Origin of the sequence: Kribbella sp. NPDC049227 (assembly GCF_043197265.1) — a bacterium.
GTDB lineage: Bacteria > Actinomycetota > Actinomycetes > Propionibacteriales > Kribbellaceae > Kribbella.
This window is the reverse complement of sequence record NZ_JBICST010000005.1, coordinates 756198-796808: the sequence shown is the minus strand read 5'-3', so window position 1 is coordinate 796808 and position 40611 is coordinate 756198. Positions and strand designations below refer to the sequence as shown.

29 protein-coding genes (1 of these 29 cut by a window edge) are annotated in these 40611 nt (G+C 67.1%); 13 read left to right on the top strand and 16 right to left on the bottom strand.

What is annotated here, in order from left to right; all coding sequences use genetic code 11:
• The first annotated feature begins 687 nt into the window (after positions 1-687).
• Positions 688-906 carry a hypothetical protein gene (locus ACGFH6_RS26020; protein WP_393388729.1) on the top strand — a complete coding sequence of 73 codons (219 nt, stop codon included), beginning with the start codon at positions 688-690 and terminating at the stop codon, positions 904-906.
• Positions 907-1580: 674 nt separating this feature from the next.
• Positions 1581-3533 carry a hypothetical protein gene (locus ACGFH6_RS26015; protein ID WP_393388727.1) on the top strand — a complete coding sequence of 651 codons (1953 nt, stop codon included), beginning with the start codon at positions 1581-1583 and terminating at the stop codon, positions 3531-3533.
• Between the two features lie 668 nt (positions 3534-4201).
• Here the strand turns inward: ACGFH6_RS26015 and ACGFH6_RS26010 are convergent.
• From ACGFH6_RS26010 to ACGFH6_RS25990, 5 genes are all read right to left on the bottom strand, one after another.
• A complete protein-coding gene (locus tag ACGFH6_RS26010) occupies positions 4202-5803 on the bottom strand; it encodes a glycoside hydrolase domain-containing protein (protein WP_393388724.1) in 1602 nt (533 codons plus the stop codon).
• A 23-nt stretch (positions 5804-5826) separates the two neighbouring features.
• Positions 5827-7389 carry a peptidoglycan-binding protein gene (locus tag ACGFH6_RS26005; protein ID WP_393388721.1) on the bottom strand — a complete coding sequence of 521 codons (1563 nt, stop codon included), beginning with the start codon at positions 7387-7389 and terminating at the stop codon, positions 5827-5829.
• Positions 7386-8267, bottom strand: a complete 882-nt coding sequence (locus tag ACGFH6_RS26000) for a peptidoglycan-binding protein (RefSeq protein ID WP_393388718.1) — start codon at positions 8265-8267, stop codon at positions 7386-7388. Before ACGFH6_RS26000 ends, ACGFH6_RS26005 begins: the two co-directional genes overlap by 4 nt.
• A 74-nt stretch (positions 8268-8341) precedes the next feature.
• Positions 8342-14458 (bottom strand): RHS repeat-associated core domain-containing protein, encoded by a 6117-nt coding sequence (locus ACGFH6_RS25995; RefSeq protein ID WP_393388716.1) that lies wholly within the window; start codon positions 14456-14458, stop codon positions 8342-8344.
• 123 nt (positions 14459-14581) lie between these two features.
• Positions 14582-17419 (bottom strand): BTAD domain-containing putative transcriptional regulator, encoded by a 2838-nt coding sequence (locus ACGFH6_RS25990; RefSeq protein ID WP_393388713.1) that lies wholly within the window; start codon positions 17417-17419, stop codon positions 14582-14584.
• Between the two features lie 854 nt (positions 17420-18273).
• Between ACGFH6_RS25990 and ACGFH6_RS25985 the strand changes: the two genes are divergently transcribed.
• On the top strand, positions 18274-19233 hold the full coding sequence (locus ACGFH6_RS25985; RefSeq protein WP_393388710.1) for an alpha/beta hydrolase fold domain-containing protein: 960 nt from the start codon (positions 18274-18276) through the stop codon (positions 19231-19233).
• A gap of 246 nt (positions 19234-19479) precedes the next feature.
• On the opposite strand, the gene ACGFH6_RS25980 is transcribed toward ACGFH6_RS25985, so the two are convergent.
• Genes ACGFH6_RS25980 through ACGFH6_RS25950 form a run of 7 tightly spaced genes read right to left on the bottom strand, consistent with a single transcriptional unit; the run spans position 19480 to position 28248 of the window.
• Positions 19480-19689: a hypothetical protein gene (locus ACGFH6_RS25980; protein WP_393388707.1), complete on the bottom strand. Its 210-nt coding sequence runs from the start codon at positions 19687-19689 to the stop codon at positions 19480-19482.
• Positions 19679-20719 (bottom strand): glycoside hydrolase family 43 protein, encoded by a 1041-nt coding sequence (locus ACGFH6_RS25975; RefSeq protein WP_393388705.1) that lies wholly within the window; start codon positions 20717-20719, stop codon positions 19679-19681. The genes ACGFH6_RS25980 and ACGFH6_RS25975 overlap by 11 nt, the downstream gene beginning before the upstream one ends.
• 1 nt (position 20720) lies before the next feature.
• Entirely contained in the window at positions 20721-22133 is a 1413-nt protein-coding gene (locus tag ACGFH6_RS25970; protein ID WP_393388702.1) for an alpha-L-fucosidase, read from the bottom strand.
• 27 nt (positions 22134-22160) lie between these two features.
• Positions 22161-23852, bottom strand: a complete 1692-nt coding sequence (locus ACGFH6_RS25965; RefSeq protein WP_393388699.1) for an ABC transporter substrate-binding protein — start codon at positions 23850-23852, stop codon at positions 22161-22163.
• A 34-nt stretch (positions 23853-23886) separates the two neighbouring features.
• Positions 23887-24864, bottom strand: coding sequence for a carbohydrate ABC transporter permease (locus tag ACGFH6_RS25960; protein WP_393388697.1), 978 nt, complete (start codon positions 24862-24864; stop codon positions 23887-23889).
• Positions 24861-25853, bottom strand: coding sequence for an ABC transporter permease (locus tag ACGFH6_RS25955; protein WP_393388694.1), 993 nt, complete (start codon positions 25851-25853; stop codon positions 24861-24863). The genes ACGFH6_RS25960 and ACGFH6_RS25955 overlap by 4 nt, the downstream gene beginning before the upstream one ends.
• A 25-nt stretch (positions 25854-25878) precedes the next feature.
• Positions 25879-28248: a glycoside hydrolase N-terminal domain-containing protein gene (locus ACGFH6_RS25950; protein ID WP_393388692.1), complete on the bottom strand. Its 2370-nt coding sequence runs from the start codon at positions 28246-28248 to the stop codon at positions 25879-25881.
• 160 nt (positions 28249-28408) lie between these two features.
• Between ACGFH6_RS25950 and ACGFH6_RS25945 the strand changes: the two genes are divergently transcribed.
• The 3 genes from ACGFH6_RS25945 to ACGFH6_RS25935 are packed head-to-tail and all read left to right on the top strand — an operon-like array spanning position 28409 to position 32491.
• On the top strand, positions 28409-29710 hold the full coding sequence (locus tag ACGFH6_RS25945; RefSeq protein WP_393388689.1) for an L-fuconate dehydratase: 1302 nt from the start codon (positions 28409-28411) through the stop codon (positions 29708-29710).
• A complete protein-coding gene (locus ACGFH6_RS25940) occupies positions 29707-30489 on the top strand; it encodes a FadR/GntR family transcriptional regulator (protein WP_393388686.1) in 783 nt (260 codons plus the stop codon). The genes ACGFH6_RS25945 and ACGFH6_RS25940 overlap by 4 nt, the downstream gene beginning before the upstream one ends.
• Complete coding sequence (locus ACGFH6_RS25935; protein WP_393388684.1) at positions 30461-32491, top strand: glycoside hydrolase family 36 protein; 2031 nt, start codon at positions 30461-30463, stop codon at positions 32489-32491. Before ACGFH6_RS25940 ends, ACGFH6_RS25935 begins: the two co-directional genes overlap by 29 nt.
• Positions 32492-32529: 38 nt before the next feature.
• Here the strand turns inward: ACGFH6_RS25935 and ACGFH6_RS25930 are convergent, their stop codons facing one another.
• Both ACGFH6_RS25930 and ACGFH6_RS25925 read right to left on the bottom strand, forming a co-directional pair.
• Positions 32530-33390, bottom strand: a complete 861-nt coding sequence (locus tag ACGFH6_RS25930; RefSeq protein ID WP_393388760.1) for a phytanoyl-CoA dioxygenase family protein — start codon at positions 33388-33390, stop codon at positions 32530-32532.
• 48 nt (positions 33391-33438) lie between these two features.
• Positions 33439-34314 carry a helix-turn-helix transcriptional regulator gene (locus tag ACGFH6_RS25925; protein ID WP_393388682.1) on the bottom strand — a complete coding sequence of 292 codons (876 nt, stop codon included), beginning with the start codon at positions 34312-34314 and terminating at the stop codon, positions 33439-33441.
• A gap of 102 nt (positions 34315-34416) precedes the next feature.
• On the opposite strand from ACGFH6_RS25925, the gene ACGFH6_RS25920 reads away from it, so the two are divergent.
• The 4 genes from ACGFH6_RS25920 to ACGFH6_RS25905 all read left to right on the top strand — a co-directional run bounded on the left by ACGFH6_RS25920 (position 34417) and on the right by ACGFH6_RS25905 (position 37192).
• Entirely contained in the window at positions 34417-35277 is an 861-nt protein-coding gene (locus ACGFH6_RS25920) for an aldo/keto reductase (protein WP_393388679.1), read from the top strand.
• A 159-nt stretch (positions 35278-35436) separates the two neighbouring features.
• On the top strand, positions 35437-35982 hold the full coding sequence (locus tag ACGFH6_RS25915) for a flavodoxin (protein WP_393388676.1): 546 nt from the start codon (positions 35437-35439) through the stop codon (positions 35980-35982).
• A gap of 32 nt (positions 35983-36014) precedes the next feature.
• A complete protein-coding gene (locus tag ACGFH6_RS25910; RefSeq protein ID WP_393388673.1) occupies positions 36015-36845 on the top strand; it encodes an oxidoreductase in 831 nt (276 codons plus the stop codon).
• A 14-nt stretch (positions 36846-36859) separates the two neighbouring features.
• Positions 36860-37192: a carboxymuconolactone decarboxylase family protein gene (locus tag ACGFH6_RS25905; protein ID WP_393388670.1), complete on the top strand. Its 333-nt coding sequence runs from the start codon at positions 36860-36862 to the stop codon at positions 37190-37192.
• 79 nt (positions 37193-37271) lie between these two features.
• On the opposite strand, the gene ACGFH6_RS25900 is transcribed toward ACGFH6_RS25905, so the two are convergent.
• Both ACGFH6_RS25900 and ACGFH6_RS25895 read right to left on the bottom strand, forming a co-directional pair.
• Positions 37272-37592 carry a hypothetical protein gene (locus tag ACGFH6_RS25900; RefSeq protein WP_393388668.1) on the bottom strand — a complete coding sequence of 107 codons (321 nt, stop codon included), beginning with the start codon at positions 37590-37592 and terminating at the stop codon, positions 37272-37274.
• Positions 37553-38116, bottom strand: coding sequence for an SDR family NAD(P)-dependent oxidoreductase (locus tag ACGFH6_RS25895; RefSeq protein WP_393388665.1), 564 nt, complete (start codon positions 38114-38116; stop codon positions 37553-37555). The genes ACGFH6_RS25900 and ACGFH6_RS25895 overlap by 40 nt, the downstream gene beginning before the upstream one ends.
• A 176-nt stretch (positions 38117-38292) precedes the next feature.
• On the opposite strand from ACGFH6_RS25895, the gene ACGFH6_RS25890 reads away from it, so the two are divergent.
• From ACGFH6_RS25890 to pta, 3 genes are all read left to right on the top strand, one after another.
• Positions 38293-39240: a helix-turn-helix transcriptional regulator gene (locus ACGFH6_RS25890; RefSeq protein WP_393388662.1), complete on the top strand. Its 948-nt coding sequence runs from the start codon at positions 38293-38295 to the stop codon at positions 39238-39240.
• A 99-nt stretch (positions 39241-39339) separates the two neighbouring features.
• Complete coding sequence (locus ACGFH6_RS25885) at positions 39340-39933, top strand: CBS domain-containing protein (RefSeq protein WP_393388658.1); 594 nt, start codon at positions 39340-39342, stop codon at positions 39931-39933.
• Positions 39934-39979: 46 nt separating this feature from the next.
• A protein-coding gene (pta, locus tag ACGFH6_RS25880) for a phosphate acetyltransferase (RefSeq protein ID WP_393388655.1) crosses the window boundary here: on the top strand, positions 39980-40611 show its beginning. It continues 1447 nt past the right edge of the window; the window shows 632 of its 2079 coding nt (coding positions 1-632); its start codon is at positions 39980-39982; its stop codon lies off the right edge, out of view.

Sequence of the window (40611 nt, the reverse complement as noted above, 5' to 3'; positions counted from 1 at the left end):
GCCTTGAGCATCGTGGGCATCGCCGCGTTCCTCCTGCTGTTCCTGGGGCGTTCCAGGTACTTGCTCGGCCATGTGCCGGTTCTGATCGCACTCGCGTTGACGGCCCTACCGGCCCGCAAGGGGTTGCCAGCGGCGGCGTTGGCCTGGAGACCATTCACAGGCAGAATGTAAGTAGCATCTGTGCAGTTGCATCTGAGAGAACAACCGTTATCGGTCGCCTATGACACTAAATCAAAGCCATCGCTTTACAAGTGCGAGGGTCGGCCTACGCGGTGTTGTCTGTGGGCGGAAACGTTGGCAATGCGGCTGTCTACACCGCCTGATCTGCCGTGACTTGACTTGCCTTCATTGACAGAGCCATTGACAGACCGCCCGTCCTGCTCGGGGGCCTCGGACCCTCGTGCCGCCTGTGCGCATGTCCATCGCTTCGTGTGCGTTGGCTCCGGCAATCAGCCGGCTCTACTGCTGGCTCACAACGTCAACGCTCCCAGTCCGACCAGCTGCTGAGCGACCGCTGCTGCGCAGCTCGACGTCGATCCTTCTGCCACCGATCCTCATCTTGAGCTCGACATCACCTCAGCGCGTGACCTGGCAGACCTGATCGTCGCCCAAACCCGGCTCCCGCTCGGTACAGCCCTGACCCATGACCAAGCGCCACGCATCCTGCGACCCGCAGATCGCCGACCCGTGGACCTGTACTACTGCTGCGACACGACCAACGAGACGTACTACAGCGAGATGGTCATTGCCGCGCCCGACGAGGCCGAAGCGCGGCGCCTGGCCGACGAACTGGAGAACGACGAAACCCACCTGTGGACCGACCCGGCCTCCGCACAGTTCGACGTCATCGGCCAGGCCGTACCGGACACCGTCGCTGACGTGATCGTGGCCCGCTACCAGTACTGACCCCGACCGCCGGACAGACCGAGGGGCGCGCCTGCCGATTCCAGGCGCGCCCCTCGCAGCAGTGTGTTCGTACGCCGTACCGCGTCTTCGGGCATCGAGCCCTCAACCACGAGCTGCCGCCCGCGAGCTGCCTGACCTGCCCCGGCGCTCGATGACAGGCACGATCCAGCCCGGCTTGCCGCCGCACGATCGAGCCGACCCGGGCCGGCGCTGCACAAGGACGTTTCCTCCCCGCGGCTAGTCTCTGGTCTCGTTCCACTGGACACTGCAGCGTGTTGGGGAGCTGCAGATCTGGATTCGGATTCGGTCGATGCCGCCAGGCAAGTTGGGATTACCGAGGTAGAACTCCATTTGGGCGTAATCATCCGATGTGTAGGTTGTCGTGGAGTCGACCTTCGTCGCACCGGCGAACGCATCCCAATGGACAGCCCGACGCAGTACGGCCGCACCGTTGGTCAAGACGTTCGTCTGATGTAACGCGGGGGGCGCTGGCTCGATAGAACAGCGGGTGCGCATCGGTTCGCCCATTCTGACTGGGGGTTTCCTTGCGTAGCGTCCTTCTGCGATTCGCCGCGCCGATGGTTCTGTCGGCGCTGATTTTGACGGCGGCTGCGCCCGCCATGGCATCGGGTGAACAGGCTGCGGCCGTTCCCTCGGTGCCCGTCGGTGTCCGGGTGAAAGGTACCTTCACCGGCATCGACCTGGCCTGGAGCCTGCCCGCCGACGGAGGGACCGGCCTGACCGGCTTCGTCGTTCATCGCAGCGTGAACGGCACCGAGACCACGTACTCCGTGCCGACGACCAAGCTGAACTGGCAGGACACCGAGCGGCTGCCGGGTGCGATGTACTCCGTGGCTGCGGTGAACGCCGATGGTGAGGGACCGGCCAGCACGCCCGGCCCGGCCGACACCGTGCCGGGCGCACCGGTCTCCGCGCCGGCCGATGCCATCACCGTTGCGCACACCGTGACGACCGACGGCGTCAGCCGCACGTTCCTCGGCCAGATCGCCGTCCAGGGGGCGACCCAGGTCATTCCGCTCGCCACCTCCGGCCCGACGCAGCAGGTCGACAAGGCCATCGCGGCGTCGGCCGACGGACGGCAGGTCGTCTTCTCGCAGGCGCAGGCGAGCCTGTGGACGGTCTCGGCGGTCGTGCCGCACGCGCAGCCGGCCAAGATCCTTGATGGCTCGAGCGGGATCACCGAGAAGTCCTGGTCACCGGACGGCACCCGGATCGCGTTCGAACGCGAACAGAGCGGCACCTCCTGTGTCGACATCATCGGCGCTACCGGCGGCACGCCGATCAGGGTGGGATGCAACCTGGCCGCTCCGTCATGGCTGCCTGACAACCAGACCTTGATCGTCAAGGACCAGGTGACGGGAAAGCTGGAGCGCGTCCAGTCCAAGGCCGGCGGAGCGGTTCTGACCACGTACGCCGGTACGGAGCTCGCACAGCACCCGGTCGCGTCACCGAACGGCCTGTGGATCGCCTACTTCAAGAACACCTCGGTGAACGTGATCCCGGTCGCCGGCGGCAGTCCCGTACCGGCCTACCCATACGGCACCGGTGGGGACTCGATCAGCTGGGCGAACTCCAGCCTCCTGCTCGTCGCCCGCCGGACCGACACCGGGAGCAGCACCCTCCAGCAGATCCCGGTCAACGACGGACGGCCGTACGTGAACGCGGAGCTGTTCGTCCCGCCCGCCGGAGAGACGGTCGAGTCGGCCGTCCGGCAGGGCCCGCGGCTCACGATCCGGCCGACGGCGGCGGTCGTGGGGCCGAACCTGTCGGTGCCGTTCGACACCACCGGATTGGTCTCGCCGTACGTCACCTGCGAGTTCGACGGAGTGAAGACGGCGCCGTGCCCGTCGTCGCCGTTCCAGAAGGCCGGAGTCGCACCCGGCGCGCATGTGTTGAGGATCTGGGGCACCGAGTCTGGTGGACGCGGCACCGAAGCCGTCCGCTGGCTGACGGTCGACTCCACTGCTCCGACCGCTCGGATCACGGGCCCGACCTTCGACGTCACGAAAGCGGCGACAGCCACGGTCACGTACGCCGGCGCGGACGGCACCGGCGTCGCGTCGTACGACGTCCGCTGGCGTATCGCGTCCACAGCCGGAAACTTCGGTGCCTACGCCTCGGTGAAGTCCGGTACGACGGCCACGTCGGTGGCGATCGGTCTTGTGGCCGGCTACGAGTATTGCGTCTCGGTCCGGGCACGTGACGTTGCCGGCAACCTGTCGGCATGGACCGGCGACAAGTGCTTCTCCCGGCCTTCGGACGACCGGCTGATGGGCGCCGCGAAAGGATGGGTGCGGGCCTCCAACCGTGCGTACTACCTCGGTACCGCGACCGCCACCACCGCGAAGGCCATCTCCGTCTCGCGGAGCGTGCAGGCCAAGCGGATGTTCCTGATCGCGACGAAGTGCGTCACCTGCGGCGGACTGAATGTCTACTACAACGGCAAGTACGTCGGCGCCGTGAACCTCTACAAGGCCACCCTTGAGTACCAGGCCGTCATCCCGCTTCCCGTACCCGCAACCTTCCTGACCGGGTCGGTCCTGCTGACCACGCGGGTAGCCGGGAAGGTCTACCAGATCGACGGGCTCGCCGTACGTCGTACCTGACCGTCAGTACCCCTCGATGTGGTCGAGGCTGATGACTGTGCTGCCTGACGACGGGTTCTTGTCGCCGGTGACTCGCACCTTTGAGGGTGGCGCCGGCGGCAAGGGCGGGGGCGATGTACATCAGCTGCTCACCGGTGGTCTTTCCCGATCGGCAGTTCCCCGGTGAGGAGATCCACGACGGGCAGTACATGAGCACGTGGAGGCGCTGCACGGCGCGGCGATCGACGACCTCGAGGCCGACACCCGCCGCCGACTGACCCGCAAGGACCGGACCCTGGCCGGGATCGAGTGCGCCGGATTGCACCACGGTCCGCCGTGCCCTCCGCACCGCCCTCTCCCCCGTCGGCAGCACCGCCCGCCGCGACCTCGGCCTCACCCTCAGGAGGATCCGTCGCGAAGCCCCCCACCCGCAAACAGACCGCCGCAGCCCTCAACTGGCCCCACACCAGACTCGAACTCATCGAAACCGGCCGCAGCATGATCCCGACAGATCGCAACTCGCGCCCGACGGCACATCGACGACGAACGTCCACGCTTCGACGCGACGCCCGAGCGGAGCGGCGAGCTCGCCGACCGTTTCGTCGCCGTCCTGGACAACGGCGATCTCGACGGCCTCGTCGACATGCTCCGCCCCTGGCGGCGAAACGGATCTCTGGCCGTTCCCGGGGCTACGCGACGAGATACTGCCAGGTTGTGGTGTCCACGGTTCCGGTCCTCGGAAGGGCAGAGCGAGCTTGGAAGGCTTCCACGTTGGTGGTCGTGGCCGGGCCGAAGTCCCCGTCGACATCGGTGCGGATGCCATGGGCGGTCAATTGGCTCTGGACGGCCTTGACCGCACTGCCGGTGCTGCCTTGCTGGACCGGGACGACCAACTGCTCCCAGGTCGCTGCTCCGACTCGGCCATCCACAGGCAGACCGTGAGCGGACTGGAACGCCTTGACCGCGGCAAGAGTCGCGGGGCCGAAGTCACCGTCGACGGCCAGGCCGGCCGCCTGCCGGTGGTTCAGCAGGTACTGGACGGTCTTCACCTGCTCTCCGATGCTGCCTGAGACAACGACCGGCCAGCTGGGCGTCGGTGGCGGGGTCACGTCGCCTGCGACCTGTACGTCGAGGTAGTCGCCGTCGATCTCGAGCGTGTAGCCACCATGGGTCTCGCTGACGCCACCGTGGTACTGGTGAGCCCGCTGGTGATCGGCCCAGTGGGTGGGGTCGATGTAGCTGGTGTCAGTGTTCTTCGCATTGTTGTAGCTCGCGAACCAGACCACATCGGGTGAGGTCGGCCCGTACGTGGCGTTGAGATCGCGGACGGCGCTGAGGAGGCTGCCGTACACACCGGACTTGTAGCCCTTGGCATGCAATTCCGCGGTCCAGGCGGAGAGGTAGCTCAGCACGTTGGTCTTGTACGTCGCGCTGTACGCCTCCATGTCGTTGTACAACACGCTGCCCGGCGGGATCCCCAGTGTGGCCGCTCCGTTGACGGCGTCGTCTGCCTCGGACGTCCCCTTGGCGGCGGCAGTGGTCCCCAGGCCGGACGCCTGAGTCCCCACATAGATCGGCAGGAAGTGCCAGCCGCGACCGGCCTGCTCGGTCAGCCAGGCAGGGGTCAAGTTCGGCTGGGCCGAGCAGTACCGGTGGCTGCCACCGAAGTAGATGCCGATCGCACGGTACGCCGTGGTTGCCGTCCACGCTGCCATCAGAGCCGACGACGGTGCGTTGCATGCGTCGAAGCCGTCGCCGGTGTAGTTGGTGTCCGTCGCCGCGATCGATGCGGTAGCCACTCGCGGAGCAGCCGGCATCGCAGCGGCGCGCGCCGAGCCATCCAGCCTCGCGGAGCGCAGTACACCGGCCAGCGTGTCGAAGTCCGAGCCGTATGTCGCGCTCACCGCGACACCCGCTGCCGGTACGGCGAAGCGCACCTCCTGATCGACGGACCGACTCAGGTGCTGCGGTGCCGCCCGCGTCGAGACCAGTACATCTGATGCCACGGCCGATGCGTCGAGCGGTTGGATGACCACGCTCTCGGTCCGGCCGACCGCATGGGCCGGGCACTGCTGGTCGCGGCCCGGCGCGCCGAGGTAAACGGCGTGCAGGTCGCCACGCACGCACGTGGTCGGCCGCTCGGCCAGGTCGATGACCTGCCAGTTCGCCGGAACTGTCAGGTGATAGCCGCGATAGTCCACGTCCCGGGTCGCGGGTGCGGCATCGGCCGGCGCGGTGACCGCCCCGAGCACCAGGACGGTGGCCGCGAGTCCCGCCGTACGGAAAGCCATGTTGTTGCCTTTCACAATCAATGTCACAGGAGGAGGGCCTTCCAGGTGTCCGCATCGACCATGCCGGTCGCAGGCAGCCCGTTTGCCGCCTCGAAGGCCTGCACCTTGGTCCCGGTGGTCTGGTCAAACGCGCCAGTCACCGCGACGGCGAACCCGTGTGCGGTCAGCTCGGCCTGAAGAGCCTTCACCGCGTTGCCGATGTCACCCGGGCGAAGACTCGGTACCAGCGCTCGCCAGGTCACTGCGCTGACGACGCCGTCAGCCGTGATCCCGTGTCCGGCCTGGAACGACTTCACCGCCGCGGTCGTGAGCGGTCCGAAGTCACCGTCGATTTCGAGTCCCGCGTCGAGCAGGTACTGGACGGTCTTCACCCGGTTTCCGGTGTTGCCCTGCTTCACGGTTGGCCAGCCGAGCAGGCTGACGTCCATCGCGTACACGACCCGGTTCCCGGGCACCTCGCTGAGGGACCACAACCCGTTCGTGGCGGGCCAGTATGACAGATCTTCGGGATGGGCCTGCAGCGTGTTGAGGAAAGCGGTCGGACTCTCGCCACGCGTGAAGGTGTACAGCGAGCCGTACGACGAGGAACTGGTGGTGTAGCTGGTCGAGGCGAAGAACCGGCCACGGACCGAGGCCGAACCCTGCATATGCGTGATGCCCGTCTCGTAGGCCTCGGTGGCCGTTCCCCCGAGCTCGAAGGTCGCCGGATTCGCGCTGAACCGGACCACTCGGTGGGTGCCGCTCGTGGCCGTGTTGTACTCGCAGACCACCACGCTGTCCGACGTACCAGTCCGGTCCAGCGAGACGGCGGAATAACGCAGTGCCGGGTAGCCGGTGGTCGATGACGTGTAACGGAAAGCCTCCGGGAGCACGTACTTGTAGCTGTACGCCTGATAGGTACCGTCGGACTGCAGCCCCATCGCGGTCCGGTTCGAGTCGACCCGCCACAGGTGATCAAGGTCGAAGACCCGGAACCCACCCCACGTGTCGGCGACGTACAGGTAGTGGCCATACCAGGTGATACCGCCCGAGTGCAGCGAGATGTTCGCACCGGTGTCGGCGTCGACCGTCGTCTCCGCCCGGAAGTCCGGGTTCCCGCCCGAGTTCGTGTACGGCTCGACCAGGAGGACGACGCGGTACTGCGGAGCACTCGGGTTCGAGTAGTCGACGAACGCGATCCGCGCACCCCGCTCGGTGCCGCCGCCGTTCCAGTACCAGCTGGCCAGGATCGCCTTCCGGTTCTGGTAGCTGCCCGACGGATCGGCGTCGGCGCTGGTCGTGATGCCCTGCGGGTACCAGTCGGACGTGTGCTCGTCGTCGGTCCCCGAGGCCGAGGACCAGCAGAACGACGCGACCCGGCCGGACGCGTGCGAATCACACAACGGCGCAGCCCGGTTGGCGTCGTCGATCACCTGCGGGACCGTGGCCTTCGGCAACTTCTCGTCCAGCGCCGCGATCGTCGGGTTGTACGCCGTCTTGTGCAGCTGGAAGTTCGATGCGGTCAGGCCCGTCGGTGCGGCTGTGGCCGGCGTGGTGGCGATGAGGGCCGCCGCGACCAGAGTCGCGGCGGCCAGCAACTGCTTCATCGCGCGACCGGGCTCGCGTAGCCGACGATGGCGGAGTACGAACGGCTGACCGTCTTCTGCAGCAGCGCGTCGTCGTTCCCGGTCGCCGGGTTCGAGGTGTTGCCGGAGATGTAGGTGACCGAACTGCTCGTCGACGACACCACCAGGCCGACATGCCCGTAGCTGAACACGATCGCGTCACCCGGTTGCGGACTGCCCGTGTGCCACGTGCCGAAGTTCTGGCCGTACGTCTTGAAGCTGCTGTAGTACGAGGTGACGTAGGTCGTCTTGGCGCCGGCCTGCTTCCACACCCACTTGCCGAAGTCGGCGCACCAGGCCTGGGTCTTCCAGCCGTTCGAACAGTGCGCTCCGGTACCGCTCAGGCCGAGCGCGGTCGTGTAGTAGTTGCAGTTGTAGCCGCCGATCTCGCGATTGTGCGCCGAGTTGGCCGCCTCCTGCTGCGCGATCTGCACGATCGCCGCCGCGAGTTCGCCGGGCGGTGGTGGCGTGCAGTCCTTGACCCGGGTGACGCCCATCGCGGTCATCGTGGCCGCGTCGGCCTGCCCGGTCTGGGCCAGGCTGTGCGCTCCCTGCCAGGTCTTGACCGCAGCCTGCGTCGCCGGTCCGAACTCCCCGTCCGGATCGGCGCCGACGACCTGCTGCACCTTCGTCACCTGCGCGTCGAGCTCGTCCGTGGTCATCGGCCCGACCACGCCATCGGGATCCAGACACCGATCGGTCTGGAACCCCTTCACCGCCGCGCTCGTCTTCGGCCCAGTCACCCCGTCGACATCCCCGAACGACAGATACGCCATCCCCGCCAGATCCCACTGCACCTGCGAGGTGGTCACCGCAGCCGCGGGCTGTACCCCCGCGACCAGGAACCCGACCGCCACCATCCCAACCACCAACAAACTCCGAATCCTCACAATGTTCCTTTCGACAAGGGCTCGCTTGTTCTGCAACGTCGGGGTCACCACGCGCGTTGGATGAGGCTGCCGATCGTCCCGGTGGTCGAACCAATTCCTGCCGCGAGGTCCGATGCCGAGAAGGCGACATGAATCCCCCACGCCCTCGACTGAAGCTTGAGCGCGTCGATCACGAACGCGTCGGTCGCAGGCTCACCGGTTGCCCGCAGGACCGCCCGGTCGGCTTTCGCAATCCCGACCAGCTCCTGCGCGGAGTCGAGCGCCTTCCCCGATCCGGCCGCCCCGAGGAACGCAGCCGCCTGGAAGCCCGAGTCGATCGAGTTCTTCCACTCGTGGTTCGCGATGTACACGCCCGCGTCGAACGAACTCACCACGGCACCTGCTCCGGCACAGTACTTCGAGAAGAACGAGCAGACGCCCAACGCCGCTTCGCCCGCCTTCCACCATGGGTTGTTGATCAGGCCCTTCAGGCGCTTGGCAAGGCCCGGCTTCTTCGGGGCTATGGAGTAGTGGGAGCCGCAGTAGTCGTGGGCTGTGTCTACGTGGCAGCCGGGGTGCCAGATCTCGTAGCTGGCGTTGCCGTCGGCGCCGCAGTAGTTGTGGCTGGAGTCGATGTAGCAACCCGGATAGTGGCGTTTGGCCGGGCCTGCGCTGCGGTGGGAGGTCGAGTGGTGGGAGGAGCCGCGGGGTGCGTGGTAATGGCGGGCTCGTTTGGCTTGGGACTTCTCCCAGTTCTTCATGCAGGAGCCCCAGCAGTCGGCCGGCTTCAGGCCGGTCGGGTCGCTGTAGGTGATGGGGTTGTCGGCCGCATACGAGTACGGGTTCGCGGTGTCCGGTTCGGCGTTGTTGTCCAGCGGGTCCGGTGACACGAACTTGGCGATCGTCGGGTCGTAGTACCGGGCTCCGAGCAGGTCGAGGCCGGTGGCCTTGTCCTGGACCTTGCCGAGGAAGCCGCGATCGGTGGGCAGTTGGTTCCCGGCACCGCGCGGGGCGCCGTTCGGAAGGTAGCGCTGGCGGCTGACCGCACCAGCCGCGTTGATGGCGAGCTGAGCGGAGCCCTGCTGGTCGGCAGTGAGCCAGGTCAACCCGGCCGGCGTGCGCTGCGCGACCACGGCTCCACCGGAGTTGTAGTACCGCGTCGCCGTGACCCCACCAGCGCCTGCGACCAGTTCGGTGCCGTCCAGGAACAACGTCGTGCTGCCGGATTCGCTGCGCAGCAAGCGGTCACCGTCGGCGCTGTAGACGAAGTTGGTCGTGCCAGTGCTCGTGGTGAGTGCGGTCAGCTGGTTCTGCGCGTCCCACGTCAACGTGGACGCGGTTCCATCGATCTTCCTGGTCTGAAGGTTGCCGTCGGCATCATAGGTGTAGGTGTTCGTCCCGACCGCACTGACAGCGTGCGGACGGACCGAGCCGGCACCCTGGGCCGGGTAGGTGTAGGTGGTGGTAGCCCCATTGCTACTGGCGGAGGCGATGTTGCCCGAGCCGTCATAGGTGTAGGCCAGGTCGTACGGATCGGGGCCGCCGGTGTCGGCGGCGTTCGGGCAGCTGGTGGTTGTCGTGTACGCGGTCGTCAGCCGGTCGCGGCCGTCGTACCCGAAGCACTGTGACTGGTTGGCGACCCGGTCGGCGATGGTCTTGACGTTGCCGATCTGGTCGTAGGTGTAGCCGTCGTCCTGCACAGTGTTGCCGCTGACAACGGTCTTGATTCCGGACAACCTGTTGGTGGTCGTCTCGTAGCTGTACTGGCGTTGCACGCTGCTGCCGTAGTTGCGGGATGCCAGCTTCAGCGAGTCGGAGTACCCGGTCCCGGTGACGTACGTCGCTGCGCCCGCGAGAGTGCTTGGCAGGCCGAGGCTGGTGTAGGCCTGCGTCACAGTTTCCTTGGGCAGACCGCCTGCCTCGGGGTAGGTGATCGAGGCCTGGTGATCCGCCGCGTCGTACTGGTACGCGAAGTTGTACGCGCCGGCCAGCGAACTCGGCGCTGGGATGGTCACCGACCGCGCGGTCACCCGATAGCGGCTGTCGTAGCCGTTGACCGTGGCGGTGTACCCCTTGCCGTCGGCGGCGTACGACGTGGACGACGAGACCTGGCCCAGCGCCCGGGTGACGCCGTCATCCATCAGTGTGTTGTCGTAGGTCCACGCGGCCAGCTTTTCGCCGGTGTCGACGTCGCCCAGCCAACTGGATGTCTTGCGACCGAGGTCGTCGTACCCGATCGACACCTTCTGGGCCTTGGCGTCCGTGACCGACGCGACCTTGCCGGCCAGGTCGTACGCGGTCGTGCTCTTGCCGCTGTCCGGGTCGTCGGCGGTCAGTCGGTGCCCCAACCAGTCGTAGCTGTAGGTGCTGACGTTGCCGTTGGGGTCCGTGACGGTGGCCAGTTCGTGCGTCGGCGTGTAGGTGTACTCGGTGTCCTGGTGGCGGGTGCTGTCCAGGTAGTTCTGGACCAGGGTGTTCTTGTCGTGAACGTCGGTCCAGGTGACTGTCTGCCCACCGGTCGGCGAGACCTCGACAGTGTGGTCACCGTGGTAGCTGGTAGTGGTGCGCCAAAGCTCCGCACCGGCCGCCTTGGTGACGTCCGCGATCGGCTGCTCCTGGGCGTCGTAGCTGGTCGTGCTGTACTGCGGGATCGCGTTCTCGGCCGGGTTGAGCAGCCCTGATCCGGCGTCTGCGGAGTTGTAGAACGGCTGGGACTCCAGAGTGCTCAGCCCTCGGCTGTCATTCCGGGTGACGGTGACCGCCCGGCCGCCCTGGGGTGCAGGCGTCTGGCTCTCGACCGCACTGCCGAACCCGTCGTCGTACTCGTAGCTGGACAGCCACACCGCACTCGTACCGGTGCCGGACTGCAGTTGCCTGGAGGTGACCAAGGTCGGTCCGGTCGGGGCGGTGATTCCGGTGGCCGGAGTGACGTAGCTGAAGGTCGACGATGCCGTACCACCCGAGCGGGGCTCTGTCGGTCGCCAGACTGCGACGAGCCGGCCGAGTGCGTCGTAATCGGACTCGGTGACCTTGCCGTTGAGGTCCTTCACCTTCACGGCTTGGCCGAACGCCGGGCTGAGCACCGTCACGGTCGACTGGTTCAGCGGGTTGGTGACGGTGACACCGTCGGTCGGGTAGCCGGTGGCCGGGGCGTACGCGCTGGTGCTGACCTTCCCCAGCGGATCGGTCTCGGTCTTCACTCGTCCCTGGTCGTCGTAGGTGTGTTTGACCGTGCTCGCCGTGTTCGCGTCGGTGTACGACCGGACCTCGGTGGCGTTGCCGTCGAACGGCTTGTTGACGGCATCGTCGGTCGAGGCCGCACCGTCGTACAGCGTCACCTTCCGGGCGATCACCGGCCCGGTGCAGGTGCCCTGATGGGTCTCCGCGGTCTCCGGGTAGTCGATCATCCAGCGCCAGTCGTCGGTGTTCCGTGCGTACGACGTGGTCGTGCAGGTGTCGTCGGTGGCGATCGCCGTGTCACCCAGATCGGACTCGGTTGCCTCGAGGCCGTACGCGTCGTACGTGTGCTCGATGTCGGTCGCCTGCCAGGTGCCGTCGTCCCGCCGGTCCCGGGTGTAGTGCTTCTGCTCCCGCACTTGGTACGCGTTGTGTAGTCCCGGACCGTTGGCCGTGATGCCGGTGTCGGTGTAGATCCAGCGCTCAGACGACAGTTCGGTGTACTTGTCGTCGTCGCCGAGTCGGTAGTCCTGGGTCTGCAGCCTCTGCCCGGCGCGACGCTGGTAGTCGTAGAAGACGTTGTTGTCGTAGTCGGTCAGCGTCGTCCCCCGGGCGCTGCCGTCGGCCTTGATGTCCTCGTTCAGACCGCGGTAGTACGTCGTCGTCTTGACCGTCCGCTCGGCCTTGAGCCCCTCGCCCTTGGTCACCCGCACCTGCTGGTAGCCCCTCCAGTCACCCCAGGTCTTCTGCTCGCTGGGCGTGATCATGTCTTCGTCATGCGCCCAGGCGGCATTACCCAGGTACGCGTACGACGTGACCTGGTCCGGCTGTCCACCGACGTGGTCGATGTCGCGTACCTCGACCGCCGAGTACTTGTGGAAGATTCCGAACCCCGCAGCGGCCCCGTCGGGCTTGAACAGCTGCGGATAGCACTCGTCGTCGTTGGTGTCCCAGTGGCCGTCCTTGGTCTTGTACCAGGCGTCCCACCCGGTGGCACCCGAGCCGCCGACGAAGCAGCCGTGGCCCGTGGCGTGGTCGTAGGTGACCTTGGTCTCGCCGCCGAACTCGTTGTGGATGTTCGTGACCCGGCGCATCGAGAGCGGCTTCACCCCCAGGCTCGCGTTCCAGTCCACCCGGTTGTTCAGGTTGTGCCCGTCGAAGTTCGTGACCGGCTCGCGGATCGTCCCACCCTGCAGGCCGATCCGGCGGACGTAGTCGAGCCACAGGGCCGGCTGGGTCCCGTCGTCAGTGGCCGGGAACGCGTACTTGAACTGGTACTTCGTGACTGGGTCGTACCCCGTCCCCGCGGCGTTGCGGACGAACGTCGACACCGAGTCCAGCCAGTCGGTGACGAAGAACGTGGGTGAGTGCTTCGAGCAACCACTCGAACAGATCTGGTCCGTCGGCACGTCGGGGTACGACGACGGCGAACTGGCGATGGTCGGGCAGTCCGCCGGCGGGTTCAGGTCCGGCTCGTCGACCGTCGTGCGCTGCTTGCAGCGGTTGTAGTGGGTGAACGACACGTACGCCGGCGGCTCCGCATCCGGAGTCTCCGTCTTGCCGTACTCGATCTTCGACAGATAGCCGCCGCGGATGTATGACAGGTCGTTGCCGGACGAGGTCCGCCGGTAGGTGTTGGTCTCGGTCGCGTAGTAGAGGACGGTCCAGTTCTCGTTCGGGTCGTGGATGTGGTCGAGGTTCCACCGGTAGGTCTGCTTGCACGACGCCAGGTCCGACTGGTGACAGGGCTCGCCGGAGTCATCGCTGACCACCGGCACGATCCAGTTCGAGTTCGTCTTGGCGTGGGTCGTGCGCTGCTTGTCCTCGCCGTACCCGAAGTAGTAGCGGGAACCGTCGAGCGTCGAGATGATCCAGTACTCGCCGTCGTTGTCGTCGTTCGGACCGCCGGTGACGTGCTCGATCTTGTACGACTCGTCGTCGCGCATCCGGTACGAGCCGTCGGCCGCCTTGATCAGCTCGGTGGTGTGCCCGCCGAAGTTGATGATGTACTCCGCCGCGGCCGGATCACCGGAGTACGGCGACGACCAGCACAGGTCACCCCAGCCGACGTGCCCGTCCTCCGAGCAGGACTTGTAGACCCGCTGGATGTACGGCTCGCTGAGGTCCCAGCCCTGCCCGACCCACGAGGCCTGGTTGTTGCTCTTCGAGCTGCGGCCGTCGACCGAGCCGGAGTTGTAGTTCAGCGACAGGTCCGGCGCCTTGCCGTACGGCGGCGCCGGCAGCTCGAGCGGGTACGAGTAGGTGAAGGCGCCGCCCGCCTCACCGGCCATCCACTTCGCCGAGTCGCTCAGGTCGGTGGCCCGGTAGTCACCGCTCTGCCCGGAGGCCATCGGCGTCACCGCGTACACGACCGGGACACTCGAAGCAGCCACGGTCGCAGTCAACGTCTGTGTGGTGGCGTTGTTGCTGGTGACCACCGGCGTCCCACCGGCACATGCTGCGTTCTCCGGGTGATCGGCGCAGGTGCCAGGGAGCTTCACGACCCGCAGGCGATCGGCGTACGAGCCGCCGTACGCGTCTGCGAAGCGCGAGTAGTTGACGGTCAGCTTGACCGCGTCCGCCGCGCTCTGCCCGTCAGTACGCCGCAGTTCCAGCGCCATCGCGGTCCCGGTGCCGAAGTGCGACGCCGGATCGTGCCCCAGGCTGCGAGCGCGCACCTGCGCCGGGAGGGCCTTGCTGACAGCGGATGCCGCGCCGGCGCCGGCGATGGTCACGGGCAGATCGCCCAGTTGCACCGGATGTCCGTCCGGCACCGAAACAGTCACGTCCGCGGGCTGCGGCCAGTTGGTCGTCGTACTTGCCGCTGCCGTCTTGTCGGGGTCGGGCGTGTGGGCCACCGCGGGTGCGCCACGGCCCGGAACCGATGGTTCCTTGACCACGGCCGCTGCCGGCGGGGCCGGTGGACCCGCTTGTGCCGGCAGGGCCGACAGTGTGCTGGCGACCAGCGCGGCACTGAGGAGCGAAAGCAGAGTTCTCGGCACCATCGAGGGTTCTCCTGGCAGACGTCGGGCGGAGCGGGCAGGACTCTTCCTCCCCGCTCGGGCAGCCTGACGGAGCGGTGTTGCCAAGACGTTGCCACGACCGTGCCACGCGGACTCGGGGCACTATCAGCTGTTGAGGCGGATGATCTCGGGGGTGTCGGGAACGGGCTGGCCGAGGAGCACCTCGGCCTGCGCGGGACGCAGTACGTCGAGGTCGCGCAGGATGGTGATCGACTCGTGCCAGTGGACCCGGGCGCGGTCGTCGTCGCCGAGCGCGTGGTACGCCTGACCGATCCCCCACAGCTGCTCGGACTCGTTGTAGCGGTCGCCCCAGTCCCGGAACAGCGGCAGCGCGGCGCGGTGGCAGTCGATGGCCCGTGACGGCTGCCTCGACCGGAGATAGGCCCACCCGAGGTTCGCCAGCGCCAGGGCCTCGCCGGTCCGGTCGCCGAGGTCGCGGTGCCTCGCGATGCTCTGCTGCCCACAGACGATCGCCTCGTCGCAGCAACCGGCCGACTGCAGCGCCAACCCGAGGTGGTTCAGCGCAGAGGCCTCCCCCGGCACGTGACCTATCCGGAGGTTGATCGCCAGCCCTTCCCGCAGACAGGCAACGGCCTCGTCGAGCTGCCCGAGCTGCCGGTAGGTGATACCGAGCCCGGTCAAGCATCCCGCCTCGCCGATGTGATTGCCGGTCTCGCGCCAGAGCTCCAGTGCTCTCTTGGTATGCCGCACCGCCTCGGCGAGGCGACCGACCTGCCCGCAGAGCACACCGAGGTCTTCCAGCGTCTGTGCTTCACCTTCCTGATCTCCGCTGCGGCCTGCGGCGTCGGCGGCCAGCTCGTTGAGCGTGATCCGCTCGCGGGAGTGGCCGCGGTTCGCCAGTGGCCGGTACAGCGCATGCACCAGCCGGACTGCCTGATGCGGCGCATTACCCGGCAACTCCAGTGCTCGCCGGATGGTGGCGACCAGATCGGCCAGGTTGACCTCGGTCCACGCGATCGCCTCCGTCGGCGTCCGTAGCTCCACCTGGCCGGCGACGAGGGTTCGTGCGACCCGGCGTGACTCGGTGGGATGCACCAGAAGCGTCGCCTGCGTCGCCCAGGTGAGGTAGGACGCGAGCAGACGTCGTACTGCGGCGTGACGCGCCTGCTCGGATTCGTCGGTCTGCGCGCGGTCGCGGGCGTAGGCCAGGACCAAGTCGTGCATGCGGTAGCGGCCGGGTTCTACCTCGTACAGCAGGTACTCGTCGAGCAATGCCTCCAAGTGGGCGTCCGCCTCAGCTACCGATCGTCCGGACAGGGCAGCGGCCGTCTGTGGTGTGAGCTGGTCGCCAGGGTTCAGTCCCAGCCGTCGGAAGACTCGTTGTCGCTGCGGCGGCAGAGCGTCGTACGACAGGTTGAACGACGCCTCCTGTGAGACATCGGCCGACAACCGCCGAGCCAGGTCGCCCAGTGTCCAGGTCGGGTGCCCGCGGAGGCGGCGCGCGGCGAGCGTGATGGCCATGGGCAGATGGCCACACAGACTCGCGATCCGCGCGGCATCGGCCTCATGCCCGGCCACGCGTTCAGGGCCGGCGATCCGGGCCAGCAACGCGATTGCCTCGGCCCGTGTGAAAACGTCCAGCGGAATCGGTTGGACCCCGTCGAGTCCGGACAGCCGACGGCGACTGGTGATCAGTACCAGGGACGGTCCGCTCCCAGGCAGCAGCGGGCGTACCTGCTCCTCGAATGCCGCGTTGTCCAGCAGCACCAGAGCCCGTCGACCTGCCAGGTGGCTGCGGTAGAGCGCGGCACGTGCTTCCAGGTCCTCAGGGACCTCCCAGCCCGGTACGCCGAGTTGGCGAAGAAAGCCACCGAGGACTGTCCCGGGATCGGCCGGCGTCCGTTGCGGATCGAAGCCGTGCAGGTCCGCCCACAACCGAACCTCGTCGAACCAGCCACGGCGTACCAGGTCGTGCGCGGCGTGGATCGCGAACCGGGTCTTGCCGACACCCGCCATCCCTTCGATCGCGCAGACCACCGGTTGGCTCCCCCGGCCCTGTGCGGCAGGCGCCGCCAGCGCGGTCAGCGTGGCCTGCTCGCCGTCCCGGCCGGTGAACTCGGGGATGTCCATCGGCACCTGCTGCGGCGGCTTGCTCGGCTGGACCGCGACCACAGGCCCGGCCGCAGCCGGGGCGAGGGTCGGATCGCAGGTAAGGATCTTCTGCTGCAACTTCCGCAGCTCCGGACCGGGGTCCAGGCCCAGCTCCCCGGTCAGACGGTCACGGGCCTGCGCCAGCACTTGCAGGGCGTCGGCCTGCCGCCCGGCCCGGTACAGGCCTAGCGCGAGGCGGGCCCAGAGGCCTTCGCGATACGGATGGTCGCCGATCAGCCGGTGGACCTCGGCCACGGCCTGCTCGTGGCGGCCGCAGTCGAGGTCGGCGTCGATCGCGAGTTCGGTCGCGACCAGCCGGAGTTCGTCGAGATCCGTCGCCAGCCGCCGGCGGAGCAGGTCGGAACTGGCGTCCGCGAGCGCCGGACCGCGCCACAAGCTCAACGCCTCGCGGAGCAGCCGTCCTCTCGCCGTGACGTCGACCGTGTCCCGAGCCTGCTGGACCAGCCTGCTGAAGCGGTTGACGTCAATCGCCGCCGGGTCCGTCGCGAGCAGATAGCCCCCACCCCGCGCCTCCAGCCGTACGCCGTACCGATCGCGTCCCGCAGGCAACAGGCACGAGCGCAATCTCGAGACGTGGCTGCGCAGGCTGGCTCTGGCGGAGTCGGACGGGCTGCCGTCCCAGAGCAGGTCGATCACCCGATCGGCGGACACCAACCGGTTCGCCTCCAAAAGGAGGATCGCCAGCAGGGCGCGCTCCCGGCGTCGGCCGAGTTGCAGCCGTTCGGCGCCGTGCCAGGCCTCGATCGGCCCGAGCAGTCCGAACCTCGCCGAGCCGAGTTCCGGCTCACCCTCCCGCGGCAATATCCTCACTGCCCGATCCTCACTTTCCGGCCCCAGCCCGGCCCGATCATCCGCCCCGGATCGAACCCCGCGCCGACAGTGTGCCGCGCCAGGGTGTCGTCCGGGACGTTCCGGAACTACGACGTACGGCCGGAACGCCTTGTGACACGGGCCGCTCTGCAAGCCTGCCGGTGGCTGGCTGCAAATATGCGGACGGTTTGACTGCAGATCTGCCACTCCTTCAACAGCTTGGGCGCCCGGTTCTCCACCCGTAGCCCGCCACTCTCTGCACCCAGCGGCCGGCCAGGGACAACGCGGGACGCAGGACGAGCGTTCGACCTGGAGCGCCCAAGCCAGCTGGCCCGACAGGGTCCATCAATCACCTCTTTACGCACCTCAATCAGCGCGAGAGGATGGGTCAGCGATGAGAACCGATGCGAACGTAGCCACTTGCGAATCCCTTACCAGTAAGAGCTTCCGCGCACCATCGACAAACCCTGATCAACCTCAAATGGAAATCAGCGGGTTCGGGTTTCGAGTCCCTGGCGGCGCACAAAAGCCCAGGTCAGAGCGCTGACCTGGGCTTTCGTGTATCCGAGGCCCATGCTTTATCCCACGCTTTCAACCCTGCCGTGGCTCGTCGCGGCGGAGCAGCTGCAACTTACGCAGCTTCGGGGCACCGGGCTGGGCATCGTTGGTGTCCAGCCAGCCCGGCCAGCGATCTCCGGCTGCCTGTTGAGTGCGGCTTCCAGTGCCGCCGCCACATTGGGCTGGCCGAGTGGGCCAAGCTACTTTGGGTCGGGGTGCGGCTTCGGGTGGGTTGGGCGGGTGGCTGGTGGCATCGGAGCGACTTGACGGCGCTCGCTGGTGAGAGGAGACAGAGGTTGGAAGAGTTCGCTGCCACCCGCGCGTCAGCTGCGGAACCTGGGCCGTTCGACGGGCCGCCGCCGGTCGAGGTGCGCGGCGATCGGCTGGTTTACCGAGATGCTGTCGTTGCGCGTCCGGAAGGATTCCGCCCTCTGCTGCTCGATCTGGTGGTGCCTGCGGATGGCGGGCCGGTTCCGGTGGTCGTGTGGATTCACGGTGGAGCTTGGCTGCGCGGGAGTAGCAAGCCGTACCCGACGCCGGTCCCGGTGGAACTGATCCGAGATTGCCTGCTGGACGCCGGCAGTGCGGTTGCGAATATTCAGTATCGGCTGAGCGGGGAGGCGACCTTCCCCGCCCAGTTACACGACGTGAAGGCCGCTGTGCGCTGGCTGCGTCACCACGCCGGAGAGCTTCGGTTGGATCCAAGACGGGTCGGGGCGTGGGGCGACTCCGCCGGCGGGCACCTCGCGGCGTTACTTGCTGTCACCGGAAACGTTCCGGAGCTCGAAGGCGATGCGGGCGTGACCGGTGTGAGTAGTTCCATCCAGGCGTGCGTGGACTGGTACGGTCCGACCGATCTGGCCAGCATGCAGGCTCAGGCGCACCCACTGGCGACGGAAGACCATGACGCTCCCGACTCACCCGCGTCCCGGTTGGTTGGCGCCCCGATCCAGACGGTGCCGAAACTTGCCGCCGCCGCGAGCCCTGTAACGCATGTATCGGCCGGCGCACCGCCAATCCTCATCCTTCACGGCATCGAGGATCGGTCCGTCCCGATCGGGCAGAGCAGATTGCTCGCCGATGCCTACGATCGCGTGGGAGCGCCCGCCCGGTTCTTGCCCATCGCTCACGCCGATCATGTCTTCGAGGGCAGCGACCATCGCCCGCTGGTTGCAGCCAGCGTGGATTTTCTCACGACGACCCTGCGGGAGCACCCCTCACCGACCCGATCGGCGAGGACCGCGCCCAACGGTTGATCGCGGTGCCTCCGGCAAACGGCCTGGTCTGCCAGAGGGGGCGCCTCCTTGTCTGGCTGCTCGCAGTACTCACGGCTTACCTTCGATGACGAGCCGGACGTCGCGGCATGGAAGCGTGCGGTGGCGGCTGGCGAAGCGAGTGAAGGAAGAGGCGGGGCGCTGCCGCTGACAGCGCGACCCCGGCATGCCGATGTGACGATGTCGCCAATAGCGATGCTCGTGCACCGTCAAAGTGGCGATTCGTGCCTACGCCGAGGGGGACTCGCCAACTAACGCGATACTGACGGTGTCCTCCGGCGAGAGTGTCGCCAGGTTTGGGGGCTCGCTTTCCGCTTCGCGCTCGTCGTCCGGCGGCAGCAGGAACACGGAGATGCCCGCCCCCGTCAGCTCCGACCAGGGGTAGCCGAACCTCCCACCGGAATCGGTCAGCCAGACTCCGTCCTCGTCAACGGTCACACGGTCGGTCACCTGTGTCCCTACCGATGCGCCCTGGTGATGGCCTCCGTTGCTCGGCTCTCGCCGTCCCCTCAAGGTGCTCAAGTAGTTGGCAGTCTCCGGAAACATCAGTCGCACTCTCTTCTTGGGGTGTCACTGGTAGGACGACGCCGTGGCAAGGGTCGGGTGGTAGGCGGTGGTGCTTGGCAGGTGTCCATTCGCCGCCGGCCAGGTCGGTTGTCTCGAAGGGGACGTAGCGGCGTTCCGGCGTGAACTCGTCGATCCAGAGGTACCACCTGTCCTCGGTGTTCGACTTGTACACCAGCGGGCCCTCGCCCTGGGCGATCGCGCCCAGGCCGATGCCCTCGGCCAGCGGCTTCCACTCGGCATCGGTCAGCGAGGTCGAGGTTTCGGAGAAGATCGATTTGCCGAACGGCGCGTTGGGGCTGCGGCTGCGCTCGTCCTTCAGGAAGCGGTACCAGAGGCGGTCGGCCTCGATCACCGTGGTGTCGATGGTTTGCCAGCCTCGGTCGATCCATACCCGCGGCTCGGAGAACTCACGGAAGTCGCGCGTCGTGGCGTACATGATCCGGTTGTAGCTCTCGCCCTCGTGTTCGGCGTTGTCGTAGAGCGTCGAGGACCAGTGCACGAGGTACGCGTCCCGCTCGGGGTCCCAGACCGCTTCCGGCGCCCAGGCGTTGCCGGCCTCGGGCGGTGCGACCTCGACGAGCCGGCCGTCGCCCCAGTTCACCAGATCCGGCGACTCCCAGAGCATGATCGAGCGGCTGCCTCGGCGTTGGTGCCGGTCCCAATCGAGACTGGCGTACAGGCGCAGGTCGGTGGCGATCAGATAGAACCGGTCGCCTTCAGGTGAACGGACGATGTGCGGGTCTCGTACGCCGCCTTCGCCCAGAGCGGAGTACAGGACCGGCTTGCCGCCGTTGAGGTCGGCGAAGTGGAGCGGGTCGTTGCCGTCGCTCAAGGCGAAGTAGATCTGCTCACCGTCGACCGATTCGCGCTTGAAATGCGCATAGAGGTAACCCGCGTACATCTCAGCCTGCCTGGAGGTCGACGGCGAGGCAGTTCGCGACCTCGAGCGGAGGTGTCTCAGGTAGCTCGACGACCAGGATGCCGTGGGCTTGCTCGAAAGCTACGGGCCCGTGCCCGAGCAGACGTACACCGGTCACCGATCCGCCGGCCAAGCTGCGGATCACGGCGCGCCGGTCGTCCGGCCAGGAGAGTTGGAAGGCGTAGACGGTGTTCTCGCGGCGGGTGAACCGGTAGTCGGAGCTCGTCCAGCTGACCCGGTCCTCGGTGAAGCCGTCGATGATGACGCTCGACGGTCCTTCACCGAACACCGTGAACGGTCGGGTGCCGTAGATGCCCTCGCCGCAAACCTTCGTCCAGGCGCCGAGGTCGTCGAGCAATCGGGTGCATTCGAGGTCGAGGCTACCGTCGGGCTGTTGTGGCACGTTGAGGAGGAGGTTCCCGTTCTTCGACACGATGTCGACGAGCAACTCGATCACGTGGCCGGCGGTCTTGTAGACATCGCGGACGTTGTAGAACCAGTCGCCGACCGACGTGTCCGTCTGCCAGGGCCGAGGCTGGATGCCAGGGGTCTGGCTCCGTTCGATGTCCATCATCCCGACTGCGCTCACCTCGGGCCGGCGGTCCTTCTGCTGGTAGACCGCACGGTTCGTGCCGTGGATCCGGGCACTCGTGTTGTACAGGTGTGACACCGCGCGCAGACCGGGCTCGTACGTCGCCTCGCCGAACGGCAGCGGCCCGTCGGAGTACAGCAGGTCGGGCTGGTACCGGTCGATCATCTCGGTCACGGCCTCGAGCCAGTGCCGATGCCACGCGGGATCGTCGCTGTACCACGGATCGGGTACGTCGACGTCCTGCAGATACCGGCTGTTGTCCAGATAGAGATCACGGCTGGCCGGATCGGTCCCGTCGTACGGTCCGAAGCGATCGCTGCCCTTGTTGACCGACATCCACGTGAGCGCCGCACCGAGGTGTTCGGTGATGCCGAACGGCAGCCCGTGGTCGTCCGCGGCAGCCTTCCACAGCGCAAGGATGTCCTTGCCCGGACCGACCTTCACCGAGTTCCAGCGATGGACGGCCGACTCGTAGTTGAAGAAGTTGTCGTGGTGCACGGCCTGCGCGACGAAGTACCGCGCACCAGCCGCAACGAACCGATCCATCAGGTCCTGTGGGTCGAACCTTTCGGCCTTCCACAGCTGTACGACGTCCTTGTAGCCGAACTGCGACGGGTGCCCGTAGGTCCGCAGGTGGTACCGGTACTGATCGGTTCCCTCCCGATACATGTTGCGTGCGTACCAGTCGCCGTACCGCGGGACCGACTGCGGACCCCAGTGCGACCAGATGCCGAGCTTCGCATCCCGGAACCAGTCCGGGCATTCGAACGTACTCAGGGACTCGAAAGTTGCGTCGAACGGCACTGGTCGCTCCTCGTCGGTGGTGCAGGGTTACTTGTTGGGAATCTTGTCGTAGGCGGTCTGCTGGATCTCGAGGTACCGTTTCAGGCCGAGGCCGTCGAGACCCTTGACGTAGGCGTCCCAGTCGGTGTCGATGTTCTTCGACCCGGTGATGAACTGCAGGGAGTTCTGCTGGATGTAGTTCTCGAGGTTGGTCTGCAGAGTCGCGACCTCGTTGGCGAGCGACGGGTCGATCCAGACCCGCCAGAACGGGTAGATCTTCGCCTTGTCCTCGTGGCCGGCGTACAGCTTGGTGGCCTCGAAGAGCTTGCGCTCGTACCCCGCCTGCGAGTGGATGTCGGTGTCGATGACCTCGGAGTTCCGGAACTTCGCGGTGTTGTTGTACTGCGCGAGCGCGCCCCACCCGGAGTTCCGCGGCTTCGAGCCGGGCTTCAGCGGGATCTGCTGGAAGCTCGGCTTCAGCGCCTTGTCGAGCGCCACGTCACCGGGACCGGGCTTGGTCCAGGCCTTGCCCTCCGAGCCGAACTGTCCGTTGATCTGGCCCTCGTCGGTGAAGATGTAGTCGAGCATCTTGATCGCCTGGATCTGCTTCTCCGGTGTGGCCTTCGACGTCAGCACGAACGTGGCGCCGGGAATGCTCGGGAAGACGTAGCCGGCGTAGTTCGCGCCACTCGGACCGGTCAGCGGCGGCACCGCGTCGTACTGCTTGTCCCGCCCGTCCGCCGAACCGATGTTGACGAAGATGCCCGAGTGCATGACGGTGCCCGAGCCGAGGATCACCGAGCCGGCGTGGTTGCCCTCCTGCGAGAGCGCGTCCGGGTTCTGGGTGAAGGCGCCCTTGTCGATCAGGCCTTCCTTGTAGAGCGAGTTGATGTACCGCAGGCCCTCGCGCCAACCGTCCTTGTTCGCCTGGACGTCGACCTTGCCGTTGTTGAGCACCAGCGTGGTGTTGTTGCCGCCGCTGTTGTTCTGCCCTTGCGGATCGTAGATGAAGGCGTTCATGAAGTAGGGGATGAGGTTGTCGCGGAGGTTCGCGCTGAGCGGGATCTCGTCCGCCTTGCCGTTGCCGTTCGGGTCCTGGGTCTTGAACGCCTGGAGCACCTTCCGCATGTCCTCGGTGGTCTTCGGCTGCTCGAGGCCCAGCTTCTTCAACCAGGCCGAGTTCATCCACAGCTTGTCCGGGTACGAGCAGTGGAAGCAGTCGACCCACTGCGGCATCCCGTAGATCTTGCCGTCCGGCGCGGTCGCCATCGCCTTCCACTCCGGCGTGGAGTCCAGCGCCTTCTTGATGTTCGGCGCGTACTGGTCGATCAGCTGGTTCAGCGGTACGACGACACCCTGGTTGGACAGCCTCAGCAGGTCCGCCGTGGTGAACTGGTCGACCCACGGGATCAGCAGGTACAGATCGGGGTAGTCGCCGCTTGCCAGCGAGATCTGCCGCTTCTCCTTCGCCGGGCCGCCGTCGTACGTCGTGGTCTGCCACTTGATGGTGAGGTTCAACTTCTGCTTGATCAGCTTGGTGAAGTCGTTCGTGGCGAGGTTCGTGTCGGCGGACTGCGGCGCGAAGACGTTCAGCGTGACGTCGGGGTTCCCGGTGATCGTCGGCAGCGGTTTGCCTTGCTCGTCGGCCGAGCCTTTCCCGGAACAGGCCGCGAGCGCGAGTGCGAGCAGGCTGGCACCGACGACGGCGGCGCGTGCCTTCCTTCTGAGGTGTACAGACATAGGTCCCTCACAGGGGTCGAGGTGATGCGGAGGATCAGCCCTTGACGGCGCCGATCAGGATTCCCTTGGTGAAATAGCGCGCGACGAACGGATAGATGAGCAGCACCGGAACGCTGGCGACCACGATCAGCGAGTACTTGAGCAGGTCGGCCATCTGCTGGCGCTGGATGACGACGGACGCGTCGACCGCGCCGCCGCCGGTGGTGTTGAGGATCAGGATGTTCCGCAGTACCAGCTGCAGCGGGAACAGGTCCGGGTTCTTCAGGTAGATCAGCGCGTCGAAGTACGAGTTCCACTGCATGATCGCGTACATCAACGCGACCACCGCGATCATCGGTTTGGCCAGCGGGATCACCACCGACCACAGGAACCGCAGGTCACCGCAGCCGTCCAGCTCGGCGGCCTCGACCAGTTCCTCAGGGATCGCGGTCCGGAAATAGGTACGGGCGATGATGACCTGCCAGACCCCGATCGCCTGCGGGATGATCAGCGCCCACCGGGTGTCCAGCAGGCCGACCGACTGGACCACCAGGTACGTCGGGATGAGGCCGCCGGTGAACAGCATCGTGAACAGGATCAACGTCATCACGACATTGCGGCCGACCAGGGTACGGCGCGACATCGGGTAGGCGATCGCGACCGTCATCGTGACGCTGACGATCGTGCCGACGACCGTGTAGAACAACGAGTTCAGGTACCCCTGGACGATCTGCGGGTTCTCGAAGACCGCGTGGTAGCCGCGCAACGAGAACTCCACCGGCCAGAACAGCACCCGTCCGGACGACACCGCCTCGGGGCTGCTGAACGAGCTGGCCACGATGTACAGCAGTGGCAGCACTACCACCGTGAGGAAGACCGCCAGCAGCAGATACACGCAGAACAAGAAGATCCGGTCGGTCCGGGGCTCGCGGATCCTGCGCGCCCTCGCGGCCCGGCGCTCGGTCCGCTTGGTCGGCTTGGTCGGCTGGGTCGGAGCTGTCGGCAGCGTCGGCAGGTCGGTTCGGGTACTCATGACCACAGTCCGTTTCCGGTGATCCGCTTGGCGATCGTGTTGACCATCAGCAGCAGCGCCAGGTTGATGACCGAGTTGAACAGGCCGACCGCGGTCGCACCGCTGAAGTCGGCGTTCAGCAGGCCGGTCTTGTAGACGTAGGTGGCGATGATCTCGGACTGGCTGAGATTGAGCGGGTTCTGCAGCAGGAAGGCCTTCTCGAACCCGATCGCCATGATGTTGCCGACAGCAAGGACCAGGATGATCACCGCCGTCGGCATGATGCCCGGCAGGTCCACGTGCAGGATCCGTCGCAGCCGGCCCGCGCCGTCCACCTTGGCCGCCTCGTGCAGCGCCGGGTCGATCCCGGCCAGTGCCGCGAGGTAGATGACCGCGGAGTACCCGGTGGTCTGCCAGACGTCCGACCAGACGTAGATGTGCCGGAAGTAGTCCGGGTTGCCGAGGAAGTCGACGGACGGTACGCCGAAGAACCCGAGCCCCTCGTTGACGATGCCGAGTCGCGGCGACAGCACCAGGATCGTCATCGACACGACCACGACGGTGGAGATGAAGTACGGCGCATAGGTCACCAGCTGCACGGTCCGTTTGAACAGCCCGGTGCGGACCTCGTTCAGCGCGAGCGCGAGGATGATCGCGATCGGGAAGCTGGCCGCGACCGTGTAGAGCGACAGTACGAAGGTGTTCTTCACCAGGGTCCAGAACACCGGGTTGTGGAAGAACAGGTCGAAGTTCTGCCAGCCCACCCACGGGCTCCCCCAGATGCCCTTGAGCACGTTGTAGCTCTTGAACGCCAGCACCGCGTTCGACATCGGGATGTACTTGAACACCACGAACCAGACCAGCGGCACGACCATCAGCAGGTAGAGGGTCCAATGCCGGCGCAGACTTCGGCGTAGGCCCTTGATCCCGGGACGATCCCGTCTCCCGCGACGGCCGGGCCGCGCTGGTGTCTCGCCGGCCGGTGGCCGGATGGTTGTCAGGGTTGCCATGAATCCTCCTCGTCCGGGCCGGCGATCAGATCGAGCTCAGGCGGTGGCCGATTCCGGCGCTCAACCTGACCGGCACCCGGTCGTCGCCGTGGCGTACGACCCGCTCCTGGTCCCGATCGGCGGTCAGGACTGCTTCCACGCCGTGCGGCGTCCACGCGATGTCGACAGTGACCCCGCCGCGGGCCCGCAGGCCGGTCACCCGTCCGCTGGGCCATTCGGCAGGCAGGGCGGGCAGCAGTTCGAGCTCGCCGGTGTGGCTGTGCAGCAGCATCTCCGCGATTCCCGCCGTCGCGCCGAAGTTGCCGTCGATCTGGAACGGCGGATGTGCGCAGAAGAGGTTCGGGTAGACGCCCGCGCCACTGCCAGGTCGGCCCTTCGCCGTGTCGTCCGCGGGCCTCAGGAAGGCACGGACCAGGCGGTGCGCCGCTACCGCATCGCGAAGACGGGCTCGCAGATTGATCTTCCACGCCAGCGACCAGCCAGTGGCCTCGTCGCCGCGCAGGTCCAGTGATCGCGCCGCCGCGGCTGCGAGGACCGGCGTACCGTCCGGTGTGATCGCATCGCCCGGGTGCAGACCGACCAGGTGCGACATGTGCCGGTGATGGGAATCTTCCTCGGTGAGGTCGGCCGCCCACTCCTGCAGCTGTCCTCGTGCGCCGACCGGCGGTTCGGGCAGTCGCTTGAGGGCGGTGGACAGCTCACCGACCAGGGGATCGACGACATCGAGGAGTTCGGCCGCCTGCGCGACCCGCTGGAAGAGATCCGAGATGAGGGCCAGGTCCATCGTCGCCGACAGGGTCACCGAAGCGGGCAGCCCGTCGTCGGCGATGTAGTCGTTCTCCGGCGACGTCGACGGCGACGTACCGAGGGTGCCGTCCGGCATCTCCGCCAACCAGTCGAGGCAGAACTCCGCCGCCCCGCGCAGCACAGGCCACGACTCGCCGAGGAACTCCAGATCGCCGGTGAACTCGTAGTGATCCCACAGATGACGGGCCAGCCAGGCGCCTGCCATCGGCCAGTTCGACCACCGCGGATCGCCCTCGACCGGGTACGACCAGCACCAGGCGTCGGCGTTGTGATGCGCGGTCCAGCCGCCGCAGCCGTACCGTTCCTTGGCCGTCGCACGCCCGGGTCGGGCGAGTTGACCGATATAGCGGAGCAACGGTTCGTGGCACTCGGACAGGTTGGTCGTCTCGGCCGGCCAGTAGTTCATCTCGGTGTTGATGTTGACCGTGTAGTTGCTGCTCCACGGCGGCCGGAGGATGTCGTTCCAGATCCCTTGCAGGTTGGTCGGCAGGCCGCCCGATCGCGAACCCGCGACCATCAGGTAGCGGCCGTAGTTGAACAGCAACGCCGCCAGCGAGGGGTCCTCGCCTTCGACCGCCCGCGCCACGCGTACGTCGGTCGGCAGCTCTGACTGGTCCGACCCGGTCAGCTCGAGTGACGAACGACGGAAGAGCCGCCGGTGATCCTCGCGATGATCATCCAGCAGTTCGTCGTACGCGCCGGTGCGCGCCGCAAGCACTGTCTGATCCGCGGCGGTCCAGCACTCCATTGCAGATCGGGTCGGCATGGTCGACGGACCGTCGTACCCGGTCGCCGAGGAGAGGATGAGCGTGACCTCGGTTGCGTCCTCGATCGTGAGCTCGGATTCGTCTGCGCGGATCTCTCCGTCGCTCACGGCCCGCAACGCGATAGCCGCTTCCATGCCACGATCGGGCCCATCGGAGTACCGGACCGGTTCCTGAACGTCGCCGCGATGCGGAGGCGCGACATCGGCCGGTGCCTGTAGCAACAATCCGAGTCCGTCCTCGACGGCATGAGGCTGCGAGGGCAACTGCGACGTCAGGCTGCAGGTCAGTCCCAGCACAGGCTCGGATGCCGTCAATCGCACGACCAGGACGTCGTCCGGTGCGCTGACAAACGCCTCTTGCCGCACGGCGATCCCGCCGACCTCGTACTCCGCCGTCGCCGTCGCAGCGTCGAGATCGAGTTCCCGCCGGTACTGCGTGACGTCGGCCGGAGCGATGCCGTTGACACGAATCTCCAGCAGGAGATCGCCCAACGGCAGGTACGCCTGCCCGTAGCCGGAGTGGAATCCGCCGGCCAACTCGTGCGCCCGGCGGATCTCGCCCGCCCCGAGCGCGTCGCGCACAGCCTGTACCGCCTCGGCGCCGGTCGCACCCAACGGAGTCGACAGCAACCGCGCGGTCTCCGGACTGCCCGACCACAGCGTCTCGTCGTTCAGCCCGATCCGATCCTGGCCGATCCCGCCGAAACACATCGCGCCGATGTGGCCGTTGCCGAGCGGCAACGCCTCCAGCCACGTGTCGGCCGGGCGGTCGTAGTACAAGCGCTGCGCACCGGACCGGTCCGAGCTCACCAGGTTGCCCATACTGCAGTCCTCCGTCGAGAAGACGAGGTATTAGTCCTATGAATTTCCGGGATCGTAGCGCCGCCGCTCCGATTGGTCCATACTGAACGCCATCGAATGGGCAGAAAGATCCCATCTCTGTGGAACGGATGTGAGGGCCGCCATGCCACGGATCACCTCGGTGGAGGTTGTCGACGTCCGCTTCCCGACCTCGCTGACCCGCGACGGTTCGGACGCGATGAACAAGGACGGCGACTACTCAGCGGCGTACGTCGTGCTGCACACCGACGCTCCCGGACTGTCCGGGCACGGCTTCACGTTCACCATCGGACGCGGCAACGACCTCTGCGTCGAGGCGGCACGCCAACGCGCCCAGCCGCTGCTCGGTCGCGACGTCGACGAACTCTGCGGCGACCTCGGCGGCAGCTATCGCGAACTGCAGTCGGACACCCAGTTGCGCTGGCTCGGCCCGGACAAAGGCGTCGTTCATCTCGCGTTGGCCGCGGTGATGAACGCGGTCTGGGATCTCGCCGCCCGACGGGCCGGCGTACCGCTGTGGCGACTGCTGTCGGAGATGTCACCCGAGGAACTCGTCGAAGCCGCCGACCTGCGTTACCTGAGCGACGTCCTGACGGCCGATCAGGCCGTCGCGCTGCTGGCCCGGCAAGAAGGAGACCGAAAGCGACGCATCGAAGAGCTCGAGGCATCCGGCTATCCGTGCTACACGACCTCGGCCGGATGGCTCGGATACTCCGATGCCAAGCTGCGCAGGCTCTGCGAAGAGGCCGTTGCCTCCGGCTACAAACATGTCAAGCTCAAGGTCGGCGCCGACCTCGACGACGACATCCGGCGCTGCGGCATCGCCCGCGACGTGCTCGGCCCGGACGGTCACCTGATGATCGACGCGAACCAGGTCTGGGAGGTCCCGCAGGCGATCGAATGGATCAAGGCGCTGGCCGAGTTCGACCCGCTCTGGATCGAGGAGCCCACCAGTCCCGACGACATCCTCGGCCATGCCGCGATCCGCAAGGCGGTCGCCCCGATCGGCGTCGCCACCGGCGAGCACGGCATGAACCGGGTGCTGTTCAAGCAGATGTTCCAGGCCGGCGCCATCGACTACTGCCAGCTCGACGCGGCCCGCCTCGGCAGCGTCAACGAAGTACTCGCGGTCTACCTGCTCGCCGCCAGCTTCGACGTACCGGTCTGCCCACACGCGGGTGGCGTCGGTCTGTGCGAACTCGTGCAACACCTTGCGATCTTCGACTATGTCGCGGTCTCGGGCACCCTCGACCGTCGAGTCACCGAGTACGTCGACCACCTGCACGAACACTTCGTCGACCCCTGCGTGATCCGGGCCGGTGCGTACGTGCTTCCGGACGCGCCCGGTTACAGTGCCGAGATGCACACGGAGTCACTACAGACGTACCGGTTTCCGGACGGCGCCTACTGGTCGGCCCGCGCCGAACAGGAACCACTGCCATGACCCCCGGCAGGGTGGTCGAGGGAGCTCGCCCGGCCGGCAGCTCGCAGACCGACGTCGTGATCGAGGGCATCCGGCAGCTGATCATCGACGGCCGGCTCCGGCCGGGCGACCGGCTGCCGGTCGAGAAGGACCTCGCAGCGGCACTCGGCGTCTCCAGGAACCCGCTGCGGGAAGGGGTTCGCGCGCTGTCGATGATGGGGGTTCTCGAGACCCGGCAAGGTGACGGCACCTACGTCACCAAGCTGGATCCGTCGATGCTGCTGGCACCGATCGGCTTCGTCGTCGACCTGCAGGACCGCAGCGGAACACATCATCTGCACGCGGTCCGACGGGTCCTCGAGACCGAGGCGGCGGGCCTGGCAGCGCGACAGATCGCGCCGGCGGAGCTCGAGGCCGCCGCCGAACTGTTGCGCCACAACGAGAGCGAACTGAGGCTCGGCGAACCCAATCACGAGACCGTGATCGAGAACGACATCGCCTTCCACCGGATCATCGCGGACGCGGCCGACAACCCGGTGCTCGCCGCACTGATCAACGCGCTGGGCGGACGAACGATGCGCGACCGCCTGCGCCGATCGATCACCCAGCCGGGCGCCGACGAGACCGCCCACGGCGAGCACCTCTCGATCCTCGCCGCGCTGACGGCGCACGACCCCGACCGGGCCCGGATCCGGATGGCCACCCATCTGTTCACGGTCGAGGACTATCTGCTCGAGACCCGCCGCACCGACGACGAAACGAGACCTGTGGATGAATCTCCTGCGCTGGAGCGGCCCTGACCTGACGCTGACCTTCGCGCTCGACGACGGCCCGGTGCGACTGATCGGCGTCGGCGAAGCCTCCCGGCCTGACACCGGCGATCTGGTTCCCAGCCAGCCGTTGGTCGAGGTCTCGGCGATCGGGTACGGACTCTCGCCGAGCACCAACCGGCACGTCGACACCACCCTCGGGCAGCAGTTGCGCTACGTCCGCCACGAAGAAGGCGACGCGACGTTGCGCATCATCCAGGACGAGCCGAGCTCCGGTCTGCGGATCGTGAGCGTGTTCGAGGCGGGAGCCGGCGTACGCGCCTGGTCCGAGGCCTCGATGACCGGCCCAGGCACGCTCGAGCTGACCTTCCTCTCGTCCCTGGTTGTCGGCCTTAAATCCGTGGATGCCGAGCTGCTCACCGCCGCCAACAGCTGGATGGCGGAGAATCGTTGGTCAGCCCACGCCTTGCGCTCCGAGTCGCTGGCCGACATCGTCGGCGCCGCGCACCGCCACGTCGCCAGAAGCCGGTACTCGGTGACGAACAGCGGCTCATGGTCGACCGGAGAGCAGTTGCCCACAGGAGTTCTGATCGATCGGGGTACGCCGTACGCCATCGGGTGGCAGATCGAGCACAACGGACCGTGGCACTACGAGATCGGCGAGAGCCGCCACGGCGGCTACCTGCTGCTGAGCGGGCCGACCGACCAGGAGCACCAATGGAGTGTCGAGCTCACTGGGGACCAGCCCTTCACCACGGTCCCCGCCTCGCTCGTCGCCGGGGCCGATCGCGACAGTGTGTTCGCGGCCCTGACCCGGCAACGCCGGGCCATCCGGCACCGGCGTACGGCCGACGCCCGGATGCCTGTCGTCTTCAACGACTACATGAACACCCTGCTGGGCGATCCCACGACCGAGAAGCTCCTACCACTGATCGACGCCGCCGCGAGCGTCGGAGCCGACTACTTCTGTATCGACGCCGGTTGGTACGCCGAAGGCGACTGGTGGAACACCGTCGGCGCCTGGCAACCGTCGACCACCCGCTTCCCGAACGGGCTCGCCGAGGTGATCGACCGGATCCACGCGCACAGCATGACGCCCGGCCTCTGGCTCGAGCCCGAGGTGATCGGCGTCCGCTCACCGATCGCCCGCGAACTACCGGACGAGGCCTTCATCACCCGCCACGGCCGTCGGGTCGCCGAGTCCGGCCGCTACCTGCTGGACCTCCGGAGCAGGTTGGCACGCCGGCACCTCGACGACACGGTCGACCGGCTCATCACCGAGTTCGGCATCGGGTTCTTCAAGTTCGACAACAACACGATGACCGGTCCGGGCACGGACAAGGACGGTACGTCGCTCGGCCACGGACTGCTCGAACACCAACGAGCACTACTGCGCTGGCTGGACGATCTTCAGGCCCGCCATCCCGACCTGCTGATCGAGAACTGCGCGTCGGGCGCGATGCGGATGGACTACGCGATGTTGTCCAGGCTGCACCTGCAGTCGACCTCGGACCAGGAAGATCCGTTGCTCTACGCACCTATCACCGCGGCCGCGCCGGCCGCCGTGCTGCCGGAACAGGCCGGCCACTGGGCGTACCCGACCAGCGGCACCACCCGCGAAGCGTTCACCTTCGCGCTCGTCAACGGCATCCCCGGCCGCCTGTACCTGTCCGGCCACCTGAACCGCATGACGCCGACCGAACTCGACCTGATCCGGTCCGCCCTGACCGCACATCGCGCCATCCTCGAAGATCTCGACACGCTCGTGCCCGCGTGGCCGCTCGGACTCCCGACCTGGACCGATGACTGGATCGCCCTGTCCCTCAACGGCCCGGACGTCTCCTACCTGACGCTCTGGCACCGCACGCCGGGCCCATCCACAGTCACCCTCGCCCTCCCCCTGTCGAGGATCGATCCCCACTTCCCCACCGAGGACCCTGACTGGACCTACACCTGGAACGACGACACCCTCACCATCAGCACCAGCACCCCCGAACCCTCCGCACGAGTACTGCGCCTCACCCGCTCATGACGCGCGGGCTGCCCTGGCGCGGGACGGGAGTCTGTGGGTCAGATCGGGAGGGGGTCGTAGTTGGCTCCGAACGGGGCGTCCGGCCTTGCGAACTCCCCCAGCAGCGCGCGCCTCAGGGGCGTGGTGCGCTCGAGGAACTCGGGGTCGTTGCTGAAACGGTCGGCCATGCGGACCCACGGTGGGCTGTAGACGTAGTGCGTCGTGAAGCGGTCGTAGTCGCCATCGTGGCGGAAGGTTCGATGCCAGACGCCGTTGTGGAACACCAGGGCAGCCCCGGCCTCGGCGCACACGACATGGCCGATCGCGATGTCGTCGTTGGGCTCACGGATCGCATCGGGTAGCCCGACCCGCGAGCGGTGGCTGCCGGGAATCAGCTCCATGTTGCCCATGCCGGGCACAGTCTGATCGGTGAGCAGATACGACACGCGGAGCTGAAGCAAGGGAACCGGGTATCCCAGGTCCTTGAAGTCGAAGGCGGCCGATCCGTCCTGGTGCCAACGGCCGTTCCCCGCGTGTGCCGGCTGCATGGTGTTCCAGCCGGCCTGCAGCACGAACCGGTCGCCGAGCAGACCCTGCACTTTCGGGAGGACGTCAGGATGATCGATGAGCCGCTCGAGAACCGGCTCGCTCTCGTAGGTCCGGCCGATCTGCCCGAACTCGCGGTCGCGGCTCTCGTGCAGACGTCGCGAAACATCGTAGGCCTCGGCGGCCTCGTCCTTTGTCAAGACGTTGGGAATGATGAAGTAGCCCCACGACTCGAAGATGAAGCGGTCGGTCTCGGTCAGCTGACCTTTGTCGACGACGGGATCGAGCATCACGGTGTCCTCTTCTTCAGGTTGTTGGAACGTCCCGGATCTGGCACGAGTCAATTCTGGCGCCAGTTGTATACCGATAAACATCAAACTCACGTCAGGAGCCAGCGGTGGTCGAACAACTACGTCGCGCGCCTAGCTACCGCGTTGGTCTCGGATGGGGGCGGTGGCGTGTTGAGTGGTCGCCCAGTTCGCGAGGAAGTGCAGTGCTTCGCTGGCCGGGCTGTCGGGCTCGGCGGTGTAGGTGATGATCACCAGTTCGTCGCCTGCCAGCTCCATGGCTTCGCCGGTGAGCTCAAGGTCGCCGACGAGAGAGTTGTGGAGGCGTTTGGACGCGGTGCGGTGGTGCTTGACGTTGTGGCGGGCCCAGCGGGTGCGGAACTCGTCGCTTCTGGTCGCCAGTTCGCCGACCAGATCGGTGAGCGACTTGTCGTGCGGATTGCGGCCTGCCTCGGCGCGCAGGGCGGCGACCGAGTCGTCGGCGACGCTTTCCCAGTCGAGGAAGAACTCTGGGGCCCGGTGATCCAGGAAGAGGAACCTGGCGACGTTCAGTGGTAGCCGGTCGCGGTCAAGGATCCCGTCGTACAGGGCGAAGGCGAGGGCGTTGGCGGCGAGGATGTCAGTGCGGGCGTTGCGCACGTACGCCGGTGTGGTGAGCGAGTCCAGGATCCGCAGTACGCCGGGGCGCACCTTGGAAACGGCGGTACGGCGTGAGCCGCGGACTGGTCCGGTCGAGGCCCGGGCGAGGTCGAACAGGTGTGCTCTTTCGGCGTCGTCGAGGCGTAGTGCCCGGGCGAGGGCCTCGAGGACCTGTTCGGAGACGCCGGCGAGGTTGCCGCGTTCCAGGCGGGTGTAGTAGTCGGCGCTGACGCCGGCGAGCAGAGCGACCTCTTCGCGGCGAAGGCCTGCGACGCGGCGCTTGTCGCCGAAGGTGGGCAGCCCGGCCTGCTCCGGGGTCACTTTCGCGCGCCGGCTGGTGAGGAACTCCTTCACGTCGTCCTTGGTGCTCACGGCTCCACCGTACGGGCGGGCGTGTTCGTGCTGGGAGGGTCTCCTGGTACCTGTTACACCGGGGACTCCCAGCTGTGATACGGACGGGTGTTCGCTGGAGACATGGATCAGTCCGTCACGTTGAACAACGGTGTCACGATGCCCATCCTCGGCTTCGGGGTCTTCCAGATCCCCGAGGACGACACCCAGGCCGCCGTCGAAGCCGCTCTCGAGGCGGGCTACCGCCATCTCGACACCGCAGCGTCGTACGGCAACGAGGAAGCCGTCGGCGCCGCGATCGCCGCCAGCGGCCTGCCCCGCGACGACCTGTTCGTCACCACCAAGCTGTGGATCCAGCATGCGCCAACCGGCAGCGTCGAGGACGACACCCTGCGCGCCTTCGACACCTCGCTGCGCCGGCTCGGCCTCGACCACCTCGATCTGTACCTGATCCACCAGCCGCTCGGCGACTACTACAGCGAATGGCGAGCCATGCAGCGGCTGTACGCCGAGGGCCGCGCACGGGCGATCGGGGTCTCCAACTTCCACCTCGACCGGCTCGTCGACCTCATCGAGCACAACGAGATCACCCCCGCGGTCAACCAGATCGAGACCCACCCCTTCCACCAGCGCGTCGCCGACCAGGAAGTCATGGCCGAGCGCGGCGTCCAGATCGAGTCCTGGGGGCCCTTCGCCGAAGGCCGCAACAACCTGTTCGCCGACCCCGTCCTCACCGCGATCGGCGAGGCCCACGGCAAATCCGTGGCCCAGGTCGTACTCCGCTGGCTCGTCCAGCGCGAGGTGGTCGTCATCCCCAAGTCCGTCCGCCCCGACCGGATGGCTCACAACCTCGACATCTTCGACTTCGCCCTCACCGACGACGAGCTGAAGCGGATCGCCACCCTTGACACCGGCGACAGCCTGTTCTTCGACCACCGCGATCCCGCCATGGTCAGTGCCCTCGGCGGCCGCAGGATCGACTGAGGCCCCATGCACCCACAGCGACGCAGTGGCTCCCGCGGCCTGCCACGCCGGCAACTGCTCCGCTTAGCCCTGGCCAGCACGGCCGGAGCAGCACTCGGCGGCTGCAGCCAAGGACCAGCAGTGGAGAGCCCCAGCACGGACGAAGGAGGATCACCCACGGTGCAACCGTCGACCAGCAGCACCCCAGCCAGAGTGCTGGTCGCCTACTTCTCCCGTCCTGGCGAGAACCACAACAACGGTGGCCGTATCTGGCTGAAGGTCGGCAACACCGAAGTCGTCGCGACCATGATCGCCGACCTCGTCCCGTGCGACGTCCACCGGATCGAGGCGGCCGAGGCGTACTCCGACAACTACGACGACACCGTCGCCCGCAACGTCCGCGAGCAGAACGCCGACGCCCGGCCCGCGGTCGCCAAGCCGCTCCCCACCATTGACCAGTACGACGTGGTGCTGCTGGGCAGTCCGATCTGGAACGTCCGTGCTCCGATGATCATGTCGACCTTCACCGAGAAGCTCGACTTCACCGGCAAGACGGTTCACCCCTTCACCACCTATGCCATGAGCGGTCTCGGTACGACCGAACGCGACTACGCCCGAACCTGCGCCGGCGCGACCATCGCCGAAGGTCTGGCTGTCCGCGGCGAACAAGCCCAGCAGGCTCGACCCCAAGTCTCCGAATGGCTGCAGCGCATCGGGCTGCGCTGACACCAACCGAGCAGGACCCAGAAAGGAACACCATGACCACCTGGCTCATCACCGGCTGCTCCACCGGCCTCGGCCGCGCCTTCGCCGAGGCCGTTCTCGATCGCGGGCACAACGCCGTCGTCACCGCTCGCGACGTCGCCAAGGTCCAGGACCTGGCCGAGAAGTACCCCGACACCGCCCTGGCTTTGCCGCTCGACGTCACCGACGAAGACCAAGTCACCGCGTCGGTTCGAGCCGCCGAGGACCGCTTCGGCGGTGTCGACGTACTCGTCAACAATGCCGGCTACGGCTACCGCGCCGCTGTCGAGGAAGGCGAGGACGACGCCGTCCAGCGACTCTTCGACACCCACGTGTTCGGCACCGTCCGCACCATCAAGGCCGTCCTGCCGGGCATGCGCGCCCGCCGTAGCGGCACGATCGTGAACCTCTCCTCCATCGGCGCTCGCATCTGTCCCGAAGGCTCCGGCTACTACTCCGCCGTCAAAGCCGCAATCGAGGCACTCACCTTGTCGCTGCGCAAAGAGGTCGCGCCGCTCGGCATCACCGCCATGGTCGTCGAGCCCGGCGGCTTCCGCACCGACTTCGCCGGCCGCTCACTGACCCAGGCCGCCGTACCGATCGCCGACTACGCCGACACCGCGGGCAAACGCCGCAAGGAACATGACACCGGACACGGCAAGCAGCCGGGCGACCCGGCCAAGGCCGCCACCGCGCTGATCCAGGCCGTCGAGTCCGACACCCCGCCGTACATGCTGCTGCTCGGCAACGACACCTCCGACGGCTTCCGCGCCGCCCTCGACGCCCTCCGCACCGAGGTCGACGCCTGGGAGGACCTCAGCCGCAGCACCGACTTCGACGCCTGACGAAAGAGGACTCCATGCCCGAGCCCACTCCAGCGCAAAAGGCCGTTGGCGACTTCGCGCCCAAACTCGTCGAACTCACCGACGACGTCCTGTTCGGCGATATCTGGAAGCGACCCGAACTACCCCCGCGGGACCGCAGCCTGATCACCGTGGCCAGCCTGCTCACCTCCAGCAGCTTCGAACAGCTCTCCAACCACCTACGCCTCGCCCGCCAGAACGGCCTCACCGAAACCGAACTCAAAGAGGCGATCATCCACCTCGCGTTCTACGCCGGCTGGCCCAAAGCCATGTCCGCCATCCAAGTCGCCAAGACTGTCTTCGCCGAGGACCGCAGCTCGAACCGGTGACGAGGGGCGACGGTTCCGGTCAGCTTCGATGTCATGGCTGCCGCTCTCTCTTCGGCGGTGCAGGGATGGTTTGCAGGTGTCAGGCGTCGTCATGGGCGAGGCTGGTGGACAGCTCAAGGTGCGCTTCGGCCTGGGCGACAAGGTCACTGGCCTTCTGCCGGAAGACGGCCACGGCGTCGGCACCGGCGGCGAAGCGCGCCGGAGGCTGTTCGAGGCCGGCAAGTTCGACCATGGCGGCGGCGAGCTTGGCGGGGTCGCCGCCCTGGGTGCCGTTCATGCCTTGCCAGGCCTGGACGGTCCGCGTCGTGCGCTCGGCGTAGTCCGCGATCGAGGGTTCGGCGTACTGCGTGGACTGTGGGGTCAGGAGCTCGGTGCGGAAGAAGCCGGGCTCGACCAGCATGGTTTTGATGCCGAACGGCGCGATTTCGGGAGCCAGGGCCTCCATGAACCCCTCAACGCCGAACTCGACGCCGCGTACGCCGTCGTGAACTCCATTGGCGAGGTGATCCCGGCGGTGGAGGAGATCGTGACAACGCGGCCGGAGCGCTGTGCACGCAGCTGCGGCAAGGCTGCGCGGGTGACGCTGACCGGACCGAACAAGGTGGTCTCGATCTGGGAGCGGAACGCCTCGGGCTCCATCTCCTCGAAGAACCCGGCCTGGAAGTTCCCGGCGTTGTTGACCAGCACGTCGAGCCGGCCGAACCCCTCGACTGTGGCGGCGACGGCGGCCTGAGCGGCGCCCGGGTCGGTGACGTCGAGGTCGATGGTGAGCAGATCGTCGTGCTCACCGAGCGCCTTGGTGACCGATTCGGCGTTGCGGGCGGTCGCGGCCACTGCATGTCCGGCGGCCAGGGCCACTTTGGCGATATCGACACCGAGGCCGCGACCGGCGCCGGTGATGAACCAAACCTTCTGCTCGCTCATGGTGCTGCTGCTCCTTCGCTTGGTGCTGGGTGGGATCGGGTTTCTGCTGTCGGTCCACTGCGTCGTGACCGGCCGCATCTACTACGCAATCAGGTGCATCGCGAAGGTGGGAGACCCTGCGAGAGGGGTACCGGCAGGGACCCGCAAATCACCCGAACTGCTCGTAGAGTCGAGATATGACCCAGGGCAACGACCATCGCGACGTACGAGGAGACGTCCGCGCCCAGATCCGCGAGTTCCTGACAAGCCGCCGGGCGCGAATCACTCCTGAGCAGGCCGGGCTGCCGGTGTACGCCGGCGACCGCCGCCGCGTGCCGGGGTTGCGCCGCTCCGAGGTCGCGAGCCTGGCCGGGATCTCCCCGGAGTACATGACGAAGCTCGAACGCGGCAATGCCACCGGCGTCTCGGGCAGCGTGATCGACGGCCTCGTCTACGCCCTGCAACTGGACGACGCGGAGCGGGCGCACCTGGAAGACCTGCTCCGCACCGCCAGCAGCACCCGCCCGCCACGGCGTCGACCAACCCGTCAGCGCGTCCGGCCCACCGTCCAGCGCATCCTTGATTCGATGACCGGCGCACCTGCCTTGGTGCTCAACGGCCGCCTCGACGTACTGGCGACCAACATTCTCGGGGCAGCGCTGTACTCGCCGATCTACGCGAATCCCGTTCGGCCGCCCAATACCGCCAGGTTCGTCTTCCTCGACCCGCACGCGACCGAGTTCTTCCGCGACTACAACAAGGCCGCCAATGACACCGTCGCCCTGCTGCGCGCCGAAGCCGGTCGCGACCCTTACGACCGCGACCTGTCCGATCTGATCGGGCAGCTGTCCACCCGCAGCGAAGACTTCCGACAGCGCTGGGCCGCGCACAACGTCCGAATCCACACCAGCGGAGCCAAGCTCCTCCACCATCCGGTCGTCGGGGATCTCGACCTGGCGTTCGAGTCCCTCCCTCTGCCGGCGGACCCCAGCCAGAGCCTGCTCACCTACACCGCCGAACCCGGGTCGCCGAGCCAGGACGCCCTGAGCCTGCTGGCCAGCTGGGCCGCGACCACGGACGACCTCGGACTACCCCACCTCGCCCAAGAGGCGGATCGCAGCTCGACACCCCCTGCTGGCGACTGACGACTGGTCCCGCGGTGACTGGGACCTTCGACTCTGGGATCGCCTTCCCTGCGGGGAGATCGTGGAGGTGGACGACGGAATCGTCGGCAGAACGAGGTGATGACGATGTTGATCCGGGACCTGATGACCGCACCCGCGGTCAGCGTGACAGCGCAGACGCCGATCGCCCTGGCGCTCCGGCTTCTCGACGATCGGAAGATCACCGCCATGCCCGTCGTCGATGCGAGCGGCGTACTCGTGGGGATCGTCAGCGAAGCCGACATCGTGCAGGACACTGCCCCAACGGATGACCGCGTCCCGAACGCCGCCGTCCGGACGACCACCGACACGCCACCGCGCCGGGTCGCCGACGTGATGAGCCATCTGGTGGTCACCGTCGACCCGGACGACGAACTGGACGTAGCGATCGACCTGATGTGGTCGACGATGGTGAAGAGTCTGCCGGTCGTCGATCACGGCCGCGTCATCGGCATGATCAGCCGCAGCGACGTCATCCACCTACTGGCCGGCCGTGACGACCGGATCCGGGCCGAGGTGCACGACATCGTCGGGGCCGAGAACCCGGACTGGAAGATCGAAGCCCACGACGGCATCGTCACGGTCACCGGCCCGGCCGACCCGCGCGAGCGCAACCTCGCCGGCGTCCTGGCCGGCAGCATCCGCGGCGTCATCGCCGTTCACATCATCCGCTGACACGACGTCCGGCGACCGCGGAGGGCGGAGTGGTTAGGGTTCAGGCATGGGGAGCAGCGTCTACGTCGCGTCGGTGGAGGGGTCGACCGGGAAGTCCACGGTGGCTCTCGGAGTACTTCAGCAGCTGTCGCGGCGGGTCGAACGCGTGGCTGTGTTCCGCCCCATCGTCCGCCCGGACACGGCGATGCATGGTGGCCGTGACTACGTCCTGGATCTGCTGACGGCCCACGACGCAGTCCAGTTGGCGTACGACGACTGCCTCGGCGTGACGTACGAGGAGGTGCACGCGGACCCCGACGCCGCGCTGGACGAGATCGTGCAGCGCTACCACGAGGTCGCAGCTCGGGCCGACGCCGTACTCGTCGTCGGTAGCGACTACACCGACGTGGGTAGTCCGACGGAGTTCTCCTACAACGCCAGGATCGCCGCCAACCTGGGTACGCCGGTCCTGCTGGTCCTCAACGGGTTCCAGCACAGCCCGCATGACCTTCGAGCCATCGCCGACATGGCGGTCGGCGAGCTCAGGGAGAACCACGGTTCGCTCGCGGCAGTGCTTGCCAATCGCGTCGACCCGCGACAGCTCGACGACGTGGTCGCGGCATTGGGCGGCGTGGGTGGATCGGCCTTCGCTCTGCCGGAGGAGCCGCTGCTGAGCCAACCCACGGTCGCCGACCTGCT

Bases quoted from the DNA above. Each gene is read 5' to 3' on its own strand.
- ACGFH6_RS25955 (WP_393388694.1), bottom strand. From the start codon at position 25,853: ATGGCAACCCTGACAACCATCCGGCCACCGGCCGGCGAGACACCAGCG.
- ACGFH6_RS25930 (WP_393388760.1), bottom strand. From the start codon at position 33,390: ATGTTTATCGGTATACAACTGGCGCCAGAATTGACTCGTGCCAGATCC.
- ACGFH6_RS25995 (WP_393388716.1), bottom strand. From the start codon at position 14,458: ATGGTGCCGAGAACTCTGCTTTCGCTCCTCAGTGCCGCGCTGGTCGCC.
- ACGFH6_RS25975 (WP_393388705.1), bottom strand. From the start codon at position 20,719: ATGTACGCGGGTTACCTCTATGCGCATTTCAAGCGCGAATCGGTCGAC.
- ACGFH6_RS26005 (WP_393388721.1), bottom strand. From the start codon at position 7,389: ATGAAGCAGTTGCTGGCCGCCGCGACTCTGGTCGCGGCGGCCCTCATC.
- ACGFH6_RS25965 (WP_393388699.1), bottom strand. From the start codon at position 23,852: ATGTCTGTACACCTCAGAAGGAAGGCACGCGCCGCCGTCGTCGGTGCC.
- ACGFH6_RS25960 (WP_393388697.1), bottom strand. From the start codon at position 24,864: ATGAGTACCCGAACCGACCTGCCGACGCTGCCGACAGCTCCGACCCAG.
- ACGFH6_RS26000 (WP_393388718.1), bottom strand. From the start codon at position 8,267: ATGGTGGCGGTCGGGTTCCTGGTCGCGGGGGTACAGCCCGCGGCTGCG.
- ACGFH6_RS25900 (WP_393388668.1), bottom strand. From the start codon at position 37,592: ATGCTGGTCGAGCCCGGCTTCTTCCGCACCGAGCTCCTGACCCCACAG.
- ACGFH6_RS25935 (WP_393388684.1), top strand. From the start codon at position 30,461: ATGAATCTCCTGCGCTGGAGCGGCCCTGACCTGACGCTGACCTTCGCG.
- ACGFH6_RS25890 (WP_393388662.1), top strand. From the start codon at position 38,293: ATGACCCAGGGCAACGACCATCGCGACGTACGAGGAGACGTCCGCGCC.
- ACGFH6_RS25940 (WP_393388686.1), top strand. From the start codon at position 29,707: ATGACCCCCGGCAGGGTGGTCGAGGGAGCTCGCCCGGCCGGCAGCTCG.
- ACGFH6_RS26010 (WP_393388724.1), bottom strand. From the start codon at position 5,803: ATGGCTTTCCGTACGGCGGGACTCGCGGCCACCGTCCTGGTGCTCGGG.
- ACGFH6_RS25910 (WP_393388673.1), top strand. From the start codon at position 36,015: ATGACCACCTGGCTCATCACCGGCTGCTCCACCGGCCTCGGCCGCGCC.
- ACGFH6_RS25920 (WP_393388679.1), top strand. From the start codon at position 34,417: ATGGATCAGTCCGTCACGTTGAACAACGGTGTCACGATGCCCATCCTC.
- ACGFH6_RS25905 (WP_393388670.1), top strand. From the start codon at position 36,860: ATGCCCGAGCCCACTCCAGCGCAAAAGGCCGTTGGCGACTTCGCGCCC.
- ACGFH6_RS25950 (WP_393388692.1), bottom strand. From the start codon at position 28,248: ATGGGCAACCTGGTGAGCTCGGACCGGTCCGGTGCGCAGCGCTTGTAC.
- ACGFH6_RS25895 (WP_393388665.1), bottom strand. From the start codon at position 38,116: ATGAGCGAGCAGAAGGTTTGGTTCATCACCGGCGCCGGTCGCGGCCTC.
- ACGFH6_RS25885 (WP_393388658.1), top strand. From the start codon at position 39,340: ATGACGATGTTGATCCGGGACCTGATGACCGCACCCGCGGTCAGCGTG.